The 56,732-nt window shown below is 54.5% G+C and carries 55 protein-coding genes and 1 tRNA gene (2 of these 56 cut by a window edge); 26 read left to right on the top strand and 30 right to left on the bottom strand.

The window, feature by feature from the left end:
- The 3 genes from ACWAU4_RS04610 to ACWAU4_RS04600 all read left to right on the top strand — a co-directional run.
- Positions 1-129, top strand: the 3' end of a protein-coding gene (locus ACWAU4_RS04610) for an aminotransferase class V-fold PLP-dependent enzyme (RefSeq protein ID WP_117200358.1). 1,086 nt of this gene lie to the left of the window's left edge; 129 of the gene's 1,215 nt are visible here — the last part of the coding sequence; the start codon falls outside the window, past its left edge; the stop codon is at positions 127-129.
- Between the two features lie 3 nt (positions 130-132).
- The gene (locus ACWAU4_RS04605) at positions 133-582 is read left to right on the top strand and encodes a SufE family protein (RefSeq protein WP_129978706.1); all 450 of its coding nucleotides are present in this window, start codon (positions 133-135) and stop codon (positions 580-582) included.
- Positions 583-694: 112 nt separating this feature from the next.
- Positions 695-771, top strand: a tRNA-Pro gene (locus ACWAU4_RS04600).
- 74 nt (positions 772-845) lie between these two features.
- Here ACWAU4_RS04600 and ACWAU4_RS04595 read toward each other — a convergent pair.
- A complete protein-coding gene (locus ACWAU4_RS04595) occupies positions 846-1,445 on the bottom strand; it encodes a HupE/UreJ family protein (protein WP_052678858.1) in 600 nt (199 codons plus the stop codon).
- A 335-nt stretch (positions 1,446-1,780) separates the two neighbouring features.
- On the opposite strand from ACWAU4_RS04595, the gene trpS reads away from it, so the two are divergent.
- Entirely contained in the window at positions 1,781-2,782 is a 1,002-nt protein-coding gene (gene trpS, locus ACWAU4_RS04590; protein ID WP_454290461.1) for a tryptophan--tRNA ligase, read from the top strand.
- Between the two features lie 412 nt (positions 2,783-3,194).
- Positions 3,195-3,752 (top strand): acyloxyacyl hydrolase, encoded by a 558-nt coding sequence (locus ACWAU4_RS04585; RefSeq protein ID WP_081737125.1) that lies wholly within the window; start codon positions 3,195-3,197, stop codon positions 3,750-3,752.
- Positions 3,753-3,777: 25 nt separating this feature from the next.
- Here ACWAU4_RS04585 and ACWAU4_RS04580 read toward each other — a convergent pair whose 3' ends face one another.
- Positions 3,778-4,035, bottom strand: a complete 258-nt coding sequence (locus tag ACWAU4_RS04580; RefSeq protein WP_304716312.1) for a putative hemolysin — start codon at positions 4,033-4,035, stop codon at positions 3,778-3,780.
- A gap of 336 nt (positions 4,036-4,371) precedes the next feature.
- Here ACWAU4_RS04580 and ACWAU4_RS04575 point away from each other — a divergent pair, with 336 nt between their 5' ends.
- Together ACWAU4_RS04575 and ACWAU4_RS04570 are read left to right on the top strand one after the other, a co-directional pair.
- Positions 4,372-5,907: an MFS transporter gene (locus ACWAU4_RS04575; protein ID WP_028780202.1), complete on the top strand. Its 1,536-nt coding sequence runs from the start codon at positions 4,372-4,374 to the stop codon at positions 5,905-5,907.
- Between the two features lie 137 nt (positions 5,908-6,044).
- Positions 6,045-7,127: a methyl-accepting chemotaxis protein gene (locus tag ACWAU4_RS04570; protein ID WP_167716766.1), complete on the top strand. Its 1,083-nt coding sequence runs from the start codon at positions 6,045-6,047 to the stop codon at positions 7,125-7,127.
- Positions 7,128-7,142: 15 nt separating this feature from the next.
- On the opposite strand, the gene ACWAU4_RS04565 is transcribed toward ACWAU4_RS04570, so the two are convergent.
- A complete protein-coding gene (locus tag ACWAU4_RS04565) occupies positions 7,143-7,856 on the bottom strand; it encodes a 16S rRNA pseudouridine(516) synthase (protein WP_167716764.1) in 714 nt (237 codons plus the stop codon).
- Entirely contained in the window at positions 7,846-8,484 is a 639-nt protein-coding gene (locus ACWAU4_RS04560; protein ID WP_107006096.1) for a helix-turn-helix transcriptional regulator, read from the bottom strand. Before ACWAU4_RS04560 ends, ACWAU4_RS04565 begins: the two co-directional genes overlap by 11 nt.
- 139 nt (positions 8,485-8,623) lie before the next feature.
- On the opposite strand from ACWAU4_RS04560, the gene ACWAU4_RS04555 reads away from it, so the two are divergent.
- The 3 genes from ACWAU4_RS04555 (at position 8,624) to ACWAU4_RS04545 (ending at position 10,832) form a co-directional block, all read left to right on the top strand.
- Positions 8,624-9,226, top strand: a complete 603-nt coding sequence (locus ACWAU4_RS04555; protein WP_208125567.1) for an NADPH-dependent FMN reductase — start codon at positions 8,624-8,626, stop codon at positions 9,224-9,226.
- A 42-nt stretch (positions 9,227-9,268) separates the two neighbouring features.
- Positions 9,269-9,688, top strand: coding sequence for a VOC family protein (locus ACWAU4_RS04550; RefSeq protein WP_454290460.1), 420 nt, complete (start codon positions 9,269-9,271; stop codon positions 9,686-9,688).
- 256 nt (positions 9,689-9,944) lie between these two features.
- Positions 9,945-10,832, top strand: coding sequence for a universal stress protein (locus ACWAU4_RS04545; RefSeq protein ID WP_454290459.1), 888 nt, complete (start codon positions 9,945-9,947; stop codon positions 10,830-10,832).
- A 1-nt stretch (position 10,833) separates the two neighbouring features.
- Here ACWAU4_RS04545 and folM read toward each other — a convergent pair whose 3' ends face one another.
- Positions 10,834-11,541, bottom strand: coding sequence for a dihydromonapterin reductase (gene folM / locus ACWAU4_RS04540; protein ID WP_208125566.1), 708 nt, complete (start codon positions 11,539-11,541; stop codon positions 10,834-10,836).
- Positions 11,542-11,817: 276 nt separating this feature from the next.
- Here folM and ACWAU4_RS04535 point away from each other — a divergent pair, with 276 nt between their 5' ends.
- Positions 11,818-12,285 carry a DUF4920 domain-containing protein gene (locus tag ACWAU4_RS04535; protein WP_025009997.1) on the top strand — a complete coding sequence of 156 codons (468 nt, stop codon included), beginning with the start codon at positions 11,818-11,820 and terminating at the stop codon, positions 12,283-12,285.
- The gene (locus ACWAU4_RS04530; protein ID WP_243756865.1) at positions 12,275-12,835 is read left to right on the top strand and encodes a PepSY-associated TM helix domain-containing protein; all 561 of its coding nucleotides are present in this window, start codon (positions 12,275-12,277) and stop codon (positions 12,833-12,835) included. Before ACWAU4_RS04535 ends, ACWAU4_RS04530 begins: the two co-directional genes overlap by 11 nt.
- 81 nt (positions 12,836-12,916) lie before the next feature.
- Here the strand turns inward: ACWAU4_RS04530 and ACWAU4_RS04525 are convergent, their stop codons facing one another.
- From ACWAU4_RS04525 to ACWAU4_RS04505, 5 genes are all read right to left on the bottom strand, one after another.
- The gene (locus ACWAU4_RS04525; protein ID WP_208125564.1) at positions 12,917-14,920 is read right to left on the bottom strand and encodes a TonB-dependent receptor plug domain-containing protein; all 2,004 of its coding nucleotides are present in this window, start codon (positions 14,918-14,920) and stop codon (positions 12,917-12,919) included.
- A gap of 108 nt (positions 14,921-15,028) precedes the next feature.
- A complete protein-coding gene (locus ACWAU4_RS04520) occupies positions 15,029-15,838 on the bottom strand; it encodes a class I SAM-dependent methyltransferase (RefSeq protein ID WP_093982245.1) in 810 nt (269 codons plus the stop codon).
- Between the two features lie 39 nt (positions 15,839-15,877).
- Positions 15,878-16,618, bottom strand: coding sequence for an ABC transporter ATP-binding protein (locus ACWAU4_RS04515; protein WP_037436757.1), 741 nt, complete (start codon positions 16,616-16,618; stop codon positions 15,878-15,880).
- Positions 16,615-17,622, bottom strand: a complete 1,008-nt coding sequence (locus ACWAU4_RS04510; RefSeq protein WP_208125563.1) for a FecCD family ABC transporter permease — start codon at positions 17,620-17,622, stop codon at positions 16,615-16,617. Before ACWAU4_RS04510 ends, ACWAU4_RS04515 begins: the two co-directional genes overlap by 4 nt.
- Positions 17,619-18,674, bottom strand: coding sequence for an ABC transporter substrate-binding protein (locus ACWAU4_RS04505; RefSeq protein WP_208125562.1), 1,056 nt, complete (start codon positions 18,672-18,674; stop codon positions 17,619-17,621). The genes ACWAU4_RS04510 and ACWAU4_RS04505 overlap by 4 nt, the downstream gene beginning before the upstream one ends.
- 300 nt (positions 18,675-18,974) lie before the next feature.
- Here ACWAU4_RS04505 and ACWAU4_RS04500 point away from each other — a divergent pair, with 300 nt between their 5' ends.
- On the top strand, positions 18,975-20,930 hold the full coding sequence (locus ACWAU4_RS04500) for a methyl-accepting chemotaxis protein (RefSeq protein WP_101058227.1): 1,956 nt from the start codon (positions 18,975-18,977) through the stop codon (positions 20,928-20,930).
- 115 nt (positions 20,931-21,045) lie between these two features.
- On the opposite strand, the gene ung is transcribed toward ACWAU4_RS04500, so the two are convergent.
- Positions 21,046-21,714, bottom strand: coding sequence for a uracil-DNA glycosylase (gene ung, locus ACWAU4_RS04495; RefSeq protein WP_208125561.1), 669 nt, complete (start codon positions 21,712-21,714; stop codon positions 21,046-21,048).
- Between the two features lie 322 nt (positions 21,715-22,036).
- Between ung and ACWAU4_RS04490 the strand changes: the two genes are divergently transcribed.
- Positions 22,037-22,363 carry a DUF3144 domain-containing protein gene (locus tag ACWAU4_RS04490; protein ID WP_028780219.1) on the top strand — a complete coding sequence of 109 codons (327 nt, stop codon included), beginning with the start codon at positions 22,037-22,039 and terminating at the stop codon, positions 22,361-22,363.
- A 200-nt stretch (positions 22,364-22,563) separates the two neighbouring features.
- Positions 22,564-23,463: a LysR family transcriptional regulator gene (locus ACWAU4_RS04485; protein WP_028780220.1), complete on the top strand. Its 900-nt coding sequence runs from the start codon at positions 22,564-22,566 to the stop codon at positions 23,461-23,463.
- Here ACWAU4_RS04485 and ACWAU4_RS04480 read toward each other — a convergent pair.
- On the bottom strand, positions 23,452-24,069 hold the full coding sequence (locus ACWAU4_RS04480) for a LysE family translocator (protein WP_208125560.1): 618 nt from the start codon (positions 24,067-24,069) through the stop codon (positions 23,452-23,454). The genes ACWAU4_RS04485 and ACWAU4_RS04480 overlap by 12 nt on opposite strands.
- Positions 24,070-24,268: 199 nt before the next feature.
- Here ACWAU4_RS04480 and ACWAU4_RS04475 point away from each other — a divergent pair, with 199 nt between their 5' ends.
- The 3 genes from ACWAU4_RS04475 to ccoG all read left to right on the top strand — a co-directional run bounded on the left by ACWAU4_RS04475 (position 24,269) and on the right by ccoG (position 27,908).
- On the top strand, positions 24,269-24,811 hold the full coding sequence (locus tag ACWAU4_RS04475; RefSeq protein WP_208125559.1) for a thioredoxin family protein: 543 nt from the start codon (positions 24,269-24,271) through the stop codon (positions 24,809-24,811).
- 51 nt (positions 24,812-24,862) lie between these two features.
- Positions 24,863-26,317: a sigma-54 interaction domain-containing protein gene (locus ACWAU4_RS04470; RefSeq protein WP_208126093.1), complete on the top strand. Its 1,455-nt coding sequence runs from the start codon at positions 24,863-24,865 to the stop codon at positions 26,315-26,317.
- 184 nt (positions 26,318-26,501) lie between these two features.
- A complete protein-coding gene (ccoG, locus tag ACWAU4_RS04465; RefSeq protein WP_028780223.1) occupies positions 26,502-27,908 on the top strand; it encodes a cytochrome c oxidase accessory protein CcoG in 1,407 nt (468 codons plus the stop codon).
- 48 nt (positions 27,909-27,956) lie between these two features.
- Here ccoG and ACWAU4_RS04460 read toward each other — a convergent pair whose 3' ends face one another.
- Complete coding sequence (locus tag ACWAU4_RS04460; protein WP_208124243.1) at positions 27,957-28,526, bottom strand: NADPH-dependent FMN reductase; 570 nt, start codon at positions 28,524-28,526, stop codon at positions 27,957-27,959.
- A gap of 235 nt (positions 28,527-28,761) precedes the next feature.
- Between ACWAU4_RS04460 and ACWAU4_RS04455 the strand changes: the two genes are divergently transcribed.
- Positions 28,762-30,378 (top strand): AMP-binding protein, encoded by a 1,617-nt coding sequence (locus tag ACWAU4_RS04455; RefSeq protein ID WP_208125558.1) that lies wholly within the window; start codon positions 28,762-28,764, stop codon positions 30,376-30,378.
- 63 nt (positions 30,379-30,441) lie between these two features.
- On the opposite strand, the gene ACWAU4_RS04450 is transcribed toward ACWAU4_RS04455, so the two are convergent.
- A complete protein-coding gene (locus tag ACWAU4_RS04450) occupies positions 30,442-30,966 on the bottom strand; it encodes a cytochrome b/b6 domain-containing protein (RefSeq protein WP_144159265.1) in 525 nt (174 codons plus the stop codon).
- A gap of 12 nt (positions 30,967-30,978) precedes the next feature.
- Positions 30,979-31,521 (bottom strand): menaquinone-dependent protoporphyrinogen IX dehydrogenase, encoded by a 543-nt coding sequence (hemG, locus tag ACWAU4_RS04445; RefSeq protein WP_208125557.1) that lies wholly within the window; start codon positions 31,519-31,521, stop codon positions 30,979-30,981.
- Positions 31,522-31,830: 309 nt separating this feature from the next.
- On the opposite strand from hemG, the gene ACWAU4_RS04440 reads away from it, so the two are divergent.
- Both ACWAU4_RS04440 and ACWAU4_RS04435 read left to right on the top strand, forming a co-directional pair.
- On the top strand, positions 31,831-33,033 hold the full coding sequence (locus ACWAU4_RS04440) for an MFS transporter (RefSeq protein ID WP_208125556.1): 1,203 nt from the start codon (positions 31,831-31,833) through the stop codon (positions 33,031-33,033).
- Between the two features lie 65 nt (positions 33,034-33,098).
- Complete coding sequence (locus tag ACWAU4_RS04435; RefSeq protein ID WP_025886905.1) at positions 33,099-33,929, top strand: TIGR03899 family protein; 831 nt, start codon at positions 33,099-33,101, stop codon at positions 33,927-33,929.
- A gap of 14 nt (positions 33,930-33,943) precedes the next feature.
- Here ACWAU4_RS04435 and cysC read toward each other — a convergent pair whose 3' ends face one another.
- From cysC to cobA, 5 genes are read right to left on the bottom strand one after another with little or no spacing between them, the layout of a single operon-like run.
- Complete coding sequence (gene cysC / locus ACWAU4_RS04430) at positions 33,944-34,582, bottom strand: adenylyl-sulfate kinase (RefSeq protein WP_025009979.1); 639 nt, start codon at positions 34,580-34,582, stop codon at positions 33,944-33,946.
- A gap of 9 nt (positions 34,583-34,591) precedes the next feature.
- Positions 34,592-36,328 (bottom strand): SLC13 family permease, encoded by a 1,737-nt coding sequence (locus ACWAU4_RS04425; protein ID WP_208125555.1) that lies wholly within the window; start codon positions 36,326-36,328, stop codon positions 34,592-34,594.
- Position 36,329: 1 nt separating this feature from the next.
- Positions 36,330-37,745, bottom strand: a complete 1,416-nt coding sequence (gene cysN, locus ACWAU4_RS04420) for a sulfate adenylyltransferase subunit CysN (protein ID WP_208125554.1) — start codon at positions 37,743-37,745, stop codon at positions 36,330-36,332.
- Entirely contained in the window at positions 37,745-38,653 is a 909-nt protein-coding gene (gene cysD, locus ACWAU4_RS04415; protein ID WP_071475794.1) for a sulfate adenylyltransferase subunit CysD, read from the bottom strand. Before cysD ends, cysN begins: the two co-directional genes overlap by 1 nt.
- 18 nt (positions 38,654-38,671) lie before the next feature.
- Entirely contained in the window at positions 38,672-39,493 is an 822-nt protein-coding gene (cobA, locus tag ACWAU4_RS04410; RefSeq protein WP_071238595.1) for a uroporphyrinogen-III C-methyltransferase, read from the bottom strand.
- Between the two features lie 384 nt (positions 39,494-39,877).
- On the opposite strand from cobA, the gene ACWAU4_RS04405 reads away from it, so the two are divergent.
- A complete protein-coding gene (locus ACWAU4_RS04405; RefSeq protein ID WP_101058217.1) occupies positions 39,878-40,789 on the top strand; it encodes a phospholipase A in 912 nt (303 codons plus the stop codon).
- A gap of 71 nt (positions 40,790-40,860) precedes the next feature.
- Positions 40,861-42,336 carry a S41 family peptidase gene (locus tag ACWAU4_RS04400; protein WP_208125553.1) on the top strand — a complete coding sequence of 492 codons (1,476 nt, stop codon included), beginning with the start codon at positions 40,861-40,863 and terminating at the stop codon, positions 42,334-42,336.
- Between the two features lie 505 nt (positions 42,337-42,841).
- Here the strand turns inward: ACWAU4_RS04400 and ACWAU4_RS04395 are convergent.
- Genes ACWAU4_RS04395 through ACWAU4_RS04385 form a run of 3 tightly spaced genes read right to left on the bottom strand, consistent with a single transcriptional unit; the run spans position 42,842 to position 47,149 of the window.
- A complete protein-coding gene (locus ACWAU4_RS04395) occupies positions 42,842-43,603 on the bottom strand; it encodes a phosphoadenylyl-sulfate reductase (protein ID WP_044733777.1) in 762 nt (253 codons plus the stop codon).
- Positions 43,596-45,302 (bottom strand): assimilatory sulfite reductase (NADPH) hemoprotein subunit, encoded by a 1,707-nt coding sequence (cysI, locus tag ACWAU4_RS04390; RefSeq protein ID WP_208125552.1) that lies wholly within the window; start codon positions 45,300-45,302, stop codon positions 43,596-43,598. Before cysI ends, ACWAU4_RS04395 begins: the two co-directional genes overlap by 8 nt.
- Positions 45,303-45,334: 32 nt before the next feature.
- Positions 45,335-47,149: an assimilatory sulfite reductase (NADPH) flavoprotein subunit gene (locus tag ACWAU4_RS04385; RefSeq protein WP_208125551.1), complete on the bottom strand. Its 1,815-nt coding sequence runs from the start codon at positions 47,147-47,149 to the stop codon at positions 45,335-45,337.
- A gap of 433 nt (positions 47,150-47,582) precedes the next feature.
- Here ACWAU4_RS04385 and pntA point away from each other — a divergent pair, with 433 nt between their 5' ends.
- From pntA to ACWAU4_RS04370, 3 genes are all read left to right on the top strand, one after another.
- On the top strand, positions 47,583-49,109 hold the full coding sequence (pntA, locus tag ACWAU4_RS04380; RefSeq protein ID WP_208125550.1) for a Re/Si-specific NAD(P)(+) transhydrogenase subunit alpha: 1,527 nt from the start codon (positions 47,583-47,585) through the stop codon (positions 49,107-49,109).
- 11 nt (positions 49,110-49,120) lie between these two features.
- Positions 49,121-50,605, top strand: coding sequence for a Re/Si-specific NAD(P)(+) transhydrogenase subunit beta (gene pntB / locus ACWAU4_RS04375; protein ID WP_025009970.1), 1,485 nt, complete (start codon positions 49,121-49,123; stop codon positions 50,603-50,605).
- A 155-nt stretch (positions 50,606-50,760) separates the two neighbouring features.
- Complete coding sequence (locus ACWAU4_RS04370; protein WP_208125549.1) at positions 50,761-52,005, top strand: alpha/beta hydrolase; 1,245 nt, start codon at positions 50,761-50,763, stop codon at positions 52,003-52,005.
- Between the two features lie 63 nt (positions 52,006-52,068).
- Here the strand turns inward: ACWAU4_RS04370 and ACWAU4_RS04365 are convergent, their stop codons facing one another.
- The 7 genes from ACWAU4_RS04365 to ACWAU4_RS04335 form a co-directional block, all read right to left on the bottom strand.
- Positions 52,069-52,659: a CBS domain-containing protein gene (locus ACWAU4_RS04365; protein ID WP_208125548.1), complete on the bottom strand. Its 591-nt coding sequence runs from the start codon at positions 52,657-52,659 to the stop codon at positions 52,069-52,071.
- 65 nt (positions 52,660-52,724) lie between these two features.
- Entirely contained in the window at positions 52,725-53,060 is a 336-nt protein-coding gene (locus tag ACWAU4_RS04360) for a hypothetical protein (RefSeq protein WP_045283089.1), read from the bottom strand.
- Positions 53,061-53,314: 254 nt separating this feature from the next.
- On the bottom strand, positions 53,315-54,397 hold the full coding sequence (locus ACWAU4_RS04355; RefSeq protein ID WP_208125547.1) for a rhomboid family intramembrane serine protease: 1,083 nt from the start codon (positions 54,395-54,397) through the stop codon (positions 53,315-53,317).
- A 3-nt stretch (positions 54,398-54,400) separates the two neighbouring features.
- Positions 54,401-54,988 (bottom strand): hypothetical protein, encoded by a 588-nt coding sequence (locus ACWAU4_RS04350; RefSeq protein WP_054745896.1) that lies wholly within the window; start codon positions 54,986-54,988, stop codon positions 54,401-54,403.
- A gap of 91 nt (positions 54,989-55,079) precedes the next feature.
- Complete coding sequence (locus ACWAU4_RS04345) at positions 55,080-55,661, bottom strand: hypothetical protein (RefSeq protein ID WP_025009963.1); 582 nt, start codon at positions 55,659-55,661, stop codon at positions 55,080-55,082.
- Positions 55,662-55,761: 100 nt separating this feature from the next.
- Positions 55,762-56,046, bottom strand: a complete 285-nt coding sequence (locus ACWAU4_RS04340) for a type VI secretion system PAAR protein (protein ID WP_025886893.1) — start codon at positions 56,044-56,046, stop codon at positions 55,762-55,764.
- Positions 56,047-56,068: 22 nt separating this feature from the next.
- Positions 56,069-56,732 carry the 3' portion of a DUF2931 family protein gene (locus ACWAU4_RS04335; protein ID WP_208125546.1) on the bottom strand. It continues 446 nt past the right edge of the window, so only the last 664 of its 1,110 coding nucleotides appear in the window; its start codon lies off the right edge, out of view — the gene reads right to left on this strand; it ends in the stop codon at positions 56,069-56,071.

Here is a 56,732-nt window from a genome sequence, read left to right as displayed (position 1 = left end):
ATGCCACTGATGTCGCTGATGGGTATCAAGGGCTGCTGCCGGGCCTCTGTGGGGATCTACACTGATGAGCAAGATATCAAACGTTTTCTCGATGCCCTGAGGGCAAGCGCCGAGCTACTGGGATATTGAACCATGACAGAAACACTCACTGCTGCCGACTTTATCCAATTTGCCAAGCAAACCCAGGCGCCCCTGGCCGACTTATTTGAAGCCGTCTCCTCGGCCAATAATTGGCAGGACAGATACCGCCAGTTGATGCAAGGCGCCAAGCTGTTGCCGGCCCTGCCACCCGAATTGCAGACTGAAGCCGCCCGAGTACGCGGCTGTGAAAGCGCCGCCTGGCTCTACCACTGCCAAGTCGATGGTAAGCATCTGTTTATTGCCGACAGCGAGGCCCGCATCGTCAAGGGGCTGATCGCCTTGTTGCTGCATGCGGTGAATAACAGCGACAACCAAACCCTGGCGCAATTTGAGCCCAAGGCTTATCTCAAACAACTGGGTTTGGAGGGGCAACTGAGTCCATCCCGCAGCAACGGCCTCTATGCCCTGATAAGCAGAATCATCGAGCTCAGCCGAGGGTAATGACATGATGCTTTTTTCAGCGCTTCAACTATCAAGCTCACATCGGAGAATAATTTTGCGGCCTGGTTGGCATTTTTCCAATTAAGCTTCCCTTACCATCTGATTCCAGAGTCGGAGCGTAGCTCAGCCCGGTAGAGCGCTGTCTTCGGGAGGCAGGGGTCGCAAGTTCGAATCTTGTCGCTCCGACCAATAAAACCACTATCCAAGCGGCACAAAGACTCAAGGGCAGGTTCATCGAACTTGCCCTTGTTGTTTCTGCCCCGTCACACTGCCACAACCATCATCAAGCCGGCCAGCAACAAACAAGTGCCGAGCACATATTGCAGCTGCTTCTTGGCCAGCACTTTACAGGTTACCTCCCCCACCATGCTGAGGATCAATACTGTCGCGCCGATCCCCACCAGATAGCCCAAGAACAAATTGGAGCCACTGAGGGTCCAGTCGGCCACGCCCAGATTGGCGCTGCCCAGGGTGTAGCCATGGGCGAATGCCAACATGGCGACCATGGCCGCAGCAACATGAGTAGCAAAACAGATATTACCGGCAATCAACATGCCGAGCACAAACATGGACAGGAGGACAAAGGACTTGCTGACAATAAGCGCCACCGAGGTTTGCGCCATCAGGGTACCGGCCAACATCACCAGCACAAACGATAGCGGCACCGCCCACAAGGCTTTACCGCCAAGCTGCGCCGACCAGACGCCGACGCCAACGGCCACCAGCAGACTGGCTACCAGCATCAGAGGGTTGAGTTGCATCACCTGCTCGGGAAAGCGTCCCACAACCCCCAGCGACAACAGCAGACTGGCGCCAATACCCAGGAACAGCCAAGATCTGCCAGCAAACAAGGACCGCATCATAAGCACCTCTCACTTGCCGAGTGACTACGCTTTAACCTTATACCTTACGGTAAAAAAATGCTTGACCTGGCACAAATTCCTGACAAAAAGCCGACCTTTAATTGACTTGCATAACACAGACTCAGGACTTACTATCCTTGGGTCTTTAAATGTATTTTTGATTAATCCTATGTATTCCCCAATCGACTCATTGCTCATGCAACAGACTTGGTGGCGCAGCCCAAACCGGCGGCGTCAGGATTAAACATAGGTAAAATCATATCTTCCGAGCCGCCATAAGGCGGCCTTTGTGTATCTGTACGTCTTATGGCTCCGGCAATCTCAAGGAGAACAAGATGAAACAGATCATACTCACAGGCGACAGACCCACAGGCAAACTGCATATCGGCCACTATGTCGGTTCGCTCAGGCAAAGAGTCCAGGTTCAGGACGAATTCGATCAGAACGTAATGATCGCCGACTATCAGGCTTTGACCGACAACGGCCATAACCCGGCCAAGGTGACCGACAATATTCTCGAAGTCATGGCCGACTACCTGGCGGCCGGGTTAGATCCGGCCAAGACACGTTTTTGCCTGCAAAGCGCGCAACCGGCGCTGTCGGAACTCACCTGCATCTACTTGAACTTGGTGACGGTTGCCCGGCTTGAGCGCAATCCCACAGTCAAGGCGGAGATCCAGCAAAAAGGCTTTGAGCGCAGCCTTCCGGCGGGTTTTCTGGTCTACCCCGTCAGTCAGACTGCCGATATTACCGCCTTTCGGGCCACTCATGTGCCTGTGGGTGAAGATCAGTTGCCCATGCTGGAGCAAAGCAATGAAATCGTCCGTCGCTTCAACAATCTGGTGGGGGCTGAAGTGCTCAAGGAGTGTCAGGCAATTCTCAGTGACACAGGCCGCCTCCCCGGACTCGACGGCAAGGCCAAGATGTCCAAATCCCTTGGCAATACCATAGAACTGGGAATGAGCAGTGACGAACTCAAGCAAGCGGTGTTTTCCATGTATACGGATCCCAACCATCTGATGGTAGAAGATCCGGGCAGAGTCGAGGGCAATACGGTATTCAGTTATCTCGATGCTTTCCACCCGGACAAGGCGCTGGTAGCCGAGCTCAAGACCCATTATCGCCGAGGTGGCCTCGGGGACATGAAGTGCAAACGGATACTCAATGACTGCCTGCAGGAGTTACTCGCGCCCATGCGTGAACGGCGTAGTCAGGCTATGGCAGACAAGGGGCAACTGCTGGCGATACTGCAGCGGGGCACGGAAGAAGCCAGAGCCATCAGTGATGCTGTACTGCAAGATGTCAAAGCCGCCATGGGACTTAATCTATTTCGCTAACCAATGGGTCACTCAGCTGTACTAGCTCAACCCAAGGGGCCATAAGCCCGCCCCTTGGCTGAGCCTCTCGCAGCGCAATCGGTCGGACTTTTCGCCGGCCGGCATTGCCCGCCAAGATGCAACACACTGTCACTGTCTGAGTGACTAATCCCGGCATGACAACAGAGTTAGAATAGCCAAGTACAGCGATATTCCCTCTGTAATATCCCTTAAGGCATTAAATCCCACTGGCTTGAACCAGCTGAATCTGACCACTTAGTTTGCTTTTACCAGCAAATACAGTTTGGTTTGCATTCGGCTTGGCACAGGCTAACAGTTCCATTTTTTAGAAAATTAACTCGCTTTTATTGCGATATTTTTTCTAATTTTACGGATTTAAACTGCCGACATTGATTCGAGAGGCAGAAACGAGATGAAACACTCACAGAGACTATTTCCCCTGCTGACACTCATGCTCAGCTTGATATTGCCGGGCTGTTTATTGCCGGGAGATGCCAACGCCGCCGAACAGGGCGTGGCAATCAACTATATCCATGGCGAAGGCCAGGCCAACGGTATCAAACTGGCTTATCAGCTGTATCTGGATACCCTGAAACCTATCAGTGAAGATTTGGAACTGACCCTGGAAGCCAGTATCAACTTTTGGGAATACGGCGAGGATAACCAGCATGATGTCAATCATGTGCTGGCCATGTCACCCATATTGAGATACCCGCTGATGAGGGGGCAATGGCTGGACTTTTATCTGGAGGCCGGGATCGGATTTGCCCTCTTGGATGACAGCCAATTTGCCGGTAAGGATGTCGGCTCACACTATCAGTTTGAAGACAGATTGGGCTTTGCCTTCAAATTTGGCCGTCAGCGCAAACAGACTGTCTCCATCACCTACCTGCATTATTCCAATGCCGGCCTCAGCAAGCCCAACCCAGGGCTCGACTTTGTCAACCTGGCCTACAGCTACCGCTTCTAACCCCCCTTTTAGGGAGTCGGGCCAATCAATTTACCGGATGATTGGCCCGAAAATAGGTCCACTCTTCCACAATGCTGCCATCCGGCAGGTGACAATAGCCTACAGTGCCATTTTGTTCCTGAACCAGCTCCAGCTTACCGCCGGATTCGACACAAAATACCGCTGCCGGATTAGGGCTTCCCACAGTATCTTTCAGACTCTCGGACTCGGTTTTTGCCGCCTCTTCAGAGCAGCCCGCCAACAGCAACAGAGTGCCCACAGTCATTACAGTTAATACTCGCATCTTGGCTCCTTACTCAGTCCCTTGGGCGCGCTCAATTGCCGCCGCAGACTTTCCAGTATCAGCTCAAACAAACTCCAAGCTACAAGGAGATAGCAAGGTCTGCAAGCGAATGAGTCACTTATCCAAGTTAATGATTTGAAAGTTATGAATATTGTTAAAAGTAAGCAGCAATTTTTGCCAGGCAGATCGTGATTTTTCCAATTTGATCAGGCTTGTTTTTTGGTGTTTGACAGTAAAGCGGGTAAAGTGTCGCGGTTATCACCTTTTTTGATACAAGGCATTAGCCTGCGATTGATAAAAGACCTACAAACATAATAATACAGACAAGGGAAGAGTATGAGCGACTCCAACTCCTGTGCGGGCAATGACCTGCGCGAAGTCAAGCAACTGGGGATGTGGGCTTCCATCGCCAGTTTAAGCTATATCTTCTGGCTGGTCGGCGGCATGGAACTGGTTGAACGTATCGCCTACTACGGCGTTAAGGCCAGTGCCGGACTCTATGCCAAGGCACCGGCTTCCGAAGGTGGCCTAGGTATCAGCCTCAGCGACTACGGTATCATTATTTCAGTCTGGGCCTTACTGCAGACCTTTGTGCCGGTATTTACCGGCGGGATCTCAGATAGGGTCGGCTACAAAGAGACCATCTTTGCCTCAACCATTATCAAGATCTGTGGCTACCTCTGTATGGCCTTCTTCCCCAGCTTCTGGGGCTTTTTGTTCGGCGCCATGTTGCTGGCGGCCGGTACCGGCATCTTCAAGCCCGGTATCCAGGGAACGCTGGTGCTGTCCACCAACCGTAACAACACCTCCATGGCCTGGGGTATCTTCTATCAGGTGGTAAATATCGGTGGTTTCCTTGGTCCCTTGGTGGCAGTGCATATGCGGCAGCTGTCCTGGGACAATGTGTTCTACGCCTGCGCCGCCATTATCTCGCTCAACTTCCTGTTCCTGCTGACGTACAAAGAGCCGGGTAAAGAGCAACGCCTGGAACGGCAACGTAAGATCAAGTCCGGCGAACTCAAGCAGGAAATGCTATGGAAAGATGCCTGGAGCGAGCTGAAAAAGCCGGTAGTCATTTACTATATGCTGGTGTTCTCCGGCTTCTGGTTCCTGTTCAACTCCCTGTTTGACGTGCTGCCTATTCATATCGCCGAATGGGTGGATACCAGCGTGATTGTCACCAGCCTGTTTGGTCCTGAAGGCACCAGCAACGGCATACTGCAATTCTGGCTCGGGTTGAACAACGAAGGCACCAAGGTCATGCCGGAAGGCATGCTCAACCTCAACGCGGGTCTGATTATGACCAGCTGCTTCCTGATAGCCGCCCTGACCGCCAAGTACCGCATCACCAGCGCCATGCTGGCCGGCTGTCTGCTGTCTATATTTGCCTTTGTGTTGATCGGTGCCACCCATGCGGCCTGGTTTATCGTGTTGGCTATCGCCATGTTCTCCCTCGGCGAAATGATGATAAGCCCAAAGAAGAACGAGTTTATGGGTAATATTGCCCCCGAAGGCAAGAAGGCCATGTACCTCGGCTTTGTGATGTTGCCACAGGGCATAGGCTGGGGCCTGGAAGGCTATTTCGGCCCCAAACTCTATGAAATCTTTGCCTCCAAAGAGATCTTCTCCCGTGAGATGCTGCTGGATAAGGGCATGTCACAGAAGGATGTGGCCGCCATTCCGCAGGGGGAGGCCTTTCATAAACTGGTTGAGTTCACCGGCCAAAGTGGCCGCGAGCTAACCGAGATCCTCTACCAGAGCCATAACATAGGCATGGCCTGGTACATCATAGGCGCCATAGGCACCATTTCCGCCGTCGGCATCTATATCTACGGTAAGTGGCTGCTGAGAATGCAGCAGGCCCAAGCCTGATTTAATACGCCACCTCAGGGTGGCGTTTTTATATATTGATTGTAAATGAGAGCTTGATCCCGCCAAGGGAACGGGCCAAAGTCTATGCTTAAAATAGCCATAAATAGAATGCAACTATTTGTATCCAAGGAAGTTTTATGCTTTTTAACCATCGTCTTCACCGGCAGATAGATTCATTGAAACAGCGGCTCGAGGAACAGGGCCAGCAGCACCAGGCGACACTGGAGCAATTGCAGTTGCAACTGGGGCAGCTCAAACAGGAAAGGGACCAGGCACTGGCGCAAAACCGCGACTTCGCCGCCATGCTGGCCTGCCAGAACCAGGGCGGGCTCATGTTGCAATCGGTACGCGAGGCCATGGCCGAAGACGCCGGACGTCTGCTTGAGGAGCAAGGTAAGCTGGAGCAGCTCAACACCCTGTTCGAGCAAACCCGCAGCGCCGTGACCAGGCTGGGAGAGCGAGCCCATCTGCTCAGTTCACAGTCACAGCATAGTCTGGGGACAGTGGCGCAGCTGGATACCAGTACCCAAAGCATCAGCCAGTTTGTCAGCGCCATTCAGGGTATTTCGGCACAGACCAACCTGTTGGCGCTCAATGCAGCCATCGAAGCCGCACGCGCCGGAGAGGCTGGTCGCGGCTTTGCCGTGGTGGCCGATGAAGTCCGGCAGTTGGCGGCCAAGGCCAGTGACGCCAGCCAACAGATAGAGCAGTTGGTGCAGCAGATCATCACTCAGTCGGAAAGCATACGAACTCTGACAGATGACAACCAAGGCTGCGCCGATGAAGTGGCCAGCTCGGCGGTACAGATAGACACTGTGGTCACTCAGGTGTTGGCGCAATCGGCGCAGATGCAGCAGGTGATCAGCCATGCCGCGACTGTGTCTTTCCTCAACACCACCAAGCTGGATCATGCGGTATGGAAGCAGAATATCTATGAACTGCTGCAAAACCAGTGTTTTGATCAGCCGGTAAACAGCCACCATGACTGCCGTTTGGGTAAGTGGTACTACGAAGGACAAGGCGCCAGCCTCTATAGCTCACTCCCGGGGTTCCGCGAGTTGGAAGCGCCGCATGCATTGGTGCACGAGAGTGGCCGCCTGGCGCTGGAACACGCCGCAGCCGGCGACACCACAGAGCAGGTAATGGCGCTGCAACGGATGGAAGATGCCAGTATGCAGGTGGTGCAGGCCATAGATAGCATTATCGCCGCAGTTCAGTAGCCGTCAGTAAAATCGTCAGTAAGCGACCGACTCCACCTCTTCCCGGGTCAACTCTCTGGCTTCGCCCTCGGCCAGAGAGTCATCCAACACTATCTGAGCTATCTGGCTGCGATGCAGCGCCAGTACAGGGTTACGAAAGCGGCCGAACATGCGTTTTATCTGGTGATATTTGCCCTCAGTGAGTATCACCTCGGCCTCATGGCTTGCCAAAATTCTCAGTTCGGCCGGCGCTGTGATGACGTTTTCAAACTCAAAGAAAAATCCGTCCCTGAAAGCCTCGATATAAGTGTCATCCATCGGATTGGCCAGACGCACCCGATAACGCTTGGCTTTACTCGATGAAGGCAGGGTCAACGCCTGGGTCCAGCGGCTGTCATTACTGAGCAGCACCAGCCCGGTACTCTGCTTATCCAGGCGGCCGGCGATATGCAGCCCCGGCACCAATGCCGCCGGGGGCAGGCAGTCGAGCACGGTTTTATGCTCGGGATCTTGGGTGGCGCTCACTACTCCGGCAGGCTTGTTCAACATCCAGTAGACAGGGTTTTGCCGCTGCAGCCATTGCTCATCGAGACGAATATGACTGAACTCATGGATAAGTCTGTCTGCGGCAAACACCTGCTCGTCATCGAGCCAAACTCGGCCATCGGCAAGTAATTGCCTGGCCTGTTTGCGGGGAATATTCAGCTGCCCGGCGAGAAACCTGTCCAGTCGCCCCCTCTTACTGCGCATCGTTTAAGGCGCCTTTAGCTTCAATCCGATAAGCACAGCGACGTGAACCATCCAGAATGTGTTCGCGGCGACTGACTTCCACCTCAGGCCCCAGCAGCTGCCGGAACAATGCCAGCTCAGAGCGACAAAAGTTCTGGCAACTCGTGGCCGCCGCACAAATAGGACAATGGTTTTCCAGCAGCCAAAAGCCGGTACTGTCCGCTTCAATCTGCGCCATATAGCCTTCACGGCTTCGGATCTCGGCCAGGCATTCCAGCTTATCGGCCAGGGAAGCGGCAGCGGCCATCTGGCTCGAATAGCTCTCGAGGCTTTGCTGCTCCCTGTGACTGATGAGTTTATCCAAGCCCTCGTCACCAAAGACCTGACGCACTGAAGTTATCAGCTGCAGGCTCAGCTCATCGTGACGGTCGGCAAACAGCGAGCGACTCTGCTCGGTCAGCGTCCAATAACGCGCAGGTCTGCCGCGGCCTTCGGCCCTGTCTTCAGTCCGCACCAGCCCCTCGGCTTCAAGGGCTTGCAGATGTTGACGTACCCCCATACTGGTCAGCCCCAGCTCTGCGGCCAAGCTCTGGGCCGTCTGGGCTCCGTTCAACTTGAGAATGTCGACTATCTTGTCTGTGGTCTTCATGGCACCTCCAGCGCTGATTATGCCCGGTTCAGGACGCCGCATCCAGAATAAATAAACTTTTTTGTTTATTTTATCTTTACATTATTAAGTAAAGCACATACCTTATAAAACAATAAATAAACAAAAAGGTTTACTTAACATGAAATACCTAGTCGTCAGCGCCAGCCAACGTTTCCAATCCCAGAGTGCCAAGGTCGCAGAATTCATCACCCGGGAAATAAAGACCAAGCAACTCGCAGAGGCGGAGCATTTGGAGCTCTGCGGTTTCAATCTTCCCTTCTGGGATGGTGAGCAACAAAACAAGGGCGCCGACTGGCAACGGATAGAAGCCAAAGTGACAGCAGCCGATGCTCTGGTGCTTATCACTCCGGAATGGGGCGGCATGGCGACACCTTTGCTGAAGAACTTTCTGCTGATGTGTGACAGCCAACATACGGCCCATAAGCCCGCACTGCTGGTTGCAGTTGTCTCAGGCATAAGCGGTGCCTATCCCATCAGTGAATTGAGAATGAACGCCATGAAAAACAACAAACTGGTGGCCGTTCCGGATCATTTGATCGTCCGCGATGTCGATAAAATGCTCAACCCCGAATGCGACAGCATCCGCGATGCCAGATTAAGAGAAAGGATAGGTTATAGCCTGCATATGTTGGCCCAGTATGCAGCAGCACTGGCACAGATACGTTTTGCCCACAGGGACGCCCCCTTTCCCAAACAACAGGAATATTGCTACGGCATGTAAACAAAGGCCCAAACAGGCAGTAAAAGGGCAAGGAGAACGCAAATGATACAACTGGAACATCTGAACCTGGTGGTCGCAGACCTCCCCAAGACCCTGGATTTTTACCGCGCCGCCTTTCCTCACTGGCAGATCCGCTGCCAAGGAGAAGGAAGCTGGTATGGCAAGCCACGAAAATGGCTCCACTTCGGTGATGACTATCAATACCTGGCTTTCAGCGATAACGGTGAAGGCAATAACCGGGACTTGAGCGGTCATCAACCCGGGCTGGCCCACTTCGCCTTTGTCACTGCAGACATTGACGGGGTGATCAAGCGCCTGCTGGACGCAGGCTATAGCATAGATAAAGACGGTGCTGACGAGCCCTGGCGCCGCAATGTGTACTTCATCGACCCGGCCGAGTTTGAAGTGGAGTTTGTCCAGTACCTAAGCGATCTGCCAAAACAGCGCAATCGCCCTAGCTAAGGGCAATCATAAGTAACCTTACAGGCTCCCTCGCCTTCGCTCACTGGGTGGGGGAGCCGCCTTGATTCACTTCTTACTGTACAACCAGCCCAGGGTGACGGCACCTTGCCGTAAGACCGAATTCAAAGTAGACCGGCATAAAGACCCAAAAGCCGCTATTGACGGGCATTTCAAGAGCAAAAGGATCTGATGGCGTGGCGCGGTATGGCTAGACTTATACGAAGCCAATAATAGTCTTGGCCTCGAGGATAGAGTCATGAGTGTATTTACACGCTTGCTGGCCGTTTCGGACGACAGTAACAGAGGAAAACTGGCCCGGAGAAAAGCGGTGCAACTGGCCAATGCCAGCCATGCCGAGCTCACACTGCTCAGAGTCAAAACCCCTAAATATCATGGTATTGGTCAGTGGCTACAACAAAAAGTGCATCCACAGCCCTTGGTTTCCCATCTAAGGGAAAAGCGTCCACATTACCCATCGAGGGAACTGAACCTTTGCTTGAAGCAGTGTCAGGCCAAGGATCTGCCGACCGCCATTCTCACCGAGCTAAAACAGGCGCATTACGATCTGCTGTTGGTAGAACATCACAGCTACTCAGCCCTGCAGTGTGAATTGGGTCATACAGATGACTGGCAACTGCTGCAACGGGTGTCCCTGCCGGTGATGTTTGTCAGCGACTCTCCCTGGGAGCAGCAAGGGTCGTTACTGGCGGCTTTGGAGCTGGATGAAGACACGGAAGATCATTCCCATTTCAATCACAGATTGCTGCAACAGGCCTTTGAGTTTGCCGGTTTGCTGCAACAAAGGCTGCATCTGCTCAACTGCTATCAGGAAGCGGACATCAGTATGGCCTTCGATAACCAGCAACCCGGCTGTCGCTCTCAGAAAGACAATCAGTGGCAAAAACTGCGGCAGGTCGCCAGGCCTTTGGCCTTGAGTGACGAGCAGTTGCATCTGGCCAGCGGCATGCCGGATCATGTGGTACCGGAGGCCGCCCACAAATGGCACAGCAACATAGTCATCATGGGCGCGGCAGAGCACAGAGGGTTGCTGAGCGAACTCAACGGCCACGCCTCTGAGCAGATGCTCAATCAACTACAGTGCGACGTGCTGGCCTTAAAGCCCAGTTGTCCCTTGCTGCATTGAATCACTTAAGCGGCCGCCCACCATCGAGTGACAGAGTGCGGCCCGTCATATAACGGCTGGTCATCAGATACTTCACGGCGGCCAGCATCTCCTGCTCGCCGCCCTCTTTGGGCAATAATGCCTTGGCAAGCGCCTTTTGCCGGTAGGCGCTATCATCCTGCTCATTGAACAGCATCAGTGCCGGCGCTATGCCGTTGACCTTGACGCCCGGCGCCAACTTGGCGGCAAATGACAGGGTCAAATTATCCAGCGCCGCCTTACTGGCGGCATAGGCTATGTGCTTCTTACTGCCCTTCTGCGCCACATAGTCGCTGATATGAATGATATCCCGGCTGCCTATCTCATCAGTTTCCAGTAGCGGCGCCAGTGCCAGATTCAACTGATAGGGCACGGAGGCGTGGATCTGCATCATGCTGTCAAAAACCTCTGCGGCATCTGTGTCAGGCCGCTCCGGCATCCAATCCGAGGCGTTGTGAATGATTGCCCGCAGAGACTCATGCTTGCTTTTTACATCGGCAATAAAGGCTTTGATCTCGCTATTTTGCAAGAGATCCACTTGATGCAACTCGGCGCCCGCGGCCTTGAGCTCGTCGATGGCGGCGTAATGGCTGCGATAGGTGCCGATGAGTGGATAGCCCTGAGCCATCAAGTCCCTGGCCATTGCCAGTCCCAGACGCTTTCCGACGCCGGTGATCAAAATAGGCTGCATGTGTTTTCCTTCCATTTGTCCGTCGCGCTATTGTTTCACGTTCGGCCGCACTCTGGCCAGTCTCGCCATCCGGGGCCCAACAGCTGAGTATCACCTCTTGGAAACCCTATTGAAAATAGACAGATAATCTTGATTAATCGGCAAAATGCCAACCAGCTCGCATATTGGGATTTCAATGCCCTGAATACTTGAATATCGCTTCAGGCTTCAATAATATCGCAACATTAAATAATAACCATTCTCAACAAATTGTATTTAACTACAAAGGTTACTCCCATGCGTATCAATCAGTTAATCCTGTTGGCAGCCCTGTTTACCCCTCTGGCCTTTAGTGCCGACAGCAAGTTCGGCGAACCGGTCGATCTGAATATCTTCGTGCCCATTTCCACATTGATGGCATCGCCGAATGACTATGTGGGTAAGGAGCTCACGGTAGAAGGCACCATAGTCTCAGTGTGCAGCAAGCGGGGCTGCTGGATGGAACTGGCAACCGACGACAGCTTTGATCGATTGAGAGTCAAGGTTCGCGATGGCGAGATGGTCTTTCCCGTCAGTGCCCGTGGGCAAAAAGCCTATGCTACCGGAGCGTTAGAGGCAATTGAGCTGGATCTCGAACAGACCCGCGCTTATCTCGGGCATCAGGCCCAGCAACACAACAAGCCCTTCGATCCTGAGTCCGTAACTCAAGCAGTGACTTTCTATCAGTTGCATCCATACGGAGTCGAAATCCGTGATGCTGAGTAACAAGCTGCGCAAAAGGATCCGTTTATTGCACAGAGACATAGGGTATCTGTGCATAGGCATGACTCTGGTGTATGCCATTTCGGGGATTGCCGTCAATCACATCAATGACTGGAACCCCAACTACCAGATAACCCAGAGTGAGAGCCGTGTCGAAGGGTTGAATCCTTCACTGGGTAACAATGACATTCAAAGCCTGTTGAGCAGCCACTTTTCGCTGCAGGATAATATCCGCAGCGGTTATCGTGCCAGCGCCAATGAGTACCAAGTCTTTCTCAAAGATGGCAGCCAGCTGAGCGCTAACCTGGTATCCGGCACAGTCTCGGCCGAGATAGTAAACAGCAGACCATTGCTGCAGGCTCTCAACTATCTGCATCTTAACCATGCCCGTGACGCCTGGACCTGGATTGCCGACATCTATGCCGCTATGCTGCTGTTTTTGGCGCTATCGGCGCTGGTGATGTTGCGTAGTGGCAACCTGCTCAAGAGCCGCAAGACCTGGCTGACGCTCACAGGCGTCCTGCTGCCTTTGCTGTTCATTCTGCTGCGCTAACGCACTCTGAACAAAACGCTATCAGATAACAAAGAACCCGCTCATGGCCGGGTTCTTCTGTTTTCTGCCTCCTTGAAAGGCTTAGTGACCGAAACGGTATTCCACCCCCAGCCAATAGTTACGTCCCTCCTCGGGGAAGCCCTCACTATAGGCGTAGTTACGGTCAAACAGATTGTTGACCGAGGCATTAACACTCAGCCCCTGCCAGATGCGGTAGTCGAAGCGAATGCCGGTCACTCCGAAACCACTGGCGACCTGATTGCCATTTGAATTGCTGAGGCTGTCGCTGCGAGCTTCCTGACTCAGAATGATGTCCAGCTCCTCCAGCGGAGTCAGCTTAACCCAGGCAAAGAGTTGATGATCCGGCAGGCCGGTAACATCGAGCTGCTCATCCTCAACATCGGCGTGAATATAGCTGTAGCTCAGGCCAACACTGGCCCAATCGCTGAGATCGCCATAAAGCCCCAGATCCAGCCCGCTGTAATCTACCCTGCCGCTGTTGCGGTTTTGGATAAGTGTCGGGGTGATGTTATGGGTCAAAATCGCATCGGACACCCGGTTATAGTAGACACTGCTGTCCAGTTGCCAGTTAGCGGCCAGAGTTGCCTGATAACTGAGCTCCAGGTTGGTCGCCCGCTCAGGCTCCAGATGCGGGTTGACTATGGCGGTTTGGCCATAGGCGGGCCTGAAAGTGGTGTAGCGTTCTTTCAGCGTCGGAAAGCGACTGCGCTGGGATAGAGACAGTTGCAGTGTATCCAGGTTTTCCAATTCATAGCGGGCCATCATTTGCCAGTTGAAGGCGTGCTGCGAGTTGTCTTCATAGCGGGTCAGGCTGCCATCCTTTTCATGCTTGTAGCCTTCAAGGCTCTTGCGGGAGTCGTAGCTGATGCCCCCTACCAGATCCAGGTTATCTCTCAGTGCCCATTGATACTCCACTGCCGCCGACAGGGTTCTATCCTTGTACTTGTCAAACTCCCCGTCAGGCTCCCCTTGCTCCTTGTGCAGGTCTTCCTTCCAGTGAGCGGCAAACGACAAGATGTCGTCTTTGCGCATATCGATACTGAGCTGCAGGCCGGCACCATTGCTGGCATCGTCATAATGACTGTAGGGGCCTTTTTGTTGCTGCAGGTTTTCCAGGCTCTTGTATATCCTCAGGGTGTTTTCAAATTCATCGCGATAGAGGCGACTGTGCAGCACAACCCCAGGGCTGAACTCTGTATAGCCGCTGTAGTAAAAGCTCTGTTTGTCGTACTGCGGCCATTGCCAATAGGTAGGGCGAATATCGGCTTCAGTACCGGCATAGGGCGGACTGTTCTTTTCCCCTTCCTGGCGGATATAGGTAAAGATGTACTCGTCTGTTTCATTGGGAGTCAGACCAAATTTGGCGGTACCGCGGCTATCGCTGTATGCCGAGTTGACGCGTTTGCCGTCGCTGCCGGCGATCGGGTTGTCGTTGTCGTGGGACAGGCCGACAAAGTCTTTGTCCAGCTTGTTGCCGCTCAATTGGATAAAGCCCCAATCATTGCCGCCGGCCAGACTGGCATCCAGGCTATAACCGTTGTCCTCTCCGCGGGCCCAGCCTTGGGAGGCGCTCAGTTGTGCTTCAAAGCTCTTCTTGGGTCTGCGGGTCGTAAGGTTGATGGCACCGCCCATCATGTTCGGCCCCTGCAGCAAAGAGGCATACCCCTTGGAGACTTCCACCGAGGCCAGATCCGACGCCAGAAAACGCCCCAAGTCCAGATTGCCGTCATAAGGGATGTAAATCGGGATCCCATCAAAAAACAGCGGCACCTGTTTGCTGTCAAAGCCCCGAACCTTAACCTGAACCTCGTTACGACGACCGGATTTTTGCAGGCTGACCCCGGGAATAATATTCAGCGCCTCGGCCACGTTTTGCTTGTTCAGCATCTTGATGGTGTCTTGATTGACGCTGTCCTGATTGGCGGCAACCGGGCTGCCCCAGACACTGATCCTTTCTATTTTGGTTTCGTTTTTACTCTCAGACTCAGCCACGCTGCCATCGGCAAGCGCCAGCGGAGAAGCCAGCATCAGCGGCAGAATAGAGTAATAGTGCTTTGGTTTCATACTACAGACCTTCAACATTCAATCGATGTATAATTTTTTATATATTGATTATTAAAAAAATACCCGGAGCTCGATGCGAGTCCGGGCAATAACTAATCAGACTCTGACTCAGGCCTGGGGTATCACATCCCAATAGACCATGGCCCAGCTGCGATCGCCGGTTCGCAGAGGTTTGCCCTGTTGTTTATGACTCTGGTAATACTCCTGCAACCGCAGCTTTTCGGCGTCATCCAGAGGCCCCAGCGACCAGGCAACGTTGTCTTCAAACTGGGCGTAACTCTCGGCCTGGTTCATGCAACCACTGGACTCGATGAAGTCCACCTTGGGCTTAATGCCCATCTGCTGCAAAATATTCACCGCATACAGATAGTTAGGCAGAGTCACTAGCTTACGACCTATGGCTTGAATAATGGCGGGATCGATAAAGGTTGAGCTGACGGTATGAGTGGTATAAACCCGCTTGCGGGCCTGGCGATTGAGCTTTTCCAGGGCACTCTTGAGGCAGCCCACCAGAGTCGAGCGCGACGCCACTGCGATATCACACACGGGGATGTCGCTCCAATCATCTTCCCAGGCTCTTTGGATAAGAGTGACATTACTCAAGCCTTCCGCATCGGCGCGGCGCTTGGCCACTTCCAACATGCCGCTGCTGTAATCCAGGCCATAGACGGCCTGCATCTTGTCGGCCAGCCCCAGACACACAGAGCCCGGGCCACAGCCCATATCCAAAAGCGTGTCGCAATCACTCAAATCCATCAGCTTGAAAAAGCCCTCCAAGTAACTGTCCTTGGGTCTGGCGCAGTTTTCGGCCATCTTCTCGGCCCGTTTGTCCCAATGTTCGGCACTCTTATGGGTGCGTTCCGCCCTTTGCAGGTGCTCGCGGTACATGGCGGCAAAGTCCAGCTCTTCTATTATCATGAAATCACCTTGCTTAAGATTTAACCCTCAGCCGGCACCTTAAAGGTGCTCGGCAATCGCAGACTCACTGACGCCATAGAGCTGCGCCAGTCCCGATACCTGTAACTGCCCGGCCACTGCGCCTTGTCTCAGGCCATGACCGGGTTCCACCAGCGCCACACTGTCGGCCAACAGCTCGGCATGACGCGGATGGTGAGTCGACATCAATACTGCGATTCCCTGCTGTTTGAGTCGTTTAACCTGAGCCAGCAACTTGATTTGATTACCGAAATCCAGGCTGGCGGCCGGTTCATCCATCACCAGCAATCTTGGAGATTGCAGCAAGGCCCTGGCAATCAACACCAGCTGGCGCTCGCCGCCGCTTATCTGATCCATGGCGCAATCGGCCAGGTGAGCTATATCCAGTTGTTTCAAGACCGCCAGCGCCCGCTTCTGCTCATTCGCGCCGGGCACGGCAAACAGTCCCAGCCGCGACTGGCAGCCCATGAGCACCATTTCCAACACCCGAAAGGAAAAACGGCTCAACTGTGCCTGTGGCACATAGGCCATCTGTTGTGCCAGCTCGCGCTGCGACCATTGATGAATTTGCCTGCCGGCTATCTTTATCTCACCGGCAAGCGGCACCAGCAAGCCAAGCAATGTTTTTAATAAGCTGGTCTTGCCGCTGCCATTACAGCCGAGCAAACAGACGATTTCAGCTTCCGGTAAGCAAAGCTCTACATTAGCCAGCAAAGGCTTACCGGCATAGCCCACTGTGACGCCTTGCATGCTGGCTATCATTGGCCCCGGCCTCCGCCCCTCAGCAGCAAAAACATAAAGAAGGGCGCGCCTATGCAGGCGGTTAAAATCCCCAGCGGCAGCTCAATCGGCGCCAGAGTGCGGGCCAGGGTGTCGGTCAGCAGCAACATAAAGGCGCCCAGCAGCATGGACATGGGCAACAGCCTTCTGAAATCGGCGCCCACCAGCATACGAGCGATATGCGGCACCACCAGCCCGAGCCAACCTATAATGCCGGCGATGGATACCGCCGCCGCAGTCAGCAGTGTGGCCGCCAGAATAAATATCAGCCGGGTTTTCGCTATGTTGAGCCCGAGGCTGCTGGCCTCATCGTCGGCCAGGCTTAACAGATTCATACGCCAGCGCAGCAGCATTAACGGCACCAATCCCAGTATCATGGGCAGCAGGCTGGACTTGAGATCTTCCAGAGTGATATCCGACAACCCGCCCATCAGCCAGAAAGTAATGGAAGGCAGCTGACTGTAGGGATCGGCCAACAATTTCATCAATGAAATACCGGCGCCGCACAAGGCGCCAATAGCTATGCCCACCAGAACCAAAGACAGCACAGGATCGCCCTGACGACTGAGCCGCGCCAGCAGACAAACCAGAGCCACCACCAGCAAACCACCGAGAAAGGCAAACAGCTGGATGTTGTAAACCGATAAGTCCAGATAAATGCCCAATACGGCGCCCAGACCGGCCCCGGCAGAAACGCCCAGAATATCAGGTGATACCAGAGGGTTACGAAACATTCCCTGATAGGCTGCGCCGCTGGCGGCCAAACCGGCTCCAATCATAAGCGCCACCAAAATTCTGGGCAGCCGCAAATGCCAAAAGACACTGATGCTCTTGCTGTCCAGGGCGGCCACATCGCCACCGATGGCATGCCAAAGCGCCTGCCCCTGCTGCGCCAGACTGAGAGGATACTGGCCACTGGCTGCGGCAAAACACAGAATGCTGAGACAAATTCCGGTCGCCAGTGGGTATTTGATTCTGTCGTTCATTCGGGGCGCAGCAGATTGGCCGCCTGCTCCTCGCTAAGCTCACTGTGGTAAAAATCGCGGTAGAAATCCTTCACCAATGCTTGCTTGGCCTGCTCATCAGCGCCGGACAACAGCAACCTAAGGTAACTCATGCCCAACAGCCGGTTTATTCCCGGCGGCGAGTCAATCCAACCAAAGGGCTTGTTCGGCAACCAATAGACCCGCTTGTTGCGTACCGCCGCCAGCGTGCCCCAGACAGGATCTTGGCGAATATGGCGGATAAAGGCGGGATCCTGGCTGATGATTAGCTCAGGCTCCCAGGCCATCAATTGCTCCAAAGAAACTTTGGCCAAACCGCGATAGTCACCGGCCTTGGCGACATTCTTAAGCCCAAGCTGTTCTATGGCTTCGGTGTGAATGGAACCTGTGACCCCGGTTTCAAGGCCCGTCGCACCGCGGCCGAAATAAAAAGAGATGGGCTCTTCCTGGCTAAGGCCAAACTCTCTGGCATCACTGAGTATTTCGGCCGTGCGCTTTGCAAGAAAATCTGCCCGCTCGTTGGCTCCCAGTACCTGCCCCAGTTTTCTCAATTGCGCCGGGGTGTCTGTGAGTGAACCATCGAGCAGCAGAAACGACACGCCGCTGATGCGTTCCACCTTTTGCGCCATAGATAAGTAGTTTTGGCTGAGGTTGCCATAGTCGACGACAAGATCCGCATCCAGAGTCATCAGCTTTTCCAGCGAAAGGCTGGCATTACGGCCCACCAAACGGCCCAGTCTCGGCTTTTGCCACAGGCTTGGAGCAAAGCCATGCTGTTGTAACAAGGCTGGCTTGAGGTGGGCATAACCGAGCAGCTTTTCCGGACTCAAGGCCAACAACAGCAGGTCCGCCGGCCCGCCGGCACTGACCACCCACTTGATATCTGCAGCCGGCGGCAGCGCCAATTGTCCGTTTGGATTCGGCTCAGTCCCATAGGCCAGCACAGGATTGGCCAGCGCAGGATTGGCCAGCGCAGGGAAACAAACCAACAACCCAAGACTTAAGCCGGCCTTGATAACACTCCTTCTATCCAATCTTGTTTTTCCTCGCCGCCAATCGCTATATACAAAATTATATAACGCTAAAAATTACCTTTCTCCACCCACTTTGGCAATGGATGGAGATCACAATTAAAAGATTTGCAACAGCAATTGCTTAAAGGCGATCAGCGACTGGCAGGATAGCGTTACTCCCAAGGCGAAAATTTACACAATAAATTTTTGGCCGCTTGCTCACTCCTGTTCTAAATTTTAAGCAGCCAAAAACTTTTGTGCTGTGTCACATCGAATGGAATTGGATGCTGTTCTCTCAGCCGTTTGACAGGGAGTCAACCTATGCGCTTTACCACCAAAATCAAGCTTATCAGTCTGCTTATCGTGCTGGTTCCTTTAGTGCTGGCAACGGCATTGGTCAGTTGGCTCGCCAAAGATGAGCTCTATAATCAGGCCGAAGAAAGGCTGCTGGCCGTCAGAGAGATCAAAGAGCGCCAGCTCGATGCCATGTTTGCCAACTTCGGCAACAATCTGGATGCAATCGCGGCCGTGATCCAAAACAGTGAATCACTCAACAGTCTCGGCCAGTCCCGCCCCATGCTGGAAGCCCTCAACAAAGAGTTGGGCTTCTACGATATTTTCATCATCGAAGACTCAGGCTTGGTGAAAGACACTGTGACCCATGAAGCCGACTGGGGCAGTAACCTGCGAACCGGGCCTTATGCAGATTCAGGTCTCGGCCGCCTGTTCAGAAGCGCTATCAACAGCAACGGCGCAACTGTGATGGCCGATTTCAGCCCTTATGCCCCCTCGGGCAATGAAGCGGCAGCCTTTATCGGCAAGAGCATTCAATATCAGGGCCGCCCCTTGGTGGTTGCCGCCCAGCTCTCCATCGACAGGATCAATGGGGTGATGCAAATTCGCGAGGGTATGGGCCAAAGCGGTGAAACTTATCTGGTGGGTGCCGACAAGCGCATGCGCTCCGACTCCTTTCTCGACCCGGTCAATCGCACAGTCAAAGCCTCTTTTGCCGGTACAGTCAGGCAAAATGGCATAGATACCCAAGCGGTGGAACAAGCGCTCAAGGGGCAAAGCGGTGTCATGCAGCTCAAGGATTACAAAGGCAATCCAGTGGTTTCATCCTATGCTCCCATAGATGCCTTCGGGGTTCGTTGGGCGCTCTTGGCTGAAATCGATCAGGCCGAAGTCGCAGCACCGGCGCTGCATATGGTTTATGTCGGTGCCATGGTGTGCCTCGGCGCCATAGTGCTGGCACTGCTGGCAGCCAAGCTGGTCAGCAACTTTGTACTGCGCCCCTTGGGAGGCGAGCCTGCCGACATGTGTCAGCTCACCTCAGTGATAGCATCCGGCGATCTCACCAGCACGCTGCAAGTAGCACAGAGCGACAGCCATCTAATGAGCTGGTTGGCCAGAATGCAGAGCAAGCTCAGGGAGATCATCGCCCAGCTCATAGGTATGGGACAGGAGCTGGAATCGGCAGCAGAGCAAAATTCAGCCGCCATCACCCAGGCCGATTGCAGCATTCAACTTCAGGCCAAGGAAACCGACATGCTGGCAACTGCGGTGGAAGAGATGAGCTATGCCGCCGCCGAAGTGGGCCAGAATACTGCCCACGCGGCCGATGAAGTGAACGCCTGTCAGGTCGCCAGTGAAACCTTGAGGCAAAACCTGGATCATACCCGCGCCAGTTTGGAAGTCACCCTCAACAACTTTGCCGAGATCCACAAAGAGGTTAACTCGTTGGAACAGGACAGCCAGAAAATCGGCACTGTGCTTGAAGTGATAGACAGCATTGCCGAACAGACCAATCTGCTGGCGCTCAATGCTGCCATTGAGGCGGCCCGAGCCGGTGAACACGGTCGCGGTTTTGCCGTGGTTGCCGACGAGGTACGTCAGTTGGCGGTCAAGGTGCAGGAAGCCACCCAGGATATAGGCAATGTACTGCAAGGGATCCAGCGCCAATCCGGTTCTTTGGTCAGCCACAGTCAAACCTGCAGCGATGAAGCCGCCTCTACCGCCGAGAAAGCCGAAGGCATGCGTGAAGCGGTCGATGATATCAGTAACCGGCTGCAGACACTCAAGTCCTTGATGAGCCAAACGGCTACGGCAGCCGAGGAACAAACGACGGTATCGGCAACCCTGGCCAAAGGGATTTCCGGCCTCAGTGCCGCGGCCGAGGAAAACAGCACCGCCATCAGCCAAGTGGCCATAAGCACCCGCAGCTTGCTGGGACTGGCGAATCAGCTTGGTGTCACCACAGCTCAGTTCAAGGTCTAAGGCAATTCAATCCACAGTATCGAGCAGCAACCCAGGTTTCTGCTTGATACTGTGAAATAGCCGCTATCCCTCTAGCTAAGGAAAGTGCGAAGAAAGTGCGAAATAAGCCCCTTCTCTAAACCTGCCAATCTATTTCGGCTTGCTGCCACTGTTTCAACTGCTGATTGATGGCCGAGAAATGGCCGCAGCCAAAGAAGCCGCGATAGGCTGACAGAGGCGAAGGATGCGGGCCGCTTAAGATTTTGTGCTGCGGCGCCTTGATAAGCTTGCCTTTCTTAATGGCATGGCTGCCCCAGAGGACAAAAATAATCGGCTCTTCACGCTGATCCAGCAGTTGCAGCGCCCTGTCGGTGAAGGTTTCCCAGCCCGCCTTGGCATGGGAGTGCGCCTTGCCCTGCTCCACCGTCAGCACAGTGTTGAGCATCAAGACTCCTTGCTTGGCCCAGCTCAGCAGATTGCCATGATCCGGGATTGAGAATCCTGAGATGTCGGTCGCCAGTTCCTTATACATATTGACCAGCGAAGGTGGCGTCTTCACCCCGGGTTTAACCGAGAAACACAGGCCATGAGCCTGACCTGGGCCATGGTAAGGGTCCTGACCTATAAGTACCACTCTCACCTTGTCCAGTGGTGTCAGCTCAAAGGCGCTGAATACCTCGTCCTCAGGAGGAAAGATAGCCTTGCCGGCGGCGCGCTCCGCGGCAACAAACTCACTGAGTTGCTGGAAGTAAGGGGCCTGTTGTTCAGCGGCGATAAATGCCTGCCAGTCAGTGGGGTGCGCCATGGTGATAATCCTCTGTGTAAAAGAGGCCATAGCTTAAGAGTGCCGACTGCGGGATACAAGCGCCGAGTGTTGGCTCTGTGGCCTGGATTCAAAGGAACCTGAGTCGATTTTTCAAGCCAACCTATTGAGGAGTAAGCCAAGGACACAGAATTGAGTGACAGCAACTGCAGCCACTGTTGAAGCGACTTTTTGCCCAAATGCCAGGATCTTGGCAAGCAGGCACGGGGATTCAGATCCCAATCGCCAATATTTTTCCTTGGCACAGCGCCTTTTTAGGTTAGAATCGGCCCTCAATCTTTGGCTTAGCAAGAGCGAATATAGTATGTCAGACGACAACAACCAAACCACCATATTCCAGTTAGCAGATCAGTTTATCGCCCTCGCCAATGAGCTGACCCAGCAAGAAGGCGACGTAGGTAAAGTCGGCACCGCCCTGAGATTTGCCGCCGCCCGCTTCAATGCTTTTGAAGCCGCTATCAAGTCTGCCGATCTGGGCGCCGAAAAAGCCAATGCTCTTGAGTGGTTTACCGCCGAATATCGCGACATGCTGGATGACAACCTGGAAGATCACATTGCCAACCCTCCAGTGGTCAACAGCGAAGATGCTGCCGAACCGGCAGGCAACGCCGTGCAGCAATTCAAGATCTGAGTTTCCTGACAACTGCGGGGGCCTGTGTCCCCGCACTATTACACCATTTCGGCTTTACCCTTCTCGGTCCCGTCAGCGCATCACCGTCTCTGCCCTTTCCTTTCTCCCGCGACACTTTCAAAATTTATTTGAATATCTGTTGATTACAGGCGTAAATAACAGCTGGGGTAACAGCAGGGAACAACTACCGGGAAGCGCATATGATACGAGCATTGCAGGACTTGAAAATATTCAGCGAAACCGCCAGACAGGGCAGCCTGTCGCGGGTGGCACAACTGCTTGATCTGACTCCGGCCGCTACCAGCGCCGCCATCAAGCGCCTCGAGGCCCAACTCAACACTGTACTCTTTGTTCGCTCTACCCGCAGCCTGCGTCTGACACAGGAAGGTGAAATCTTTCTGCAGCACTGCAATGAAGCCCTGAATATTCTCGACGATGGTTTTCAGGCGATTCAACAAGGTCAGAGCCTGCTCAAGGGCAAGTTGCAGTTGTCATTGCCATCGGATCTCGGTCGCAACCGTTTGCTGCCGATATTGGATGAATTTATGGAACGCCACCCGCAGGTGAGTATCAGGGTGCAGATAAGCGATCGCCTGACGGATATCTACCGCCAACCCGTCGACATAGTGATCCGCTACGGGCTTCCGGCCGACTCGGCGCTTATCGCACTGCCGCTTTGCCGTCAAAATGACAGGGTGTTGTGCGCCTCTCCTGACTATATTGCCAGGTTCGGTGCGCCGGGCAGCCCGGAGGAACTGGCAAAGCACAACTGCCTGTGCTTTATGCTGGCCGATGCGACTCACAGCAGGTGGCATTTTCAATCACAGTCGGGCCAAATCACAGTGCAGGTCAAAGGCGATAGAGTCGCCGATGATGGCGAGTTGGTGCGGCGCTGGGCCGTGGCAGGCAAAGGCATAGCCTACAAGTCGCGGCTCGATATCAGCGAAGAGCTGAGAAACGGTCAACTGCTGCAACTCTGCCCCGAGTGGCGCGGCGAAGAAGCGCCACTCAATATGCTCTGCGCCGACAGACGTCAGCTCAGTCCTTTGGTTATTGCCCTTAGGGAACATCTCGAGCAGGCATTGCAGTCACAGCAGTGAATAGATCACCCGCCCGGCCAACAGGATAAGCACTAAGCCGCTGAGGCGGTCAATCCATTGCGCCTTTTCTCTCAACTTGGGCAACACTTTGGGTTGAGACAACAGGAAGGCTATCAGGGTGTACCAGAGGCCATCCACCAGCATGGGGGTCAAGACTATGATGCCTCGTCCCAGTAGACTATCGGCGGCGGCGACAAACTGGCTGAACAAGGCCAGGAAAAACAGCAAAATTTTCGGGTTAAACAACGAAATGGCAATGCCGTCCCGGGCAGCTGTCAACATGCTCGTCGGCTTGCCGGCACTGAGTTTTTGCTGCATTCCACCCTTGGATTGCAGCGCCTGAATCCCAAGCCAGGCGAGATAGAGCGCCCCCAAGATGGCGATGCCGTTAAACAGCAAAGGGGTGTGTTTCAGCACCACAGCCAAACCCAGCAGAGTGATAAAGGCGTAAACACCTATCCCCAAAGAATGCGCCCAGGCGCAGGTAATGCCCCGACTGCGCCCGCCTCCCAAGGTGTGACGCACCACCATGGCCAGGCTAGGCCCAGGTGACATGGCCCCCAGACACGAGATAGCCACCAGTCCCAACCAATCACTCCAATTCATTGTTCCCCCTCAATGAAACACACCATTTTGCCCTGTCTTGTGCAAACACCGGCCTCATATAGAACAAGCACCTTTCGCAATAGGTTGGTCAATATACTCTATGAAGCCAGCGCTTTCGAGCCGCCAATTTTCAATTAGTTTTAAGGCTTGCTGACTATACTGAGCGCCCATATAGCTCCCTAAACCCATTGAGGCCCGGATGATACTTACTCTCAGCATATTGGCTCTGCTCAGCCTGATAGCGGTGATTGTGCTGCTGCTAATCAAAAAACGCCGCGGCGCCAAGATCCCCATGGCGGTGATCCTGGTATTGGGGGGAATGGCTTTTTGTGTCGCCGCCGTGGTCAGCTTTGTGTATCGCGGTGAAGATTACGAGGCTTACCGGGAACTGCGCTGGCGGCCCCTAGACAGTCAATCAATCCCGGCTCTGGTGGCCGAAGGCAAGACTGTCTTTGTCGATGTGAGTGCCGATTGGTGCCTGATTTGCCAGGCCAACAAGGCCAATGTGCTCCATAGGGAGCAGATAGTCAGGGCGCTGGCCGAGCCGAATATTGTATTGATGCGTGGCGACCTCAGTAAGCCCAACCCGGCGGTATCCAACTATCTCAGCTCCCAGGGCGTTGCCGGGGTGCCTTATAACCGCATCCATGGCCCGGCCGTGCCCGAAGGGGTCGTAATGCCCAGTGTCCTGACGGTCAACGATCTGCTCAAGGTACTGGCTCATGTTCAAGCCCGCCATTAAGGCACGATATATCGTGCATTCGTACTGACAAGCCCTGTAAGCGGCTCTATACTGGCGCAGTCATCAGTGCCGAAGGAGCCGCCCTTGTCTGACTCAAACAGCTTTTTGCCCGAAAACCGCCTCTTGCTCAATGCCGTCAGTGAAGGCATTTATGGTTTTGATCTTAAAGGTAATGCCGTCTTTATCAACCCGGCCGCCGAGAAGATGACCGGCTGGAGCGCCGCCGAGCTATTGGGGCGCAAGATCCACGACTTTCACCACCACAGCCACGCCGATGGCAGTGTCTACCCCCACGAAGATTGCCCAATCTATCAGACGCTTAAAGATGGTAAAGCCAGAGAAATCACCACAGAGGTCTTCTGGCGCAAGGACGGCAGCTGCTTTCCCGTACACTATAGTTCCACGCCTGTGTGGCAGGACGGTAAGCTCAAGGGTGTAGTAGCGATATTTCGCGACATTAGTCTGCAAAAGCAAACCGAGTTGTCGCTGCGTCAGGCGCTGGAACAGGTGCAGGCGCTGTCGGAACAGCTGGCCTCGGAAAACTCCTGGCTGCAGGCCGAGCTGGAAGACAAGACGGGCAGCCAGCAGATCGCCGGTAACAGCCCGATGATCCAAACCCTGCTCAAACAGCTGCGCCTGGTGGCCAATACCGACAGTACCGTATTGATCCAAGGGGAAAACGGCACAGGCAAGGAGCTGGTCGCCCGCCAGTTGCACCGGCTCAGCAGCCGCAAAGACAAACCTATGATCTCGGTCAACTGCGCCGCCTTCTCTGCCGGACTCTTGGAGAGTGAGCTGTTCGGCCATGAGAAAGGTGCCTTTACCGGCGCCAGCCAGCGGCGCAAGGGACGCTTCGAACTGGCCCATAGAGGCACCCTGTTCCTTGATGAAGTGGCCGAGCTCAGTCTCGAGGCTCAGTCCAAGCTGCTGCGGGTTATTCAGGAGCAGGAGTTTGAACGCGTCGGCGGCAGTGACAGTATCAAGGTGGACATTCGGCTGATCGCCGCCACTCATCACGATCTGCAGCAGCGGGTGGAGCAAGGCCTGTTCCGGATGGATCTCTTCTACCGGCTCAATGTCTTTCCGCTCAAGGTTCCGGCACTGAGACAGCGGCGGGAAGATATCCCTGAGCTGGTGCAACAACTGCTCAAGAGCCTGTCATTGAAACTGGGTAAACCGCTGGCGGGGGTTGATGGCGATAGTCTGCGGCGGATGATGCAGTATCAATGGCCGGGGAATGTGCGTGAATTGCAAAACCTGCTGGAACGGGAAGCCATTCTTGCCCGTGAGCCGATACTGCATCTCGCTCCCTTGCCCAGCGATACGCCGCTGCCGGCCGTGGGTCAGACCCTGGCCGAAGTGGAAGCGGCCCATATCAAGGCGACACTGGACGCCTGCCAATGGCGAATATCCGGCCCAAGGGGCGCGGCCAACAGTCTTGGAGTGCCCCCCAGCACCTTGAGATCCCGGATGCAAAAGCTGGGGATCCGCCGCCAGGGCAGTTGAAGCCTAGGCTGAAAACCAAAACCCACAAAAGTCACGATATATCGCCAACTCACGCTATGTCGTGAGCTTTTATTTATCCCAATGAAACAATATTAGATATGAATCAATAAGTTAAACATGCATTTTAACTGGCACGCCTCTTGCCATTGCCTAGCCGTGTGTCAGTCGTCATTCAGGAAGTAGCATGGTTCAACAGGCAAGACAGTCATCGGAAGCGATTCCGGTCACTTTTATCCCCTCCCCCCAAGACAAGAAAAGCAGCCACAAGGGTGGCAAAATCCACTTTCGTAGCCAACGCGGTTATTTTCAACGTTGGCGCAGCGGCCTCAACGCCCTGTTGATAGCCCTGTTTCTGTTACTGCCCTTTATCGACTGGCAGGGACGACAGGCCATCTGGTTCGATCTGGCCAATCAACAGTTTTACTTTTTTGGCAGCAGCCTCTGGCCCCAGGATTTTACCCTGTTGGCTTGGTTCTTTATCGCCGCCGCCTTTGCACTGTTTTTTGTGACCCTGTTTTGGGGCCGGGTCTGGTGTGGTTATCTCTGCCCGCAAACCGCCTGGACGTTCGGCTTTGCCTGGGTAGAAGAGAAGCTGGAAGGCAGCCGTAACCAGAGGATCAAGCTGGATGCCTCGCCCATGACGGTCAGTAAGGCCGGCAAGCGCGGCGGCAAACATCTGCTGTGGATGTTAATGTCTCTGATCACCGGCTGTGGCTTTATCGCCTACTTTGTACCGGCCAAGCAGCTGTATCCGGAGATTTTTACCTTCTCCGCCGGTTTTTGGGATAGCGCCTGGGTGTACTTTTTTGCCCTGTGTACCTATCTCAATGCCGGTTGGATGCGTGAGCAGATGTGCCTGCACTGCTGCCCCTACGCCAGATTCCAATCAGCCATGTTCGATTCCTTCACCAAGACAGTGACCTATGATGCCCAGCGAGGTGAAAGCCGTGGCCCAAGAAAGCGCAAGCAAGCCACAGAGCTTGGCGACTGTGTCGACTGTAATCTCTGCGTCGAGGTGTGTCCCACCGGGATAGATATTCGTAACGGCCTGCAATATGAATGCATCAACTGTGGCGCCTGCGTCGATGCCTGCGATCAGACCATGAGCAAGTTTGGTTATCGCCCCGGGCTCATCTCCTATACCAGTGAAGAGTCACTGACCGGGCAAACTCCGCCACTGTGGCAGCGTAAACGCTTTATCGGCTATGGCGCCGCCTTGCTGGCGATACTCTGCACCATGGGGCTGGATATCTACTCGCGGGATCCCATCACGCTCAATGTGATCCGCGACCGCCAGAGCCTGTACCGGGAAACTCTGGATGACGGCATAGAAAACAGCTATCTGCTGAAAATACGCAATAAGACCCAGCAGGATAAGCACTACCAGATAGAGATCAGCGGCGCCCTGCCCTATAAGTTGTCGACCAATAGCGTTCACATCGCCGCCGGCGAGCAGTATGAATTGCCGCTGACCCTGACTGTGCCTGTGGCGCAAATCGACAACAATCGCAGCAATCTGCTGTTTAAAGTGACCGAGGCCGATGCACCAGATAATAGCGTCAGCCAGAAGTCGGTATTTTTTGCCCCTTGAGTTGCCTCAGGGCGGCGAAGTGTTTCACCCTGCTTCGCCGCCCGCTTTTTAGCCTTTGCTCTGCTGGGCAATCAGCCCCTGCAGTATACTTTTCACCTTGCTCTGCTGGTAATCTCCCAGCAGAGAACCATCTTCGGTAAAGGCTTCGTGAGCCTTGGCAAGCGCCAACTGCTCGGGCAATACCAGCGCCCCCAGGTTGAACATCAGCTCGCGGACCGGGGTCAAGCCTCTGAGCCCTCCGAGTGCTCCCGGGCTTGCCGCCATCAGGGCCACCCATTTACCGGCAAATACATTGCCCGCGGGCTGAGTTGCCGGGCGGGACAGCCAATCGATGGCATTTTTCAATGCCGCAGTTATGGAACCATTGTACTCGGGGCACACCAGCACCAGACAATCGCTCTGCAACAGCTTGCCCTTGAGTGCCACGGCAGCTTCGGGGGCGCCAAATTCGGCCTCGTCATCCTGATTGAGCAGGGGCATGGGAAACGCATTCAGTGTCAGCACCTCAGACTCCAGTCCCAGCTCGGCGGCCACGGCGGCGGCATAATGGGCTAGACGGGTGTTGAACGAGCCTTTTCTCAGGCTACCGGAAATAAACTTTATCCGCAGTTGCTGCATGTTTTTATCCTTAATTACAGTCGATTAACCCATTTATTGAACAGGATTTTTCATTCGCCACCATTGCCTTGGCCGCGCTTTGCCTCTAACCTGAATCCAGATCGTTGCAAAACTTTTTGGCGCAGCATTCAGCACAGCGCAGAAAGTTTCGGGGGAGACAGGGGCCAGAATTAATATCAGGGCTAAATAAGCGTTCAAAACCAAATAACAATAACAAATCCCAAAGGAAAAGGTGATGACTAGAGTGATACAGAATCAGGTATACGATAGCCAGACTCAGTTGGATTTTTCCCGCTATGACTCTCTTGCAGATATGATAGTCAGTAGTTGTGAGCGTTACGGCGACAAGAGCGCCTTTGCCTGCCTCGGCAAGGCCATCAGCTTTCGGGAACTGGAGAGGGACTCACGCGCCTTTGCCGCTTTCCTGCAACACAACACCCAGTTGCAAGTCGGCGATCGCATCGCCATCCAGCTACCCAATATCAGCCAGTTCGTTATTGCTGCCTATGGCGCAATTCGCGCAGGCCTGGTGCTGGTGAATACCAACCCCCTGTATACCGAGCGGGAATTGATCCATCAGTTCAAGGATTCCGGCGCCAAGGCGCTGGTGGTACTGTCAGATCTCTTGCCCATTCTGGCTAAAGTCGTTGCCAGCACCCCGATTGAAACCGTGATTTCCACCCACCAGCTGGATCTTATCGAGCCGCAAATTCAGCCCAGAACCGGCCTGAAAAATATCGAATTCACCAAGGTCCTTGAGCTGGGACGTCAGCTGGAATTCAGCGAAGTAAAGCTGACTCTGGACGATTTGGTGGCGCTGCAATACACGGGCGGTACCACAGGCCTTTCCAAGGGGGCCATGCTCAGCCACAGAAACCTGATTGCCAACGCCCTGCAATGTGAATCCCGTATCGGCGCCAACCTGGTACAGGGGGAAGAGATCTTCGTCGCCCCGCTGCCCATCTACCATATTTACGCCTTTTTGGTGAATCTGGTGCTCTACTTCGAGCGCGGCGCTCTGACAGTACTTATTCCCAACCCGAGGGACATAGCCTCGCTGATCAAGACCTTAGCCAAATATCCCTTTACCGGATTTGCCGGGCTCAACACCCTTTTTGTCGGTCTGTGCCACCAGCAAGCCTTCCGTGAACTGGACTTCTCCCATCTGAAGATCACTATTTCAGGCGGTACCGCCCTCACCGAAGCGGCGGCCAAACTCTGGCAACAAACCACTGGCTGCACCATATCTGAAGGCTATGGCCTGAGTGAAACCTCGCCGGTTATCTCCCTCAACGCGCCAGGACTGGAACGTCTGGGCAGCATAGGCAAACCGGTTATTGAGACTCAAGTGCAAATTCTCGATGGCAATGACCAGCCGCTGCCACCGGGTCAAGCCGGTGAACTGGCGGTGCGCGGCCCTCAGGTGATGAGTGGTTACTGGCAAAAGCCCGATGAAACTGCGGCTGTGATGACAGAGGATGGCTTCTTCAAGACAGGAGATATCGCCATTGAGAGTGAAGATGGCTATCACAGCATAGTGGATCGCAAGAAAGATCTGATTATCGTTTCCGGCTTCAATGTTTACCCCAACGAAGTCGAAAACGTGCTGGCCCGCTGTGAGTTGGTACTTGAATGCGCGGTTATCGGTGTTGAAGATGAGCGCAGCGGTGAAGCCGTCAAGGCGGTAATAGTGCTCAAACCTGAGGTCGATGCCACCAAGGCTCAAGCAGCCATAGAGGCACACTGCCGAGCGGAGCTCGCGGCCTACAAGGTGCCCAAGGTGATAGAGTTTGTCGCCCAACTGCCCAAGAGCACGGTCGGCAAGATACTCAGGCGTGAACTGCGTAAATAAGTCAGATAAAGATGCCGCTGTTAAGCGGCATTTTTATTGTCAAAGCTTTTTACTTTAAGCGCCCTACTGACGAAAGAAGTCAAGCAGGTGACTGAGGGCACAGATGGCGTGCACTATCAAAAAGCCAATAAAACCGTGAGCCAGATGTTTGTGCCAGCCTCGCCAGAACAGCGCATCACTGGAGCCTTGGGTCAAATACCAGAGCAGGCCGGTCAGGGTCACACCCAGCAGCAGCAACATCCCCAGCCCTTCTATCAGGCTGAACAGCCCCTTGCCTCCGGCGACCGGTAACTTGCCTTTAAACAAGCCGCCGATATCGGCGCCTATCTGACGCCAATCACCGATAAACAGGCTGAAATACTGGCGCCAGCGGCCCGAGGTGCAGTTGCTCACAAGAAATGTCAGCGACAAAGGTACGCACAGGAGCCCGAGATAAACATGGCTCAGATCCCAGAAGCCAGCGCCGGCCCTGATGCTGCGGATCATCATCAGACTGCCACTGCCCAGCACCAGAAACAGGCACAAGAGGATTAACAACAAGTGTTGATGGGCACTATAGAAGCGCCAAAGACGTTGCAACAGAGCCATTTCAGCCTCGCTTTAACCCGCCCAGGAGATCAGAGTTTGCGCCGCCAATTGCTCGGCAAATTCCTGCACCTTGCCCCAATCTGTGTATTCGATGCAGGTATTGGGATCGGTCGGTCCCTTGGTGATCCACATGATGAAACGTATGATGTTTCTGTCCATGGTCCCATAGCCCTGATAGTCCAGATTACCGCCGAACACAGCCAGTTGCTTGGGCTTCCATTCAGTCTTGGCAAGAAACGCCTGCATGTAAGGGTTGGTTTCAGGGGTATTTTTTTCCGGCTTGCGCGCCACCAGACTCACGGAAAAGAAACCATTGGCCTTGCTTTCCAACTGCTGCTGATGTTGGCGGATATAGTCGAACACGGCGGGATTGTGTTTGCCGTGACGAATACTGGCTCCAATGGCAACCCGATCAAAATCGGCCAGATCCGGCGCATCATCAATCGCCGCCATGGTCACTTGCTGCCCCAGAGCGCCAAGTTGCTTTGCCATAACGTCACAGATCTTGCGGGTCTGACCATGCACGCTGGAATACAGCAGAAGAGTCTTGCTCACCTTAACCCCTAGTAGTTCAATCTCTTAGTACTGGTGTCATCTTAGGTGATCCATTAGCTTATTTACATGAAACAGATCACGGCCAAAGGGCGAAACGCTGTCCAAGCCGCGGAAATACCGGGTAGTTCACAAAAAATAACCGCTGTGGGACCCTTTGAGTAACCGCCCCTCAAGAAGCCGCTATGGCAGTGGAACCCTGGCGCTACAGTGGCTTTACAGGCGGATAATATTTTTCAACAAAGTTTTCTGGTTATCTCCAGGTTCAGGCATTAGCATAAGCTGATACTCCCCAGCCATGTTCGAAACAAGATGCAGCAAACAACCCGCAATCCCCAGGCCTTGCTACTATGGATGACCTTTGTCATGTCCTTGGTATTTGCCGTCTGGCAGGCTCTGCTGAACAACTTTGTTATTGAAAGAGCACAATTTACCGGCGCCGAAATAGGCATGCTGCAAAGCCTCAGAGAGGTTCCCGGATTTCTGGCCTTTAGCGCCATTTTTGTGCTGCTGTTGATCAAGGAACAGGCCTTCGCCCTGTTGTCGCTGGCGCTGCTGTGTATCGGGGTGGGCATTACCGGTTTCTTTCCCCAGGTATTGGGGCTCTACCTGACGACCATTTTAATGTCGGTCGGTTTTCACTACTTTGAAACCATCAATCAATCCCTGACCCTGCAATGGGTCGACAAGTCCCAGACAGCCGGTTTTATGGGAAAGGCCATGTCATGGCGCGCAGCGGCCGCCTTGGGCGGCTACGGCAGCATCTGGTTGGTGATGACAGTATTCAAGCTGGACTATGTCTGGATGTACAGCCTCATAGGCGCCTTGGGGCTTTTGATGGTGATCACTCTCTACTGCTATTTCCCCAGGTTCGATACCGGCGAAGCTCAGCACAAGAAAATCATCCTCAGAAAACGCTACTGGCTCTATTACCTGCTGACCTTTTTCTCGGGAGCCAGAAGGCAAATATTTATGGTGTTCGCCGGCTTTATGATGGTGGAGAAGTTCGGTTACAGCGTCAGTGAGATCACGGCTCTGTTTCTGATCAACTATGTAGTCAACCTGCTGTTTGCCCCGGCCATAGGTCGCTTTATCGGCCGCATAGGAGAAAGGCACGCCCTGACCCTGGAATATATCGGTCTGGTGCTGCTGTTTATCAGTTATGCACTGGTGGAGGATGGCCACATGGCAGCGGCGCTCTATGTGATAGATCACCTGCTGTTTGCCATGGCGATTGCCATCAAGACCTATTTCCAAAAAATTGCCGATCCCAAAGACATTGCCGCCACCATGTCGGTCAGCTTTACCATCAATCATATCGCGGCCGTAGTGATCCCGGTATTGCTCGGAGTGCTCTGGCTCAGTTCACCTGCGGCAGTGTTTTATATCGGTGCCGGACTCGCCGCCTGTTCGCTGTTGCTGGCACGCCTGGTGCCCAAGGACCCGGCCCCCGGACGAGAACTCAGTTGGCACAAGGCTCTCGTTGCAGAAACCCAACAGCAGGAAGCAGGCTGAATTACTGGACAACTAACTGAAAATTATGCATAAAGAAGCACAGTTTTCGCGAGAAGATAATCAAGATGGCAGAGGAAAAACTCCCCAGAGAAATCGAAGAGCCCGGTCAGGCATCGGCCCGCAAGAAGGCACTGCGCCTCGGGCGCCTGCTGGGGCTCGCCTCTGAGCAGGACTATAAACCCGCCAATGCCAGCGTCGCCGAACGGGCGGCCTTTCGCATCGACAAACAACAAGCCCAGTACCAACGCAACCTGGAAAACATCTACGCCATGGCACTGAGCTATACCCCGTCCGATGTGACCGGGGTGGAGCTGGATCCCGACTGGGTACATCAATTCTTCCAAATGGCCGAGCAGATCCACAATCGCAAGATGCAGGATCTATGGGCTCGGATACTCTCAAGTGAAATCATCAATCCAGGCAATTTCAGCCTGCGTACCCTGGCAACCCTGAAACAGTTGACCTTGAGAGAGGCACACATACTGGAAAAAGCGCTGGGAATGGCGGTCAAGGTCAACAATGAGAGCCGACTCAAGCTTATCAGTGGTTACAGAGTCAGCGGCGGCATAGGCCAGTATTTTCGTAAACACAGCGCGGTCAACCTGGGGTTGTCGCAATTCGGCATGCCCTACTCAAGCATACTCACCCTGGTGGACGGCGGCATACTGCACAGGGGCGAGTTCGAGACCGGCATATTGGACAGCAAGAGCCCGCTGCAACTGCAGATCCAACAGCAACACCTGAAGCTGACCCCAAAATCAGGCCACCTGCTGTTCAGCTACTACCGCTTTACCCCAGTGGGCGATGAACTGGCACTGTTGGTGCGTCCAAGGGAAGACGAAGCCTATATCAATGCGCTGAAGGCCTTGTTTACCAAAGACTTCAGCATCAGTTAGGCATCAACTGAGCCTCAGGCGCTGGCCTGTAATCGCGTCGACGGGATCACTTCCAAGGCAGAAAGGTAATCCAGCAATGCCTGCACCTGGGTATTGAGATCGCCCTTGCTGGTATCTATGGTCAACTCGGCAGCCAGCGGCTCTTCGTAGGGCGCCGAAATTCCGGTAAAGTCACGGATTTCCCCCTTACGCGCCTTCTGATACAAGCCCTTGGGATCGCGGGCCTCACACACAGCCAGTGGCGTGGAAACATGCACTTCGATAAAACGCCCCGCGGCAAACCGGCAGCGAATGGCATCACGCTCGGCCCGGGTCGGCGAGATAAAGGCCGACAGTACCAGCAAACCGGCATCCACCATCAGGTGCGCCACTTCGCCCACTCTTCGCAGGTTTTCATCCCTATCGGCGGCGCTGAAGCCGAGATCTTTGCAAAGACCATGACGCACATTGTCGCCATCGAGCAGATAGGTATGAAACCCCGCCTCGAACAGTGCCCGCTCCAGGGCGCCTGCCAGGGTCGACTTGCCGGCGCCGGACAGCCCGGTGAACCAGAGCAGCACAGGTTGTTGGCCCTTCTGGGCTGCCCTGGCCGCCTGATCGACAGCATGCTGATGCCAAACGATATCGGCATTGGGCTGGGTAGAATTCTTCATCGTCACTCCTTAAAGACCCGCATCAAAGGGGAACAGCATGGGCACCAGAAACAGAACTATCGCCGAGTAAAGCAGCGACAGCGGCAGCCCCAAGCGCACAAAATCAATAAAGCGGTAATTACCGGCGTTGAACACCATCAGATTGGTTTGGTAGCCATAGGGCGAAATAAAGCTGGCGCTGGCACCAAACACCACTGCCAGAATAAAGGGCCGACTCTCGACCCCGAAGCTGGTCGCAATCGCATAGGCCACGGGAAAAGCCAAGGCCGCCGCCGCGTTATTGGTTATGAGTTCGGTCAACAGCAAGGTCAACAAATAAACCCCGACAAAGGCGCCAAAGACCCCAAAGCCGGAAAAGGCGCCGAGCAGAGTATCGGCCATCCCTTTGGCCAAGCCGGTATCCAACATCAGATTGGCCAGACTCAGGGCGCTGCCGACAATCAACACCAGCTCCAGCGGGAACCGCCGTTTGAGCTCTCCCAGGGTCACCGCACCTATCGCCAGATAACTGAGCAGCAAGAGCACCAGCCCCTTGGCCAGCGGCAGCCAGCCCAGCAGACTGGCACCTATGGTGAGTACAAAACCCACCAGCACCCACTGACTGCGGCGACTGTCCAGCCTGACACTCAAGTCCAGGCCGCTGACGGCGGCAAAGTCGGTACTGAGACGCGGATTACGGCCAAAGCCATCGCCCGGGGTCAACAGCAACACATCTCCGGCCTGCAGCACTATGTCGCCCAAGCCGCCCTTGAGTGGATGATGGCCGCGGCGAATCGCCATTACGGCGGCATCAAACTGCTCCCGAAATCGCGAGGCCTTGAGCGAAGAGCCCACCAAAGCCGAAGACGGCGCCAGCACGGCTTCCACCAGATTCTGGCCCCTGGCCTGCTGCTTGCCGAACCACTCCAAACCATCGAATTGATGCAACAACTCCACCGACTCCACCGCGCCACTGAAGCGCAGCACATCCCCCGCGGCCAGCACGAGTTGCGGCGGCACAGGGCAGATGCGAATGCCGCTGCGCTCGAGCTCCGCCAGATAGAGCTTTTTCAGGGCCCTGAGTCTGTTGTCCTGCACGCTGCGGCCCACCAAGGTTGAGCCGGGCAGCACTTTGGCTTCCAACAGATAGGGCAGACTTTCATCACCATGTTGCTCATCGCCATCGGGCAACAGGTGTGACAGCAAGACCAAAAGCGCAATACCGGCCACCACCACGGCCAGGCCAATCAAGGAAAACTCAAAAAAGCCCAGGGGTTTCAGCCCGGCATTTTCAACAAAGGAGTTCACTATCAGGTTGGTCGAGGTGCCAATCAGGGTCAGGGTGCCGCCCAAAATCGCCGCGTAGGATAAGGGCAGCAATAACTTGGCCGGTGCGTGCTGCTGATTGCGACGCACCACGCCAATCAGCGAGGCCACCACGGCGGTATTGTTGGTAAAAGACGACAGCAGCGCGGTGGAAAACCCTAGCTTGGCCATGGTCAGCCCCAAGGAGCCGGAGCCTATGACCTGACTGAGCCTGCCAAGCAAGGGCGTCTTCTCCAGTGCCGTGGTTGCCAGCACCAGAAGCACCAGAGTCACCAGACTGGCGTTGGTAAAACTGCCCAGCAGCGACTCAAGCTCCAGCATACCCAAGAGGTAACTGAGCAGCGCCGCTATGGTAAACAGCATGGCCGGTGATGCCAGACCACTGACGAGTCCGGCCACCAGCGCGAGCAGTATTAACCCCAGGATCCAGGTTTCAGACAATTCAGTCTCCCTGAGCGCGGATATCCAGCGCCTGCCAATGGGGGAAATGCTTACGGATCAAGGCATTGAGTTCCAATTCAAACTCACTGAAATGGGTCGTTTTTTCAGTTTCCCCAAGCGCCTGCTGCACCATACCGGCACCGACAGTGACATTGCTGATGCGATCGATAAAGATAAAACCGCCGGTATCGCGATTGTCACTATAGGCATCGAACACCACGGCCTCACTCAGCTCCAGCTCAACCAGGGCTATGGTGTTGAGGCTCAGCTCGGCAACACTGTCCTGTGCCAGGGTATTCACATCTATGCTGTGCAGTATGCGGCTGACACTGGCGGGCACCTTTTTGGTTCCCAGCTTGATGTTGTACTGCTTGCCGGGTGTCAGCGGCTGCTCGTGCATCCACACCACCTTGGCCAGCAGCCGGTTGGAAACGCCCACAGGGCTCGCCGCCGGCACTATCACATCGCCGCGGCTGATATCAATCTCATCACTCAGGGTCAGGGTCAGTGCCTGGCCGGCATAGCCCTGCTTGAGCTCACCATCGAAGGTGACAATCGAGGCGATAGTCGACTCTTTCCCCGAAGGCAGCACCTTGACCCTCTGACCAACTTGCAGACTGCCGGAAGCCAAAGTACCGGCAAAACCGCGGAAATCCAGGTTGGGACGGCTGACATACTGCACCGGGAAGCGGGCATCAAAGGCGTGGTTAAAGCCGGTCACAGGCGCACTCTCCAGCATGGCAAGCAGGGTTTCGCCCTGATACCAAGGGGTGCGCGCCGAGCGGTTCACCAGGTTGTCGCCATCGAGTGCCGACAGCGGTACAAAGCGGATATCGTCCAACTGCAACTGGCCGGCAAACGCCAGATAGTCGGCCTTGATCGCCTCGAAACGCTCCTCACTGAAATCCAGCAGATCCATCTTGTTGACGGCCACGATGAACTGCTTGATCCCCAGGAGAGAGCAGATAAAGCTGTGTCTGCGGGTCTGGGTCTGCACCCCGTAGCGACCGTCGATCAGGATAATCGCCAGATCGCAGTTGGAAGCGCCGGTCGCCATATTGCGGGTGTACTGCTCATGCCCGGGAGTGTCGGCAATGATGAACTTGCGTTTCTCGGTAGAGAAGTAACGATAGGCCACATCTATGGTGATCCCCTGCTCGCGCTCGGCCTGCAGGCCATCCACCAGCAAAGCCAGATCCACGGCTTCGCCCGTGGTGCCATGGCTCTTGGAATCCTTGTGCAGTGCCGCCAGTTGATCTTCATAGATCTGGGCGCTGTCGTGCAGCAAGCGGCCTATCAGGGTTGACTTGCCATCATCCACGGAACCACAGGTCAGAAACTTCAAAAGCGATTTATTCTGCTGATTTTCAAGATATTGCTCTATACCCAGCTCATTGACTTGTTGTGCAACCGACATTAGAAATACCCCTCACGCTTTTTCTTTTCCATCGACCCGGACGAATCCCTGTCGATGACCCGTCCCTGACGCTCACTGGAGCGGGACAGCAACATCTCTTCGATAATCTCTGCCAGTGTCGCGGCACTGGACTCTATGGCGCCGGTCAGGGGATAACACCCCAGAGTGCGAAAACGCACTCGGCGATACTCGGGCACTTCGCCTTCATTGAGCGGCATCCGCTCGTCATCGACCATGATCAGGCTGCCATCGCGCTCCACCACAGGGCGCTGCTCGGCAAAATAGAGCGGTACTATGTCGATGTTTTCCTGATAGATGTATTGCCAAATATCCAACTCGGTCCAGTTGGAGAGCGGGAAGACCCTGATGCTCTCCCCCTTGTTGACCTGGCCGTTATAGGTGTGCCACAGCTCGGGGCGCTGGTTCTTGGGATCCCAGCGGTGATGGCGATCGCGAAAGGAATAGACACGCTCCTTGGCGCGGGACTTCTCCTCGTCGCGGCGGGCGCCGCCAAAGGCGGCATCGAAACCGTATTTATCCAGGGCCTGTTTCAGGCCTTCGGTCTTCATCACGTCTGTGTGCTTGGCCGAGCCGAAGGTAAAGGGATTCATGCCCATCGCCAGGCCTTGCGGGTTCTTGTGCACCAGAAGCTCGAAGCCATACTGCTTGGCCGCCTGATCACGAAAACGTATCATCTCGCGAAACTTCCAGTCAGTATCCACATGCAGCAGGGGGAATGGGATCTTGCCCGGATAGAAGGCCTTGCGCGCCAGATGCAACAGCACGGAAGAATCCTTGCCGATGGAGTACAACATCACCGGGTTGTCGAATTCGGCGGCAACTTCGCGAAAGATCTGGATGCTCTCGGCTTCCAACTGTTCAAGGTGACTCAACACTGGCCCTGACATCTTATTTCTCCAATTGATTCAAAGTGCTGTAGCAGCATCATGTTGTAGTTGCAGGTCATTGTTCGCCGCCTCGGGTTCAAACCAGCTGAGACTGTCTGCCAGAGCGACGACTTCGCCTATGATCATCAGCGCCGGCATCACTACCCGCGGGTCCTGAGCCAGGGTTTGCAACTGCTCCAGAGTGCCGATAACACGCTGCTGCTGTCTGGTCGTGGCCTTGGATACTATGGCCACCGGCGTCTGCGGGCTGCGACCATGAGCAATCAGTTGTTGCTGAATGAGCCCGGCATTGAGGATCCCCATGTACACCACCAAGGTGTTGGCCGGGTTGGCGTAGCCTTGCCAATCCATGGGGCGGTTTTGCAGCTGGCAATGACCGGTAATAAAGCTGACCCCTTGGGCAAAATCCCTGTGGGTCAAGGGAATACCCGCATAAGCGGCAGTACCGCTGGCGGCCGTGATGCCAGGCACCACTTCAAAGGCGACGCCGGCCTGTGCCAGAGTCTGCAACTCCTCGCCGCCGCGACCGAAGATAAAGGGATCGCCCCCTTTGAGCCTGACCACGGTTTGACGGGTAAAAGCCTTGGTCAGCAACAAACGGTTGATTTCACTCTGGGAAGCACTGTGTTCACCGGCCCGTTTGCCCACGGCGATGCGCTCGGCACCTTCGGGGATCAGCGCCAGGATCTCGGGACTGACCAAGGCATCGAACAGCACCACATCGGCGCGCTGCAGCAGGTGCCAAGCCTTGACGGTCAATAGCTCAGGATCGCCGGGACCGGCTCCAAGCAGATAAACTTTGCCCTTGGCCCGCTTGCCGGGCAGTGTCAGTAATTCCATGCGCTATTCCCCATCTTGCTGATGTAAGCAATATAGCGGCTAGTTATATTCCACTATAAATAGAGAATCATTAGTTGTTATTACTTTTGGATATATGAACAAGAATCGCGGTAACAAGAAAGTGCCCGGAGACTGAGAAATCTGTTAATAAAAAACATTACTTTTTATTTTCAATAGATTACAAAATCAAAGCGGAAGTGGATTACTGAAATTTCCTATTGTCTACTGCCGCTTTTGGCACTAACTTATGGCAAAAAATTATAGTTTTATCTCGGTGACAACGGCTTGGGATGGGAATGTGCACAGTAAAGCCGGGATGTTACACTCTCAAGCCGAAGCAACAGCCGGGCACTCCATCAAGCCTCAGAGACAACAGGGAAGAATATGCATACCAAAATCCGTTCCAGCCTCAGCGGCCTGACCTTGGCCCTGGCAATACTGCCGACCAGCCAACTCTATGCCGCCGAAGACAGTAAGCCTTCGCTGGTCGATCAGAGGGTAAAAGAGGAGTTGGAAACCTCAGAGCGGCCCTTTGTGATCACTCCGCACAAGGTCAACTATATACTGCCGGTCACCTATAACCCGTCACCCAATATGACTCCCTTTGCGGCAGAAGCGGCTGAAGAGGGTTATACCCTGGACGAATATGAAGCCAAGTTTCAGATAAGCTTTAAATTCCCGCTGATGTACAACGTGTTTGGCGACAATGGTCACCTGTTTTTCGCCTATACCAACCAATCCTGGTGGCAGGTATACAACAAGGATATCTCCTCGCCGTTTCGGGAAACCAACCACGAACCCGAACTCTTTATGCTGTTCAACAATGACTGGAAAATTGCCGGCTTCACCAACTCCTTCTGGGGCTTTGGCGCCGTGCATCAGTCCAATGGCAAGTCGGGCGATCTGTCCCGCAGTTGGAACCGCATATACGGCACCATGGTGTTCGACAAGGGCCCTATAGCGCTGGCGGCCAAGGTGTGGTGGCGGATCCCGGAAAGTGAGAAAGAGTATGAGGGCGATCCCCGTGGCGACGACAACCCGGATATCAGTGATTATCTCGGCCACTTCGAGCTGACCGGTGTCTACGGCATAGACGACCACAGATTCAGCCTGATGTTGCGTAACAATCTGCAAAGCCCCAACCGCGGCGCAGTGGAATTTACCTGGAGTTACCCCATCTTGGGTAACCTGCGTCTGTATGCACAATACTTCAATGGCTACGGCGAAAGCCTTATCGACTATAACGCCCACAATCAGCGTATAGGCATAGGTGTCGCCATCAACGATATTCTTTAAGCCGCCAAGAACAAACTCGATGACTGCCTCTGCGCCATCTCTTGGTTCAGAGGTTGATATCAGGGAGTGATATGAAGCCGGGATTCCGTGAAGTGGTTAGCTGTTTTATTCTCCTGCTGCTGATTTCCAGTCTGCAGTTGGGACGATTCCTGCTACCGGAACCACCGAAAAAAGAGCAGCTTAGCCAGAGGCAAATGAAGGCCGATCTGACTGTGCTGCTCAAACAATTGCAGCAGCATTCGGCCTTTATGGTGCTGGATCCGGACATTGAATCCCGGCTCGAGAAACGGCTGCAACGGCTGAAACAGGAATACCGAGACAGCATTGCCATCAACCGTTTTACCGCCGAAGTCAACAAGCTGCTGGGAGAGTTGAAAGACCCGGGCATTCGACTCAGCCAAGCGGCGCTGCCTTCCGGCGTCTTGCCCCTCAGGCTCAGGCCCATGGAAGACAAGTGGCTGGCCCTCAATGACAGAGACGAGCCCCTTCAAAGTGACACGCCTTTTATCAGCCATATCGACGGCCTGCCCATCAGCCATTGGCAGAAGATTGCCAATCGCTTCCTGCCACCGGAGCAGCAAAATAGCGTGCAGATGCAGATGCCCTGGCTGCAACAGCTGGATCTGCTAAGGCGGGAGATGGGACTCAGGGTCAAAGAAGAGGTGCTGCTGACTCTCTATGGCGCCGATCTCCAGCCGCAAAACATAGAGATGAAAGTACCGCTGCAGTTTCGCAGTGCCCCTTTGTCCATTCTGGCCAGCTGGCAACAATTGGCGCCTGACACAGCCCTGTTTAGCCTGACGGATCTCAACGCAATAGAGACAGATCCTCAGCTGCAACAAGATCTGCTGCGCGCGATGAGCAATCACACCCTGGTGCTGGATCTGCGCCACGCCCGAGGCTTCAGCGACAGCCTGCTGCAATTTCTCGGCAACTATCACAATGGGCTCAGCAGCCAACCTCTGGGCTATGGCCGCTACCGCCGCTCACCGCAGCTACGGCGCGACTTTCTGCGGCCACTGCACTTTGAGCCGCTCGCCCAATTCGCGCCGTTTCCGCCGGTGCGGGCCGCGCTGGACAACCAGCCCCTGCCCAGCCTGAGTAACTGGTATGCCCGCCCTATCCCCAAGCTGGCTGCTGCGCCTGTGCCTGACTCGGGACGCCTGGTACTGCTTATTGGCCCGGATTGCCGCCAGGAGTGTGAATGGATTGCCTATGCAGCCAAACGCTGGCGCAGGGCGCTGTTGGTCGGCGAGCCGACCCGTGGCGATCTGGGACGTTTGCATCATTTCACCCTGCCGGCCAGTGGCCTGCAACTGAGTATCAGCGCCTCGCTTGGCTATGACGGCTATGGCCAGTTGCTTTCCGGCATCGGCACAGAGCCGGATCTGCAACTGCCAACAGATGAACCCTTGCAATGGCAGGGATTGCTGTCTCTCATCTCTCCGGAGCAAAGCCTGCAGCATTCTGCAGAAGGGCAATCCGAGAACACTCAGGCAAAAGACACTCAGGCGGAGGACAGCCAAGCAGAAAAAGATCAGCAGTAACAAGCCCAGCAGGGATAAAAGCCTGCGGGAGATTGAGTCAAAGAGGATTGAAGCAAGGAAGAAACAATTCCCGGATAGCCCCATGAAAGGGTGATCGGGCTATCCGGGACACGGAGAGTGCTTTGAAGCTGCGCCAGCAAGCCAATCAAAGCTCGGGGTCACTCGCGACCGACTGCTGAAAAACCTGGGCAACCGATGCCATAAGGGCGAGCCGTCTTGATGTGTATTGCCGACTTCACTGCCTGCCGCTAAGCCGATGTTTCATAAAAACACCCGATACAGAATGGCATATCACACTTTCCCCAGCGGGAACTTTGGATTATAAACCAGAAAAACACCCTGTGCATAACCCTGTGAACAAATATGTACTAAAGTATGAGTTCCGATTATCCAAAGGCACTAACAATCAGAATTGCCAAGACTAACGCCCCAAGATGACCACAAGATGACAATCCTTCCAACTTGTCCACAGGCAGAAAAAGCCGCTGATGACAGCGGCCACAAATCAGATCTCGTAGTGCAATCCACATTCGCGTTTTAGCCCGTTGAAACGTGTCTCTTCTTCCGTCATCCCCAGTTCCAGGGGCTTGCTTGAATGGGTATCGCCCACAGAGACATAACCCTGCTCCCAGAGGGGGTGATAGGGCAAGTCATAGCGCTTGAGATACTCATGTACCTGTTTGTTGCTCCACTCGATAATCGGCAGCATCTTGTAGCGCTTGCCGTGGATGGCCAAAATCGGCAACCCTTCCCGGGTCGATGCCTGGGAACGGCGCAAACCGGCAAACCAGGTGCCAACTTCCAGCTCAGCCAGTGCCCGCTGCATCGGTTCCACCTTGTTGATGCGGTTGTATTGCTCCAGCCCCTCAAGTCCCTGCTGCCAAAGCTTACCGAATCTGGCCTCCTGCCAGGCGGCGCTCGTCTCGGCCCGATAGACCTTGAGATTGAGTCCGAGTCGTTCTGTCAGTTGATCGATAAAACGGTAGGTCTCGGGAAACAGGTAGCCGGTGTCGGTCAAGATCACTTGCGTGTCTTGCTGCACCGAGTTCACCAGATGCAGCATCACTGCCGCCTGAATGCCAAAGCTTGACGACAAGGCATGGCTCCCTGGCAGATAGGCCAGGGCCCATTGGATCCGCGCCTCGGCACTCAATCCGCCAAGATAGCCATTGATGGCAGCCAGGGCGCTTTGCTGCTCAGCGGCCGGCGCATCCAGCAAGGCCAGCAGCGCCTCGGCGCTGTGCAATAAACTTGTGGTATCAGCCATGAAAGTCCCTCGCTGCGTCCAATACAGGTTTCACTATTCCGGCGCGCACCGTGAAATCACCGAAGCTCTCGCCGGTTTTGCGCTCGGCGGCATAGCGACCAAACAGGTTATCCAGCTCGCTGAGGATTTCGGCTTCCTGAATATTTTCACGGTACATCTTGTTCAATCGGGTGCCTTCGAAGCTGGCGCCCAGATACATGTTGTAGCGCCCAGGGGCCTTGCCCACAAAACCGATTTCGGCGGCAAAGGGGCGAGCACAGCCATTGGGACAGCCCGTCATGCGCACTACTATCGCCTGCTCACCTATGGCGTGCTTGGCCTGCAGCGCATCCACATGGTCGATAAACTCGGGGAAATAACGCTCGGCTTCGGCCATGGCCAGGGCGCAAGTCGGCAGCGCCACACAGGCGATAGAATGGCCACGGGTTGCGGTGATCACCTGCCCCATCAGGCCATGCTTACGTGCCAGTGCTTCGATTTCAGCCTTATCCTCATCCGCCACTTTGGCGATGATGATGTTCTGGTTGGAAGTCATCCGAAAATCGCCCTTATGTATCTTGGCGATTTCCCGAAGCCCGGTCTGCAACAACTTACCCTGGGTATCCTTCACCCGGCCACCTTCGATAAACAGGGTCAGATGCCAGTGGTTGTCTATGCCTTTAACCCAACCGTATCTGTCGCCGCGATCCCCTATGACCACCTCACGCTTGGGGGCGAACTTAACCCCGGCGCGCTTCTCAACCTCGGCCTTAAAGGCCTCAAAGCCGTGATCCACTATGGTGTATTTGAGACGGGAGCGTTTACGATTGCTGCGGTTACCCCAATCGCGCTGCACCGTCATCACGGCCTCGGCAAACTTAATGGTGTCTTCGGCCTTGATAAAACCAAAGTCATCAGCCAGCCGCGGGAAGGTTTCCACTTCGCCATGGGTCGAGCCCATACCGCCACCGGCCACCAGATTGAAGCCCACCAGCTCCCCCTCTTGCGCCACGGCAATAAAACCCAGGTCATTAGTGTAAACATCCACGTCGTTGTCCGGTGGCACAGCTACCGCCATCTTGAACTTACGCGGCAGGTAGGTCTTGCCGTACACAGGCTCAACCGCGGCCGGTTGCTCGTCCTCTGTGCTGAGCAGCTTCTCCTCGTCGAGCCAAATTTCGGCATAGGCACGGGTGTGCGGCAACAGATGATCCGACAGTTTCTTGGCCCAGAAATAAGCCTGCTGATGCAGCTTGGACTCTACCGGGTTGGGGTTACACATGACGTTGCGGTTCACATCACCACAGGCGGCAATCGAGTCCAGCGCTTCCCTGTCCAGCCCCTGAATAATGGTTTTCAGGTTGCGCTTGGGGATACCGTGATACTGGAATGTCTGCCGGGTCGTCAAACGTATGCTGTTGGAGCTGGTCAGCTCCGAGGCTATCTTGTCCACACCCAGCCACTGCTCTGGAGTACAGACACCACCCGGCACCCGGGCTCGCAGCATAAAGCTGTACAGCGGCTCGAGCTTTTGCTCCTTACGTTCGTTGCGCAGATCCCTGTCGTCCTGCTGATAGAAACCGTGAAACTTGATCAGCTGCTGATCGTCGTCGCTGAAGGCGCCTGTCACGTCTGTGCCCAGGCCCTCGCGTATGGTGCCGCGCAGATAGTCACTGTCGGTCTTGATATGCTCGTTGGCGGATAATTTCTGCTCACTCATGGCCTTATCTCTTTATTCCTAGGTTCTTCAGCTCAGTAGACATCTTTCTGGTAACGCTTGGCGCTGCGCAGTTCATCGAGAAACGCTTCGGCGGCCTCGCTCGTCAAACCCCCTTGCTCCATGGCCACTTCAAGCAGTGCCTGGTGCACATCTTTGGCCATTCGCTCGGCATCGCCACACAGGTAGATATGGGCCCCGCGCTCAAGCCACTGCCACAGCTCTTTGGCCTGTTGTTTAATCTTGTGCTGAACATAAACTTTCTCCGCTTGATCCCGGGAGAAGGCCAGCGAGATGCGGCTCAGGGCGCCACTCTTGAGGTACTGTTGCCACTCGGTCTGATAGAGAAAATCCTGCTCGAAATGGGGATTACCGAAGAACAGCCAGCTGTCGCCGGCCACGCCCTCGGCCACTCTTTGCTGCATGAAGGCCCGAAATGGCGCGACACCGGTTCCCGGCCCTATCATGATCACTGGCGTCTGTGGGTCTTCGGGCAGGCGGAAGTGCTTGTTGGGTTCCACATACACACGCACCTGAGCCCCCTCCTCGGCCCGGGCCAGGAAGTGAGAAGCGGCGCCGAAACGGCGTTGGCCGTCACGCTCCTCTTCCACCAGCGCCACTGTGAGGTGCACTTCGGACTCCACTTCGCTCTGACTCGAGGCGATGGAGTAAAGCCTTGGGGTAATGGGGCGCAGCTTGTCCAACAAAGCCTGGGCAGAATCTAGCTTGGCGCCATTGAGAGGGTAACGTTTCACCAGATCCACCAGTTGGTGGCTGAGAATAAACTGCCGGGTCTGCTCCTTGTCTTGACTGATAGTAAGCAGCTCGCCGCTCTCTACTGTTTCGGCCCAAAACTGCACCAGACCGGGATAGAGTTGGGTCAGCTCTTTGTGCTCAATCAGGGCATCACGCAACTCCACAGACTCAGTGCCAAGCTGGACCCGGGTATCCGGCGCCAGCGCCAGCGCCTCGAGAATTTCGGCTACCAGAGCCTCATCGTTATGGAAATAGACCCCCAGCGCATCACCCGCCTGATAGCTGATGGCCGACTCGCCCAAATCGATTTCCAGATGACGGATATCCTTGAGTGAATCGCGCCCCGTTAGTTTCTGGCTGACTATCACTTCGGCGCTGTAAGGGTTTTGCTTGTCATACTCCAGGCCGGTATTGCTATTGATACCAAGATTGGCGGCATTGATAGACACCACATTGGTCGCTGTGCCATCGGCCGCCTGCAGCAGAGGCTCAACCCGCTCAAGGAGCTCGGTTTGCCAGCTGTCGCTCTGTGACTGATAGTCCACATCACAGTCTACTCTCGGCAGTAAAGGCTTGGCCCCGAGGGCACTCAGGCGGGCATCGAAGTCTTTGCCTGTCTGGCAGAAAAACTCATAGGAGGAATCTCCCAGAGAGAGAACCGCATACTGAAGCTTATCCAGCTTGGGGGCACGTTTGGAGCCAAGAAACTTGTGTAGCTCAATGGCATCATCGGGAGCTTCACCTTCACCATGGGTACTCACTACGGCCACCAGCAGGGTTTCCTGCTTGAGGTTACGGACATTGTATTCGCCCATAGATGCCAGGTTAACGCCATAGCCCAGACTTTGGGCCTTGGCGGCCAACGCCTTGGCGATACCCCGGCCATTGCCCGTCTGACTGCCATAGAGTATGGTCAGAGTTTGCCCGCTCTGGCTTTGGGGGGGAGCGCCCTCTTGCCCCTGAGCGCTGGCGGCCAGATAACCACTGACCCATGCCAGCTGCAGCGGGCTGAGCTCGGCGGTGAGTTGTTTAAGCTTATCCACTTGTGGCGCTGAGAGTGGCGAAGCCAGTGAAGAGAGTTCTTTCAGTAACATTGAGACGGCCCGGTGACAGAGTAATGTCAGCAAGCTTAGCCCCGCCATCGAAAAGCAAAAAAGAATAATATTTAATTTTTTATATCAATAAGAAATATGCATGGTATAAAAATTAAGCTACAAAAGTGTGGCCTGGCGCAAAGAATTTGCTCTGACCAGTGGAGAAACACAGCACATGAAGAATATGAGCTTGTTTCCATTGAAAGACTTGCGACAATGCCAAAAGCACGCTAGGTGCCATGAAGGGAATATCTGTACCCCACACCCAGGATTTCATTCATGAGCGGGCTTGGTTCCTGAAAACATTTCAGGAAGTCCCCAATGGAAGGGAAAGACCAGTCCCCGAGTCCAGGTCAACAGACTTGCATTCTTTCACTCTGCCAGCGGAGTTTTGGCGGGGTGAATTTTGTTTATCAACCATCAGGGAATAGTCATGCAGATTGGAATACCGAGAGAGAGTCTCGCCGGTGAAACCCGGGTCGCTGCGACCCCGGCAACGGTAGAGCAAATTAAAAAACTCGGCTTTGAAGTGGCAGTGGAAGCAGACGCGGGTGCGCTGTCCAGCTTCAGTGATGCCGCCTTCGAAGCCGCCGGTGCCAGTGTGGTACCGAATGTATGGCAGGCCGACTTGATCTTTAAGGTCAACGCGCCAACCGAAGATGAAATCAGCCAAATCAAAGATGGTGCCACCCTGATAAGTTTTATCTGGCCGGCCCAGAATCCTGAGTTGGTGGAAAAGCTGTCACAACGCAACATCAACGTGATGGCAATGGACATGGTGCCGCGGATCTCCCGTGCCCAGTCCCTTGACGCCCTCTCCTCCATGGCCAATATCGGCGGTTATCGCGCCGTAGTGGAAGCCGCCCACGAGTTTGGCCGCTTCTTTACCGGCCAAATCACTGCCGCGGGTAAAGTCCCACCGGCCAAGGTGTTAGTGATAGGTGCCGGGGTTGCCGGTCTTGCCGCCATTGGTGCCGCCGGTTCATTGGGCGCCATAGTACGCGCCTTCGATACCCGTCTGGAAGTGGCCGAGCAGATCGAGTCCATGGGCGGTGAGTTCCTTAAGCTGGACTTCGGCGGGGAAGACGGCTCTTCCAGCGATGGCTATGCCAAAGTGATGTCTGATGAATTCATCAAGGCTGAAATGGCGCTGTTCGCCGAGCAAGCCAAGGAAGTGGATATCATCATCACCACAGCACTGATTCCAGGCAAGCCTGCGCCCAAGCTCATCACCAAAGAGATGGTCGACTCCATGAAGCCGGGCTCAGTGATAGTGGACCTGGCGGCCGCCACCGGTGGCAACTGCGAATACACCAAAAGCGGCGAACTCTTTGTGACCGACAATGGCGTTAAAGTCATAGGTTACACAGATCTGCCAGGGCGTTTACCGGCACAGTCATCCCAGCTTTACGGCACCAACCTGGTGAACCTGATGAAGTTGATGTGCAAGGAGAAAGACGGCAACGCCAACATAGACTTCGAAGACGTGGTGATGCGCAACATGACGGTCGTCAAGGCCGGTGAAGTCACCTTCCCGCCACCACAGATCTCTGTGACCGCGGCGCCCAAGAAACCGGCAGCCAAAGTTGAGCCGAAAAAAGCAGAAGAGAAAGTGCCATCCAAGCTCAAGTATATTTTGGGCGCTCTGGGTGTGGCCGCCTTCGGTGCCGTAGCCTCGGTGGCTCCGGCTGAGTTCCTGTCGCACTTTACTGTATTCGTGCTCGCCTGTGTGGTGGGTTACTACGTGGTTTGGAACGTGACTCATGCGCTGCATACGCCATTGATGTCAGTCACCAACGCTATTTCCGGCATTATTGTGGTAGGTGCACTGCTGCAGGTTGGCCAGGGCTCAGCTCTGATGACCGCACTGGCATTTATCGCCGTGCTGATTGCCAGTATCAACATCTTCGGTGGCTTTACCGTCACCCAGCGCATGCTGAAGATGTTCCGTAAGGATTAAGGGGGTATATCGTGTCTCAAGGACTGGTAACAGCAGCCTATATCATAGCGGCCCTGTTCTTCATCTTAAGCCTCGCCGGCTTATCGAAGCAGGAGTCTGCAAAAAATGGAAACCTGTTTGGGATCATAGGGATGTCGATCGCTTTGATCGCTACCATACTGAATCCTGAAACCAATGGTGTTCACTGGATCATTCTCGCCATGGTGATAGGCGGTGCCATAGGTATTCGTCTGGCGCTCAAGGTTGAGATGACAGAAATGCCTGAGCTGGTCGCCATTCTCCACAGCTTTGTGGGTATGGCCGCCGTATTGGTGGGTTTCAACTCTTTCCTCGGCCTGCACCCACAGGCGATGAACGAAGTGATAGTCACTGTCGGTAATGACCTCAATGCCACTCTGGAAGCCGCCAGGGCAGCCATAGAGCAAGCCGCCGCCTCGGCAGCCCATGAGCCCATGACAGGCGCCATGCTCAACATCCACCTGGTGGAAGTCTTCCTGGGGATCTTCATCGGTGCCGTGACCTTCACCGGCTCAGTAGTCGCATTCGGAAAACTCAGAGGCATAATCTCCTCCAAGCCGATGATGTTGCCTCATCGCCACAAGCTCAACCTGCTGGCGGTTGTGGTATCCCTGCTGCTGATGATTTACTTCGTCAACGTAGGTGGCAGTATCTGGCCTCTGCTTATCATGACACTGATAGCCTTTGCCTTTGGTTGGCACCTGGTAGCCAGCATAGGCGGCGCCGACATGCCGGTTGTGGTATCCATGCTCAACTCCTACTCTGGCTGGGCGGCTGCAGCGGCGGGCTTTATGTTGTCCAACGACCTGCTGATCGTCACAGGTGCCCTGGTGGGTTCTTCCGGTGCCATCCTGTCTTACATCATGTGTAAGGCGATGAACCGTTCCTTTATCTCTGTGATTGCCGGCGGTTTCGGTACCGATGGCGCCGTTTCCAGCGGTGATGAAGAGATGGGCGAATACCGTGAAACCACGGCCGAGGATGTGGCCGAGCTGCTGAAAAACTCCAGCTCAGTGATCATCACCCCCGGATACGGCATGGCAGTAGCCCAGGCACAGTATCCCGTGGCCGAGATCACCCAGAAACTGCGTAATCTGGGGGTTAAGGTGCGCTTCGGTATCCACCCGGTTGCCGGGCGTCTGCCGGGCCATATGAACGTGCTGTTGGCCGAGGCCAAAGTGCCTTATGACATAGTGCTGGAGATGGACGAGATCAATGATGATTTCGAAGACACAGATACAGTACTGGTGATAGGTGCCAACGATACGGTTAACCCGGCGGCCACTGAAGATCCTTCCAGCCCAATCGCCGGCATGCCGGTACTGGAAGTGTGGAAGGCCCGCAATGTCATCGGCTTCAAACGCTCGATGAACACAGGTTATGCCGGGGTGCAGAACCCACTGTTCTTCAAAGACAACACCCAGATGTTGTTCGGCGATGCCAAGGCCAGCGTAGAAGCGATTTTGAAATCACTCTAAGCGGCCTATCGCAGCTACAGCATGACTAACAGAGGGAGCCTGATGGCTCCCTCTTCTTTTGCCTTGTGCTTGCCTCTGCCAGTGGTCGTGCCTATAGCCACTTTCCTCCAGGAGTTTATTCAGGTACAAAATTAAAAAACAACCAAGGATGAACCATGAAACTCAGGCTGCCGCTGCTGGCTTTATTGCCGGCACTTCTTTTAAGTTCAGTTGCCCTGGCCAAGCCAGAGCCTTTGCTCTATGGCTACAGTGATACTCTGGCATCCAAGGTCTACCAAAGCGAGCGGCGCTGGATGCTGTCCTTGCCGGAACGCTACCATGCCACCCAAGACACTGGTCGCCGTTATCCCGTGCTCTATATCGTCGATGCCGACTTCCAATTCCGCCATGTCTCTGCTGCGGTCAATAACCTCGCCAGAATGGGCAAGATACCGCCCATGATAGTAGTGGGTATCGCCATGCAGGGGCAGAAAGACTACCTCTACTCCACCACCTGGCCATCGGCTGAGGGCGTAGAATTTGGCGGCAGCGACAAAATGCTCGCCCACCTGCAACAGGAACTCGTGCCCTATATCGACAAACACTACCGCACCTCGGGCCACAATGCCCTTGCCGGTTATTCTCTGGGGGGCTTGCTGAGCCTGCAGATGATGCTGCAATCCAAGAGTCCTTTCAGTGCCTTTCTCGCCATGAGTCCCAGCATCTGGTACGACAATATGGCGCTGCTTGAGCGGGCAGCTCCTTGGCTGAAACAGCCTAGGCAGACATCGGCCTACCCCAGGCTTTTTCTCTCTCTGGCCAACGAGCAAGGCATGGGTGTGGATGAATTCAGAAAACTGCTCGCTGAGCAGGCGTCCGAATGGCACTTCGACTACCGTTTCTTTCCCTCAGAGACGCACTACAGCACCGCCATGCCGGCGCTGCTTGCCGGTCTGGAAAGCCTGACGCCAGGTTACTTTACCGATGTTGGCCCCTTGATGCAGCTTGGCGATTATGAAGCGGTACTGGCGCACTTTGAGGCCAAGAAAACACTTTGGAGCGGCTTTCATTTCGACTGGCTGCAGGCCTACACCTTGGGAAAGTACCTCTATTACAGCGAGCAGAAATCAAAGATGGCCGAAGTGCTCAACCTGGCCAAGAAGCAGTTTCCAGAGGATCTTGCAGAGCTGAGTGCCGGCTTTGCCAAAGTGCTCAACAACCGGGGCGAGTTTAAGCTGGCCAAGGAACTCTTGCTGATGACCTCAAAAGCGGGCGCAACCCAGGCTGATTGGCAGCAACAACTGAGCCTGGCACTGGCGGCTGAAGGCGACAGCCTTGGGGCAAAAGCAGCTCATGCCAAGGCGCTGGAACTGGCCGAAGCCTATCAACTGGAAAGCTGGGAGTGGTGGGAACTGCAGTAATAGGCCCGGCGCGCCAAGGCTACCGGACCTTTATCGATCAAAATATTGGAAACAGCGCCGAAATCAGGCTATCTGCTGAACCAGGCCATGACTGGTGTTTATCTGCCGCAGAATATTCAGCAGATTGCCACCCTTATCTTCCCTAAACTGGCCGACATTCAAACGATGGCTGATATCGGCCAGGCTTAACAATCCGCGGATCTGATGGGTCTGGGTATCGACCACAGCAAAATAGTTCTCGCGGCTGTGACGCAGGCTCTGCAACACATCGGCGACACTGGCGTTGGCAACCTCATCATAGGCCAGTGCCTGCAGTTGCTCTCTTGGCAGCATCAAATCAAATACCGTCCAGGAGGAAGGTTGATGGGCCTTGTCGACAAGCTTGAGCAGATTGTCCGGCGCCAACAGCTCCTGGGTGATAATACCCAGCATTTCATGACGGGCATTAATGACAAAGTGCAATGCGCTGTGTTCACTCTGCATCAGGGCTGAGGCATCAGGCGCCGGCATATCGGCACTGATGACCATACGTGCACTGTGGCTGAAGTCCATCATGGCCTCTAAGGCATTGTCATAAGGGTTGAGTTGATTGGCTAAAGCAGAGGCTTGCAGCCTGTCGTTGCTGGCAATCGCAAAAGGATGAAGTGTTTTCATATTGTTACCTCACTTGGAAACTGGGTTGCCGGGCTTCGCATTAGTGCGAACCCGAAAGACGGTTTTCAAATGAGGTCTAATGGCGGTGCGCGGGTCTGTGCCTGAGGAAATACATGCAGTGCATGGGATTGCAATGACTCCAGCAACGGCAAGCGCAGTACCAACTCGGCCGAAGGCGCCAGATGAGTAGATTTCTGTTTCGGAAGCGTCGGCTCCTGAGAATCTGTCAGCGTCTTGAGGAACAGGCCTTGGGAATTATCTCCCTGCACCGCCAGAGGTATTGAGGCTGAAACCGGTACCAGAGAAACCTGCTGAGAATGGGCCTTAGGGATAGCAGCAAGAGTGCCCGTCAGCAAAATACTGACCAGCAATAATGCAAACCACCTCTCGATTCGGCTCATCTGTGATCCAGATCTCAAAACACCCATTTGCCGACAATAACACTGCCTTGGAAAAAAGCGCAATATTTTTCAGCGGTAAAAAATAAACCCCGCTCAGAGAACTGACCGGGGTTTATTAGAGAAGGCCGACTTCGACAGGCCCCGGCATGCCTTCAGTCGGATGCCTTGAACGCCAATTGCTGTGCAAGCCACTCTCTGCATCAGAGAGTGCCACGAGGACTTATTCGCACCTTACCTACGAACCTAACTGAAACTCAGCGACGGATCTTCACCTCTGGCTCATTAAGCATCGCCAGCAAGGGATTTTGCTGCATCACTCTGGATTTGAGGCCAAACCCCAGGATAAGTCCCATGGCAAAGCCACCGATATGAGCCCAGTAAGCCACGCCTTCACCGGCCATCATCAAACCAACCACGTTGAATACCAGCCAGATGGCAAAGAAAGCCATAGGCGACAGCTTCTTCTGGTAGATAACAAACATAAAGGTCAGGCTGGCATGACGGAACCACAATAGATACATACCAAACAGGCCGGCAATGGCACCACTGGCACCCACCATAGGGATATTGGAGCCGGGATCAGCAATAATCTGCACCGCCGCAGCCGCTAGGCCACAAAGCAGATAAAGCCCAAGGAATCTCATGCGTCCCAAGGCGTCTTCCAGATTGTCGCCAACCACATAGAGGAAGTACATATTGCCCGCCAGGTGAATCCAGTCGCCGTGAAGGAACATATGGCTGAACAGGGTCCATACATGGCTGCCGTGCAACACCTCATCGGCCCGCAGGGCAAAGTTGGCAAATACGGTATCGGCTATGTCCAAGTCTGTGCCATAGGCGGCAAAGATCATGATATTGAGTGCCAGCAGCAGGTAGGTGATGGCGGGTTGTGAACGGGTTTTGAGATTAAACTCCACCGGCATTTGCGACAAAAACTGAAACAGCCAGGTCTTCACACTGATCTTGCCATTCAGCTCGGCCAGTAGCCCTTGCAGCCTTGGGGATTGCACCACCTTATCCCTTTCATCCTTGTCGACCCAAACCCCACTGCAACTGTGGCAGACATCCAGCTCTATCTGATAGCCGTCCATCAGATGGTATCTGTGCATCTGTTCTTCACAGTGCATACACTGGCGCTTGGATAGCCCGAGGTGCGGCCCCAGCGACTCCTCGATGCGCACATTATCGTTGCCGTTGTCGGCTGTTGACAGCGCACCGTTAAGCTCGCCGTTGTCAAACCAGATGCCTTCACATTGATTGCAGCTGTCCACCTGCTCACCGTAAAGCTCAAAGGTGCGCATCGACTCGCTGTGACACCCGGGACATTTTAAACTCATGGATTATTCCTCTGTGATATTCACATCCATGCCACTACGCTGCAACTCAAGCTCCATACGCTGGAAACTCAGTTGCAGCTTAGGCAGAGTATCGGCCGAAATCTTCCCTACCAAGGCTCTTAACCTGGTTGTACCGACACCGCGGCTCAACTCTTGCTTTTCCATTTTTTCAATCAGCTGGGCAGATTCAATTCTGAACCTGCGGATAGCGGTCAGGATCTCAGCCGGTGTTTCCAGTGCATTGGCCGAGTAATACATGTTTTGCCAGACAAAATCGCTAAGCTGGGGATGCAATGACCGCAAGTCCAGCGGTCTGAGTTTATCTATGTCCGCCATATAGGCTTCCAGCGTCTGCAAGTTATCCCGCACTTCGTCATACAAGGCACGTTGTAGATGATAGTTGTTCTGGGTATTGACCAGAGAATCAAACTTAATCGCCTGTGACAGCCCCTGCTGCGCCGCCAGATAAACGCCCAGAACCGTTGCCAGCACCATCAACAGCTGGCTCACCCAGAAGCTGGTTTTCACCAGCTCACTATTGTCAAAATGAATTTTACGGCCGTTTGATACCGGCTCAGATTTCCTTTCCATAGCAACTTCCAATGATGGTATTTAACCTGTCATTGTGAGTCAGGAAAACTCAGTTATCCGTCGGCCGATTCCCAAGCAACAACCGGAGTTGTCAGTTTACATCCATACCGGCACGTTTCAGTTCGTCGGCCATCTTCTTATAGCTCTGCTCCAACTTGGGCAAGGTCTTGGTTTCGACCTCTTCAATCAGCACTCTCAGTTGTTTGGTACCAAAGCTTGGGCCATAGAACTTACGTTCAATCTTGCCGACAATATCTTCAGAGCCCATGTAGAAACGACGGGCACCGGAGAGGATATCGCTGGGGGTTTCCAGGGTGTAGGCAGAATACTTCATGTTTTGCCAGACAAAGTCCGCCATAACTGGATGATATTCTTTGATATTATAAGGTTTTTCTTTCTCTATTCGCTCAGCATACTCTGTCATTACAGTGACATTGTCTTTCAGCTCTTCATAGAGAGAATGTTGCAGATGATAGTTGTTCTGCATATTGGTCAGGCTATCAAACTTAATCGCCTGTGACAGACCTTCCTGCGCCGCCAAATAAACCCCGGCAACAGTGGCGATAATCATAAAAATTTGGCTGACCCAAAAGCTGGTTTTCACCAACTCCTGATTATCAAATCTGATCTTTTTGGCGCCGCGACGCTGGCTCTGCTCTTGATTGACTTCCATTTCGATACCTCTGTGGAACTGACTGAATTTTCAAGGCCGCCATCATACAGAAGGCCACTGCAACGAGCCAGTCCCATGGGCCATTTTTACCCCTCAGATCTCAACCAATATTCACAGTGCCACCGCCCACCAGAGTACCGCCGCAGTCAACCGCATCGCCGGTTCTGGCGGCGGGTTTCCCATCGATAAAAACACTGCCCGAACCCGCGGCAATGGTACGAGGGTGCGGCGGATGTTTGGGCTTGTCGTGGGGGGCCAATGAATCGCCCTGACGTGCCAGCGGAATACCATCCACCTTGACCGTGGAAGAGGCCGAAGTCACCGGCGTGGGTGGAAACCCATCATGATCTGTCCCTATATCGCCCAACTTAACGGCATTACCCATAACTGACTCCTTAATACCTTGATTAACGTCCGCAAAATTCATCTGCCCATTGCTGCACCAAGGCAAGCTCTGTATCTGTCAGCTGCAGCCTGGCTGCCAAGGGTGCCAACTCGCCGCTCGATGATGCAGCCACTCTGGCCAGCACCCATAATTCAGACTCTCTTGGACTCAGGCCCTTGGCGGCGGCTTCCTCCCAGGCCAGAGTGACCGCCTGCGGCAAGCTGTAATAGAGTTCACTGCTATCCAGCAGCGGCTTGGCATCGAGCCATAAACGGCTGAGCCATCGTTGTTGCTGCCGACTAAGCGGCGTTTGTGGGCTCAAGGGGCGCTCGGGCTTATCGGCCCAGCAGCGGCTATCGCTCACCAACGCCGGTTCTTGCTCCATTCCCGGGCCACTTTGGCGCATCGACTCCAGCCTCTCAGGGCGGACAGGCAGCAAAGGCTCTGCGGACGCGGCATTTTTGCGCCTCTGCCCCTCAATGGCCAGCATATACTGGCGATAATCCCTGTCGCTTGCATCGAGTGTCATGGGGCCAAACTGAGCCTGGGCCTGACGCAGGTACTGATAACGACCGCAAACCGCGAGCCAAACCTTGGCTTCGCCGCCCGGCAACAAGCCAAATAAAATGCCGGTTTGACAAGCTTTACCACTGTCATTATCGCCGGTTGCCGCGGCCAACATCTGC

Source organism: Shewanella sp. FeAMO (assembly GCF_053653955.1).
Note: the sequence above shows the minus strand (reverse complement) of the source record. Positions and strands in the feature narration are given on the sequence as shown.

Bases quoted from the DNA above. Each gene is read 5' to 3' on its own strand.
- ACWAU4_RS04605 (WP_129978706.1), top strand. From the start codon at position 133: ATGACAGAAACACTCACTGCTGCCGACTTTATCCAATTTGCCAAGCAA.
- ACWAU4_RS04595 (WP_052678858.1), bottom strand. From the start codon at position 1,445: ATGATGCGGTCCTTGTTTGCTGGCAGATCTTGGCTGTTCCTGGGTATT.
- trpS (WP_454290461.1), top strand. From the start codon at position 1,781: ATGAAACAGATCATACTCACAGGCGACAGACCCACAGGCAAACTGCAT.
- ACWAU4_RS04585 (WP_081737125.1), top strand. From the start codon at position 3,195: ATGAAACACTCACAGAGACTATTTCCCCTGCTGACACTCATGCTCAGC.
- ACWAU4_RS04580 (WP_304716312.1), bottom strand. From the start codon at position 4,035: ATGCGAGTATTAACTGTAATGACTGTGGGCACTCTGTTGCTGTTGGCG.
- ACWAU4_RS04575 (WP_028780202.1), top strand. From the start codon at position 4,372: ATGAGCGACTCCAACTCCTGTGCGGGCAATGACCTGCGCGAAGTCAAG.
- ACWAU4_RS04570 (WP_167716766.1), top strand. From the start codon at position 6,045: ATGCTTTTTAACCATCGTCTTCACCGGCAGATAGATTCATTGAAACAG.
- ACWAU4_RS04565 (WP_167716764.1), bottom strand. From the start codon at position 7,856: ATGCGCAGTAAGAGGGGGCGACTGGACAGGTTTCTCGCCGGGCAGCTG.
- ACWAU4_RS04560 (WP_107006096.1), bottom strand. From the start codon at position 8,484: ATGAAGACCACAGACAAGATAGTCGACATTCTCAAGTTGAACGGAGCC.
- ACWAU4_RS04555 (WP_208125567.1), top strand. From the start codon at position 8,624: ATGAAATACCTAGTCGTCAGCGCCAGCCAACGTTTCCAATCCCAGAGT.
- ACWAU4_RS04550 (WP_454290460.1), top strand. From the start codon at position 9,269: ATGATACAACTGGAACATCTGAACCTGGTGGTCGCAGACCTCCCCAAG.
- ACWAU4_RS04545 (WP_454290459.1), top strand. From the start codon at position 9,945: ATGAGTGTATTTACACGCTTGCTGGCCGTTTCGGACGACAGTAACAGA.
- folM (WP_208125566.1), bottom strand. From the start codon at position 11,541: ATGCAGCCTATTTTGATCACCGGCGTCGGAAAGCGTCTGGGACTGGCA.
- ACWAU4_RS04535 (WP_025009997.1), top strand. From the start codon at position 11,818: ATGCGTATCAATCAGTTAATCCTGTTGGCAGCCCTGTTTACCCCTCTG.
- ACWAU4_RS04530 (WP_243756865.1), top strand. From the start codon at position 12,275: ATGCTGAGTAACAAGCTGCGCAAAAGGATCCGTTTATTGCACAGAGAC.
- ACWAU4_RS04525 (WP_208125564.1), bottom strand. From the start codon at position 14,920: ATGAAACCAAAGCACTATTACTCTATTCTGCCGCTGATGCTGGCTTCT.
- ACWAU4_RS04520 (WP_093982245.1), bottom strand. From the start codon at position 15,838: ATGATAATAGAAGAGCTGGACTTTGCCGCCATGTACCGCGAGCACCTG.
- ACWAU4_RS04515 (WP_037436757.1), bottom strand. From the start codon at position 16,618: ATGATAGCCAGCATGCAAGGCGTCACAGTGGGCTATGCCGGTAAGCCT.
- ACWAU4_RS04510 (WP_208125563.1), bottom strand. From the start codon at position 17,622: ATGAACGACAGAATCAAATACCCACTGGCGACCGGAATTTGTCTCAGC.
- ACWAU4_RS04500 (WP_101058227.1), top strand. From the start codon at position 18,975: ATGCGCTTTACCACCAAAATCAAGCTTATCAGTCTGCTTATCGTGCTG.
- ung (WP_208125561.1), bottom strand. From the start codon at position 21,714: ATGGCGCACCCCACTGACTGGCAGGCATTTATCGCCGCTGAACAACAG.
- ACWAU4_RS04490 (WP_028780219.1), top strand. From the start codon at position 22,037: ATGTCAGACGACAACAACCAAACCACCATATTCCAGTTAGCAGATCAG.
- ACWAU4_RS04485 (WP_028780220.1), top strand. From the start codon at position 22,564: ATGATACGAGCATTGCAGGACTTGAAAATATTCAGCGAAACCGCCAGA.
- ACWAU4_RS04480 (WP_208125560.1), bottom strand. From the start codon at position 24,069: ATGAATTGGAGTGATTGGTTGGGACTGGTGGCTATCTCGTGTCTGGGG.
- ACWAU4_RS04475 (WP_208125559.1), top strand. From the start codon at position 24,269: ATGATACTTACTCTCAGCATATTGGCTCTGCTCAGCCTGATAGCGGTG.
- ccoG (WP_028780223.1), top strand. From the start codon at position 26,502: ATGGTTCAACAGGCAAGACAGTCATCGGAAGCGATTCCGGTCACTTTT.
- ACWAU4_RS04460 (WP_208124243.1), bottom strand. From the start codon at position 28,526: ATGCAGCAACTGCGGATAAAGTTTATTTCCGGTAGCCTGAGAAAAGGC.
- ACWAU4_RS04455 (WP_208125558.1), top strand. From the start codon at position 28,762: ATGACTAGAGTGATACAGAATCAGGTATACGATAGCCAGACTCAGTTG.
- ACWAU4_RS04450 (WP_144159265.1), bottom strand. From the start codon at position 30,966: ATGGCTCTGTTGCAACGTCTTTGGCGCTTCTATAGTGCCCATCAACAC.
- ACWAU4_RS04440 (WP_208125556.1), top strand. From the start codon at position 31,831: ATGCAGCAAACAACCCGCAATCCCCAGGCCTTGCTACTATGGATGACC.
- ACWAU4_RS04435 (WP_025886905.1), top strand. From the start codon at position 33,099: ATGGCAGAGGAAAAACTCCCCAGAGAAATCGAAGAGCCCGGTCAGGCA.
- cysC (WP_025009979.1), bottom strand. From the start codon at position 34,582: ATGAAGAATTCTACCCAGCCCAATGCCGATATCGTTTGGCATCAGCAT.
- cysN (WP_208125554.1), bottom strand. From the start codon at position 37,745: ATGTCGGTTGCACAACAAGTCAATGAGCTGGGTATAGAGCAATATCTT.
- cysD (WP_071475794.1), bottom strand. From the start codon at position 38,653: ATGTCAGGGCCAGTGTTGAGTCACCTTGAACAGTTGGAAGCCGAGAGC.
- cobA (WP_071238595.1), bottom strand. From the start codon at position 39,493: ATGGAATTACTGACACTGCCCGGCAAGCGGGCCAAGGGCAAAGTTTAT.
- ACWAU4_RS04405 (WP_101058217.1), top strand. From the start codon at position 39,878: ATGCATACCAAAATCCGTTCCAGCCTCAGCGGCCTGACCTTGGCCCTG.
- ACWAU4_RS04400 (WP_208125553.1), top strand. From the start codon at position 40,861: ATGAAGCCGGGATTCCGTGAAGTGGTTAGCTGTTTTATTCTCCTGCTG.
- ACWAU4_RS04395 (WP_044733777.1), bottom strand. From the start codon at position 43,603: ATGGCTGATACCACAAGTTTATTGCACAGCGCCGAGGCGCTGCTGGCC.
- cysI (WP_208125552.1), bottom strand. From the start codon at position 45,302: ATGAGTGAGCAGAAATTATCCGCCAACGAGCATATCAAGACCGACAGT.
- ACWAU4_RS04385 (WP_208125551.1), bottom strand. From the start codon at position 47,149: ATGTTACTGAAAGAACTCTCTTCACTGGCTTCGCCACTCTCAGCGCCA.
- pntA (WP_208125550.1), top strand. From the start codon at position 47,583: ATGCAGATTGGAATACCGAGAGAGAGTCTCGCCGGTGAAACCCGGGTC.
- ACWAU4_RS04370 (WP_208125549.1), top strand. From the start codon at position 50,761: ATGAAACTCAGGCTGCCGCTGCTGGCTTTATTGCCGGCACTTCTTTTA.
- ACWAU4_RS04365 (WP_208125548.1), bottom strand. From the start codon at position 52,659: ATGAAAACACTTCATCCTTTTGCGATTGCCAGCAACGACAGGCTGCAA.
- ACWAU4_RS04360 (WP_045283089.1), bottom strand. From the start codon at position 53,060: ATGAGCCGAATCGAGAGGTGGTTTGCATTATTGCTGGTCAGTATTTTG.
- ACWAU4_RS04355 (WP_208125547.1), bottom strand. From the start codon at position 54,397: ATGAGTTTAAAATGTCCCGGGTGTCACAGCGAGTCGATGCGCACCTTT.
- ACWAU4_RS04350 (WP_054745896.1), bottom strand. From the start codon at position 54,988: ATGGAAAGGAAATCTGAGCCGGTATCAAACGGCCGTAAAATTCATTTT.
- ACWAU4_RS04345 (WP_025009963.1), bottom strand. From the start codon at position 55,661: ATGGAAGTCAATCAAGAGCAGAGCCAGCGTCGCGGCGCCAAAAAGATC.
- ACWAU4_RS04340 (WP_025886893.1), bottom strand. From the start codon at position 56,046: ATGGGTAATGCCGTTAAGTTGGGCGATATAGGGACAGATCATGATGGG.